General features: G+C 63.6%; 58 protein-coding genes, 1 tRNA gene and 1 riboswitch (2 of these 60 cut by a window edge). Of the genes, 21 read left to right on the forward strand and 38 right to left on the reverse strand.

The window, feature by feature from the left end:
• Positions 1-407 carry the beginning of a tetracycline efflux ABC transporter TetAB subunit A gene (tetA, locus tag LG376_RS02010; RefSeq protein WP_370633330.1) on the reverse strand. It extends 1,156 nt beyond the left edge of the window, so the window shows 407 of its 1,563 coding nt (coding positions 1-407); its start codon is at positions 405-407; the stop codon falls past the left edge of the window.
• A gap of 183 nt (positions 408-590) precedes the next feature.
• On the opposite strand from tetA, the gene LG376_RS02015 reads away from it, so the two are divergent.
• On the forward strand, positions 591-1,769 hold the full coding sequence (locus tag LG376_RS02015) for an IS256-like element IS1249 family transposase (protein WP_005323424.1): 1,179 nt from the start codon (positions 591-593) through the stop codon (positions 1,767-1,769).
• Between the two features lie 138 nt (positions 1,770-1,907).
• Here LG376_RS02015 and LG376_RS02020 read toward each other — a convergent pair.
• Together LG376_RS02020 and LG376_RS02025 are read right to left on the reverse strand one after the other, a co-directional pair.
• Positions 1,908-1,989, reverse strand: a tRNA-Tyr gene (locus tag LG376_RS02020).
• 110 nt (positions 1,990-2,099) lie between these two features.
• Positions 2,100-3,104, reverse strand: coding sequence for a polyprenyl synthetase family protein (locus LG376_RS02025; protein ID WP_225746015.1), 1,005 nt, complete (start codon positions 3,102-3,104; stop codon positions 2,100-2,102).
• A gap of 98 nt (positions 3,105-3,202) precedes the next feature.
• Between LG376_RS02025 and LG376_RS02030 the strand changes: the two genes are divergently transcribed.
• The gene (locus LG376_RS02030) at positions 3,203-4,468 is read left to right on the forward strand and encodes a geranylgeranyl reductase family protein (RefSeq protein WP_225746016.1); all 1,266 of its coding nucleotides are present in this window, start codon (positions 3,203-3,205) and stop codon (positions 4,466-4,468) included.
• Positions 4,469-4,501: 33 nt separating this feature from the next.
• Here the strand turns inward: LG376_RS02030 and LG376_RS02035 are convergent, their stop codons facing one another.
• From LG376_RS02035 to LG376_RS02060, 6 genes are all read right to left on the reverse strand, one after another.
• Complete coding sequence (locus LG376_RS02035; protein ID WP_225746017.1) at positions 4,502-5,191, reverse strand: demethylmenaquinone methyltransferase; 690 nt, start codon at positions 5,189-5,191, stop codon at positions 4,502-4,504.
• Between the two features lie 11 nt (positions 5,192-5,202).
• Positions 5,203-6,402 (reverse strand): glycosyltransferase family 1 protein, encoded by a 1,200-nt coding sequence (locus LG376_RS02040; RefSeq protein WP_225747350.1) that lies wholly within the window; start codon positions 6,400-6,402, stop codon positions 5,203-5,205.
• 60 nt (positions 6,403-6,462) lie between these two features.
• Complete coding sequence (locus tag LG376_RS02045) at positions 6,463-6,933, reverse strand: DUF3592 domain-containing protein (RefSeq protein WP_225746018.1); 471 nt, start codon at positions 6,931-6,933, stop codon at positions 6,463-6,465.
• Positions 6,934-8,556 (reverse strand): 2-succinyl-5-enolpyruvyl-6-hydroxy-3-cyclohexene-1-carboxylic-acid synthase, encoded by a 1,623-nt coding sequence (gene menD / locus LG376_RS02050; RefSeq protein ID WP_225746019.1) that lies wholly within the window; start codon positions 8,554-8,556, stop codon positions 6,934-6,936. It lies immediately after the preceding gene.
• A 72-nt stretch (positions 8,557-8,628) separates the two neighbouring features.
• Entirely contained in the window at positions 8,629-9,360 is a 732-nt protein-coding gene (locus LG376_RS02055; RefSeq protein ID WP_225746020.1) for a hypothetical protein, read from the reverse strand.
• Between the two features lie 78 nt (positions 9,361-9,438).
• On the reverse strand, positions 9,439-11,841 hold the full coding sequence (locus tag LG376_RS02060) for an excinuclease ABC subunit UvrA (protein ID WP_225746021.1): 2,403 nt from the start codon (positions 11,839-11,841) through the stop codon (positions 9,439-9,441).
• 360 nt (positions 11,842-12,201) lie between these two features.
• Between LG376_RS02060 and LG376_RS02065 the strand changes: the two genes are divergently transcribed.
• Positions 12,202-12,972 carry a hypothetical protein gene (locus tag LG376_RS02065; protein WP_225746022.1) on the forward strand — a complete coding sequence of 257 codons (771 nt, stop codon included), beginning with the start codon at positions 12,202-12,204 and terminating at the stop codon, positions 12,970-12,972.
• 3 nt (positions 12,973-12,975) lie between these two features.
• On the opposite strand, the gene LG376_RS02070 is transcribed toward LG376_RS02065, so the two are convergent.
• Positions 12,976-13,992, reverse strand: coding sequence for an o-succinylbenzoate synthase (locus LG376_RS02070; protein WP_049377882.1), 1,017 nt, complete (start codon positions 13,990-13,992; stop codon positions 12,976-12,978).
• Positions 13,993-14,076: 84 nt separating this feature from the next.
• Between LG376_RS02070 and LG376_RS02075 the strand changes: the two genes are divergently transcribed.
• The 9 genes from LG376_RS02075 to menE all read left to right on the forward strand — a co-directional run bounded on the left by LG376_RS02075 (position 14,077) and on the right by menE (position 21,121).
• Positions 14,077-14,538: a DIP1984 family protein gene (locus tag LG376_RS02075; protein WP_049377868.1), complete on the forward strand. Its 462-nt coding sequence runs from the start codon at positions 14,077-14,079 to the stop codon at positions 14,536-14,538.
• 293 nt (positions 14,539-14,831) lie between these two features.
• Positions 14,832-15,800 carry a 1,4-dihydroxy-2-naphthoyl-CoA synthase gene (locus tag LG376_RS02080; RefSeq protein WP_034656212.1) on the forward strand — a complete coding sequence of 323 codons (969 nt, stop codon included), beginning with the start codon at positions 14,832-14,834 and terminating at the stop codon, positions 15,798-15,800.
• A 15-nt stretch (positions 15,801-15,815) separates the two neighbouring features.
• Complete coding sequence (locus LG376_RS02085) at positions 15,816-15,965, forward strand: hypothetical protein (RefSeq protein WP_005322953.1); 150 nt, start codon at positions 15,816-15,818, stop codon at positions 15,963-15,965.
• Positions 15,966-16,056: 91 nt separating this feature from the next.
• Positions 16,057-16,245, forward strand: a complete 189-nt coding sequence (locus LG376_RS02090) for a hypothetical protein (RefSeq protein WP_005322954.1) — start codon at positions 16,057-16,059, stop codon at positions 16,243-16,245.
• Positions 16,246-16,414: 169 nt separating this feature from the next.
• Positions 16,415-17,581 (forward strand): metal ABC transporter substrate-binding protein, encoded by a 1,167-nt coding sequence (locus LG376_RS02095; protein ID WP_049377867.1) that lies wholly within the window; start codon positions 16,415-16,417, stop codon positions 17,579-17,581.
• Positions 17,582-17,587: 6 nt separating this feature from the next.
• On the forward strand, positions 17,588-18,274 hold the full coding sequence (locus LG376_RS02100) for a metal ABC transporter ATP-binding protein (protein WP_005322958.1): 687 nt from the start codon (positions 17,588-17,590) through the stop codon (positions 18,272-18,274).
• A complete protein-coding gene (locus LG376_RS02105) occupies positions 18,274-19,104 on the forward strand; it encodes a metal ABC transporter permease (protein ID WP_049377866.1) in 831 nt (276 codons plus the stop codon). The genes LG376_RS02100 and LG376_RS02105 overlap by 1 nt, the downstream gene beginning before the upstream one ends.
• A complete protein-coding gene (locus tag LG376_RS02110; RefSeq protein WP_005322960.1) occupies positions 19,104-19,931 on the forward strand; it encodes a metal ABC transporter permease in 828 nt (275 codons plus the stop codon). The genes LG376_RS02105 and LG376_RS02110 overlap by 1 nt, the downstream gene beginning before the upstream one ends.
• A 56-nt stretch (positions 19,932-19,987) precedes the next feature.
• The gene (menE, locus tag LG376_RS02115) at positions 19,988-21,121 is read left to right on the forward strand and encodes an o-succinylbenzoate--CoA ligase (RefSeq protein ID WP_005322961.1); all 1,134 of its coding nucleotides are present in this window, start codon (positions 19,988-19,990) and stop codon (positions 21,119-21,121) included.
• Here menE and LG376_RS02120 read toward each other — a convergent pair whose 3' ends face one another.
• On the reverse strand, positions 21,122-21,793 hold the full coding sequence (locus LG376_RS02120) for a metal-dependent transcriptional regulator (RefSeq protein WP_034656208.1): 672 nt from the start codon (positions 21,791-21,793) through the stop codon (positions 21,122-21,124).
• A gap of 214 nt (positions 21,794-22,007) precedes the next feature.
• Between LG376_RS02120 and LG376_RS02125 the strand changes: the two genes are divergently transcribed.
• Entirely contained in the window at positions 22,008-22,898 is an 891-nt protein-coding gene (locus LG376_RS02125; RefSeq protein ID WP_049377865.1) for a 1,4-dihydroxy-2-naphthoate polyprenyltransferase, read from the forward strand.
• On the opposite strand, the gene LG376_RS02130 is transcribed toward LG376_RS02125, so the two are convergent.
• Positions 22,895-23,221: a DUF4229 domain-containing protein gene (locus LG376_RS02130; protein WP_065422238.1), complete on the reverse strand. Its 327-nt coding sequence runs from the start codon at positions 23,219-23,221 to the stop codon at positions 22,895-22,897. The genes LG376_RS02125 and LG376_RS02130 overlap by 4 nt on opposite strands.
• A 38-nt stretch (positions 23,222-23,259) precedes the next feature.
• Here LG376_RS02130 and LG376_RS02135 point away from each other — a divergent pair, with 38 nt between their 5' ends.
• On the forward strand, positions 23,260-23,505 hold the full coding sequence (locus LG376_RS02135) for a hypothetical protein (RefSeq protein ID WP_049377864.1): 246 nt from the start codon (positions 23,260-23,262) through the stop codon (positions 23,503-23,505).
• Here the strand turns inward: LG376_RS02135 and LG376_RS02140 are convergent.
• From LG376_RS02140 to LG376_RS02180, 8 genes are all read right to left on the reverse strand, one after another.
• Positions 23,502-23,762 carry a helix-turn-helix domain-containing protein gene (locus LG376_RS02140; RefSeq protein ID WP_049377863.1) on the reverse strand — a complete coding sequence of 87 codons (261 nt, stop codon included), beginning with the start codon at positions 23,760-23,762 and terminating at the stop codon, positions 23,502-23,504. The two genes, LG376_RS02135 and LG376_RS02140, sit on opposite strands and share 4 nt — an antisense overlap.
• Positions 23,763-24,782 (reverse strand): c-type cytochrome biogenesis protein CcsB, encoded by a 1,020-nt coding sequence (gene ccsB / locus LG376_RS02145; protein ID WP_049377862.1) that lies wholly within the window; start codon positions 24,780-24,782, stop codon positions 23,763-23,765.
• Between the two features lie 94 nt (positions 24,783-24,876).
• Complete coding sequence (locus LG376_RS02150) at positions 24,877-26,508, reverse strand: cytochrome c biogenesis protein ResB (RefSeq protein ID WP_225746023.1); 1,632 nt, start codon at positions 26,506-26,508, stop codon at positions 24,877-24,879.
• A gap of 7 nt (positions 26,509-26,515) precedes the next feature.
• Positions 26,516-27,319 (reverse strand): cytochrome c biogenesis CcdA family protein, encoded by an 804-nt coding sequence (locus tag LG376_RS02155; RefSeq protein ID WP_049377860.1) that lies wholly within the window; start codon positions 27,317-27,319, stop codon positions 26,516-26,518.
• Positions 27,320-27,931: a TlpA disulfide reductase family protein gene (locus LG376_RS02160; RefSeq protein WP_049377859.1), complete on the reverse strand. Its 612-nt coding sequence runs from the start codon at positions 27,929-27,931 to the stop codon at positions 27,320-27,322.
• Positions 27,931-28,539 carry a histidine phosphatase family protein gene (locus LG376_RS02165; RefSeq protein WP_005327918.1) on the reverse strand — a complete coding sequence of 203 codons (609 nt, stop codon included), beginning with the start codon at positions 28,537-28,539 and terminating at the stop codon, positions 27,931-27,933. The genes LG376_RS02160 and LG376_RS02165 overlap by 1 nt, the downstream gene beginning before the upstream one ends.
• A gap of 22 nt (positions 28,540-28,561) precedes the next feature.
• Entirely contained in the window at positions 28,562-29,872 is a 1,311-nt protein-coding gene (gene hemL, locus LG376_RS02170; RefSeq protein WP_225746024.1) for a glutamate-1-semialdehyde 2,1-aminomutase, read from the reverse strand.
• Between the two features lie 606 nt (positions 29,873-30,478).
• A complete protein-coding gene (locus LG376_RS02180; protein ID WP_225746025.1) occupies positions 30,479-30,793 on the reverse strand; it encodes a multidrug efflux SMR transporter in 315 nt (104 codons plus the stop codon).
• 8 nt (positions 30,794-30,801) lie between these two features.
• A riboswitch (guanidine-III (ykkC-III) riboswitch) is annotated at positions 30,802-30,872 on the reverse strand.
• A 26-nt stretch (positions 30,873-30,898) separates the two neighbouring features.
• On the opposite strand from LG376_RS02180, the gene LG376_RS02185 reads away from it, so the two are divergent.
• Both LG376_RS02185 and LG376_RS02190 read left to right on the forward strand, forming a co-directional pair.
• Positions 30,899-31,747, forward strand: a complete 849-nt coding sequence (locus LG376_RS02185; RefSeq protein ID WP_225746026.1) for an NAD(P)-dependent oxidoreductase — start codon at positions 30,899-30,901, stop codon at positions 31,745-31,747.
• Between the two features lie 116 nt (positions 31,748-31,863).
• A complete protein-coding gene (locus tag LG376_RS02190) occupies positions 31,864-32,901 on the forward strand; it encodes an HNH endonuclease signature motif containing protein (RefSeq protein ID WP_225746027.1) in 1,038 nt (345 codons plus the stop codon).
• A gap of 70 nt (positions 32,902-32,971) precedes the next feature.
• Here LG376_RS02190 and LG376_RS02195 read toward each other — a convergent pair whose 3' ends face one another.
• The 9 genes from LG376_RS02195 to LG376_RS02235 form a co-directional block, all read right to left on the reverse strand.
• Positions 32,972-34,351, reverse strand: coding sequence for a protoporphyrinogen oxidase (locus tag LG376_RS02195; protein WP_225746028.1), 1,380 nt, complete (start codon positions 34,349-34,351; stop codon positions 32,972-32,974).
• Entirely contained in the window at positions 34,352-35,386 is a 1,035-nt protein-coding gene (gene hemE, locus LG376_RS02200) for a uroporphyrinogen decarboxylase (RefSeq protein ID WP_225746029.1), read from the reverse strand.
• A 37-nt stretch (positions 35,387-35,423) separates the two neighbouring features.
• Positions 35,424-35,915, reverse strand: a complete 492-nt coding sequence (locus LG376_RS02205) for a tellurium resistance protein TerC (protein WP_225746030.1) — start codon at positions 35,913-35,915, stop codon at positions 35,424-35,426.
• Positions 35,912-36,661, reverse strand: a complete 750-nt coding sequence (locus LG376_RS02210) for a hypothetical protein (protein WP_225746031.1) — start codon at positions 36,659-36,661, stop codon at positions 35,912-35,914. The genes LG376_RS02205 and LG376_RS02210 overlap by 4 nt, the downstream gene beginning before the upstream one ends.
• A 9-nt stretch (positions 36,662-36,670) precedes the next feature.
• Entirely contained in the window at positions 36,671-37,654 is a 984-nt protein-coding gene (gene hemB / locus LG376_RS02215) for a porphobilinogen synthase (protein ID WP_225746032.1), read from the reverse strand.
• Between the two features lie 28 nt (positions 37,655-37,682).
• On the reverse strand, positions 37,683-39,359 hold the full coding sequence (locus LG376_RS02220) for a uroporphyrinogen-III synthase (protein WP_225746033.1): 1,677 nt from the start codon (positions 39,357-39,359) through the stop codon (positions 37,683-37,685).
• Positions 39,360-39,567: 208 nt separating this feature from the next.
• Positions 39,568-40,455, reverse strand: a complete 888-nt coding sequence (gene hemC / locus LG376_RS02225) for a hydroxymethylbilane synthase (RefSeq protein ID WP_049377847.1) — start codon at positions 40,453-40,455, stop codon at positions 39,568-39,570.
• On the reverse strand, positions 40,456-41,790 hold the full coding sequence (locus tag LG376_RS02230; protein ID WP_225746034.1) for a glutamyl-tRNA reductase: 1,335 nt from the start codon (positions 41,788-41,790) through the stop codon (positions 40,456-40,458).
• A 73-nt stretch (positions 41,791-41,863) separates the two neighbouring features.
• Complete coding sequence (locus LG376_RS02235) at positions 41,864-42,106, reverse strand: glutaredoxin family protein (RefSeq protein ID WP_049377845.1); 243 nt, start codon at positions 42,104-42,106, stop codon at positions 41,864-41,866.
• 88 nt (positions 42,107-42,194) lie between these two features.
• Here LG376_RS02235 and LG376_RS02240 point away from each other — a divergent pair, with 88 nt between their 5' ends.
• Positions 42,195-43,232 (forward strand): HAD family phosphatase, encoded by a 1,038-nt coding sequence (locus LG376_RS02240; RefSeq protein ID WP_193393094.1) that lies wholly within the window; start codon positions 42,195-42,197, stop codon positions 43,230-43,232.
• A gap of 86 nt (positions 43,233-43,318) precedes the next feature.
• Here LG376_RS02240 and LG376_RS02245 read toward each other — a convergent pair whose 3' ends face one another.
• The 5 genes from LG376_RS02245 to LG376_RS02265 all read right to left on the reverse strand — a co-directional run bounded on the left by LG376_RS02245 (position 43,319) and on the right by LG376_RS02265 (position 46,880).
• Complete coding sequence (locus LG376_RS02245; protein WP_003855542.1) at positions 43,319-43,420, reverse strand: 30S ribosomal protein bS22; 102 nt, start codon at positions 43,418-43,420, stop codon at positions 43,319-43,321.
• Positions 43,421-43,658: 238 nt separating this feature from the next.
• Positions 43,659-43,847, reverse strand: a complete 189-nt coding sequence (locus tag LG376_RS02250) for a helix-turn-helix domain-containing protein (RefSeq protein ID WP_005276651.1) — start codon at positions 43,845-43,847, stop codon at positions 43,659-43,661.
• Positions 43,848-44,072: 225 nt separating this feature from the next.
• Positions 44,073-44,864, reverse strand: a complete 792-nt coding sequence (proC, locus tag LG376_RS02255) for a pyrroline-5-carboxylate reductase (protein ID WP_225746035.1) — start codon at positions 44,862-44,864, stop codon at positions 44,073-44,075.
• 72 nt (positions 44,865-44,936) lie between these two features.
• The gene (locus LG376_RS02260) at positions 44,937-45,941 is read right to left on the reverse strand and encodes a tripartite tricarboxylate transporter TctB family protein (RefSeq protein ID WP_225746036.1); all 1,005 of its coding nucleotides are present in this window, start codon (positions 45,939-45,941) and stop codon (positions 44,937-44,939) included.
• Between the two features lie 9 nt (positions 45,942-45,950).
• The gene (locus LG376_RS02265; RefSeq protein ID WP_225746037.1) at positions 45,951-46,880 is read right to left on the reverse strand and encodes a Ppx/GppA phosphatase family protein; all 930 of its coding nucleotides are present in this window, start codon (positions 46,878-46,880) and stop codon (positions 45,951-45,953) included.
• Positions 46,881-46,913: 33 nt separating this feature from the next.
• Here LG376_RS02265 and LG376_RS02270 point away from each other — a divergent pair, with 33 nt between their 5' ends.
• Positions 46,914-47,840 (forward strand): hypothetical protein, encoded by a 927-nt coding sequence (locus LG376_RS02270; RefSeq protein WP_225746038.1) that lies wholly within the window; start codon positions 46,914-46,916, stop codon positions 47,838-47,840.
• Here the strand turns inward: LG376_RS02270 and LG376_RS02275 are convergent.
• From LG376_RS02275 to mshA, 4 genes are all read right to left on the reverse strand, one after another.
• On the reverse strand, positions 47,837-48,544 hold the full coding sequence (locus tag LG376_RS02275; protein WP_198492446.1) for a response regulator transcription factor: 708 nt from the start codon (positions 48,542-48,544) through the stop codon (positions 47,837-47,839). The two genes, LG376_RS02270 and LG376_RS02275, sit on opposite strands and share 4 nt — an antisense overlap.
• Positions 48,541-49,803 carry a cell wall metabolism sensor histidine kinase WalK gene (locus LG376_RS02280; RefSeq protein ID WP_225746039.1) on the reverse strand — a complete coding sequence of 421 codons (1,263 nt, stop codon included), beginning with the start codon at positions 49,801-49,803 and terminating at the stop codon, positions 48,541-48,543. The genes LG376_RS02275 and LG376_RS02280 overlap by 4 nt, the downstream gene beginning before the upstream one ends.
• Before the next feature lie 63 nt (positions 49,804-49,866).
• Complete coding sequence (locus tag LG376_RS02285) at positions 49,867-50,613, reverse strand: phosphoglyceromutase (protein WP_049377838.1); 747 nt, start codon at positions 50,611-50,613, stop codon at positions 49,867-49,869.
• A gap of 40 nt (positions 50,614-50,653) precedes the next feature.
• On the reverse strand, positions 50,654-51,919 hold the full coding sequence (gene mshA / locus LG376_RS02290; RefSeq protein WP_049377837.1) for a D-inositol-3-phosphate glycosyltransferase: 1,266 nt from the start codon (positions 51,917-51,919) through the stop codon (positions 50,654-50,656).
• Between the two features lie 66 nt (positions 51,920-51,985).
• On the opposite strand from mshA, the gene LG376_RS02295 reads away from it, so the two are divergent.
• The 3 genes from LG376_RS02295 to LG376_RS02305 all read left to right on the forward strand — a co-directional run.
• Positions 51,986-53,701 (forward strand): long-chain-fatty-acid--CoA ligase, encoded by a 1,716-nt coding sequence (locus LG376_RS02295; protein WP_049377836.1) that lies wholly within the window; start codon positions 51,986-51,988, stop codon positions 53,699-53,701.
• A gap of 1 nt (position 53,702) precedes the next feature.
• Positions 53,703-54,188: a methylated-DNA--[protein]-cysteine S-methyltransferase gene (locus LG376_RS02300; RefSeq protein WP_225746040.1), complete on the forward strand. Its 486-nt coding sequence runs from the start codon at positions 53,703-53,705 to the stop codon at positions 54,186-54,188.
• Positions 54,189-54,260: 72 nt separating this feature from the next.
• Positions 54,261-55,321 carry the 5' portion of a long-chain-fatty-acid--CoA ligase gene (locus LG376_RS02305; protein ID WP_225746041.1) on the forward strand. Its footprint extends 649 nt past the window's final position, so 1,061 of the gene's 1,710 nt are visible here — the first part of the coding sequence; it begins with the start codon at positions 54,261-54,263; its stop codon lies beyond the right edge, outside the window.

Consider the following 55,321-nt stretch of genomic DNA (forward strand, 5'->3'; position numbering starts at 1 on the left):
CCCGCCCCGCGGCGCAGCACGCCCGAGGACAGGTGCTGCTGCGCGTTGTGGGTCACGCGGCGCACCGAGGCTGTGGCCAGGCCGTCGCCGGTGGCCTCGCCGATGAACTGGATGATGAAGATGCCGACCAATACTGCGAAGAGCCACCATGCGTTGAACTTTTCTTCCCCCACCAGGCCGTCCACGATCATGCCCACCACCACCGGCACAAACGCGGAGATGCCGGTGCCGATGAGGTAGCTCAGAATGTGCAGCACTAGCACGCCCGGGTATGCGCCTACCATGTCCCTGACCACACGGTTCCCGCTGCTCCAGCGTGCTGGGTGGAGCCGCGCCGGATCGTCCGCTGGCGGCGCGGGCGGGACGAACCAGCTGTACGTCTTCATTCTGCGCGGCGGTGGCATCATTCTGGAAAATCTAGCAAATATTGGGTTAAGGGTCAAAAAGTGTGTCCGGAATCGCGGATTTTCACGGATTGACCTGTAGGTTTCCGGAAAGTATATGCTCCGGAAGCATATATCTAGCCCCCGACGGGAAATCCTCGGTGTGGCAGCCGTGATGTGCTATGCGCGGCGTGGTGTGGTGTCGCAATGTCGAAGAACCAACCACGCTGCCACTGCGGCGGTGAAATGAAACGCAACGGCACCACCAGCAAAGGCACCACCAGATGGCGCTGCAAACAATGCGGCGCCTCCAGCGTCAAACGTCGAAACGACATCACCAACGCGGCAGTGTTCACCCAGTTCATCGAGCATTGCACCACCGCAATATCACTCGACGACCTAGCCAAACGAAACGGTGTTAGCCGCGCCACCATGAAGCGGCGCTTCAAGTGGTGCTGGCTCGTTGATGTGCCTGACCCCACCGCCGGCCACCACAAGCGGATCTACGACCAGGTATTTCTCGATGGCACCTACACCGCCGGTGGCTGCCTGATCGTCGCGGCGACCATCGACCACGTGATCGCCTGGCACTGGTGCAAACACGAAACCACCCGCGACTACCAACTGCTGCTTGAACGCATCGAAGCCCCACTCATCGCCGTCATCGACGGCGGCCAAGGCGCATACAGCGCAATCAAAAAGTGCTGGCCGACTACGAAAATTCAACGCTGCCTCGTCCACGCCCAACGCGTGGTCCGCCGCTACACCACCACCAACCCACGCACCGATGCCGGGCGCACCATCTACCGACTTGCGCTGAAACTGACCCGGATCACCACACTGGATGAAGCCGCCGCGTGGGGTGTGCAACTGCACGAGTTTTCAACGATCTACCGGGAATGGATGAACGAGAAAACCATGATCAAAGACCCCAAAACAGGTGCATGGACCCGCGTGTGGACCCACCACAACGTGCGCAAGGCCTACAACAGCCTCAACCATCTTTGGCGGTCCGAGATGCTGTTTGTCTACCTCAACCCGCCAGCAGGAGTCCTTGCGCCCGAGCGGATCAAATCCACCACCAACAGCTTAGAAGGCGGCATCAACGCCCAGCTCAAACTGCTCGCCAGAACCCACCGCGGCAGATCAGGCGAACGACAACGCCGCATGCTGGATTGGTGGCTCTACTTAAAAACGGAACTGCCTGACGATCCAGTACGAATCGCCAGGCAGTCCGACTGGGGCCAGGGCCAACTCGCCAAAGTATCCACCCTGACCCAAACCGAGAACCAAGCCGACCACGAAACAGGACGCCCAGCCCTCTACGACAACGCTATCGACACCGACTACACCCACTCAATCGGCATTCAAAAAGGCCAAATCTAACCCCCGCGACACGCCGAGCCAGACACACATTTTGACCCTTAACCCCTCCCGCACCCAGGAGCCCAGCGAGTAGATCCCGCCTCACAGCTGCAGGTACGCTTGAAACCCCGCAAGCATTTGCTCGCGGGGTTCATTCTGTGCCAGGTAGAAGATTCGAACTTCTGAAGGCAGTGCCGGCGGATTTACAGTCCGCTCCCTTTGGCCGCTCGGGCAACCTGGCATGCACTGTGTGGTGCGAGTAAGTACTTTACTACGAACCACCCTCCCACCTACAAATCGCCAGCGTAGTAGGGGCGAATGGGGCGGGAATAAGGGGGCATCGCCAAGCAGCTAGCCCACGCGGCGCACGGTGTAATCCGCCAGTTGGCGCAAGGCCTGGCTCGCGGAGTTCTCCGGTAGCACGGCGAGTTGCTCCTCCACCGTGCGCAGGTAGGCATTGATGTCCTCCAGCGCCTTCTGACGGCCGCCAGACTGGTGCAGGAGCTCGATGGCGCGCTCCACCTCGGCGTCGGAATGCAGCGGGCCAGTAAGCAGCTCACGCAGCTTGTCGCCCACTTCGCCCTCTTCTTCCAAGGCGTAGAGAACCGGCAGGGTAAATACGCCCTCGCGCAGGTCCGTGCCCGGGGTCTTGCCGGACTCCTTTGGGTCAGAGAAGATGTCGATGACGTCGTCCACAATCTGAAAGATCATGCCGATGGCACCACCAATGCGGTGCAAGGCTGCGACATGCTCGGCCGAGGCGCCGGAGTGGTAGGCACCCAGGTAGCCAGCAGAGGCGATGAGCACCGCGGTCTTTTCACGGATAACGGCCGTGTAGTGCTCCACGGCATTGGCCTCACCCGCGCCGATGGTCTCCCGCATCTGGCCGGTCACCAGCTCCTCAAAGGTATCGGCAAAGTGGGCCACGGTGTGGGTATCCAGTTCACTCATCAGGCGGGAGGCATGTGCCAGGAGCGCATCGCCGGCGAGGATGGCCACGGAGTTATTCCACCGCGAATTGGCAGATTCCACGCCGCGGCGGCGGTCCGCCTCATCCATGACATCGTCATGATAAAGGGTAGCTACGTGCACCATCTCCACGACGGTGGCGGCCTTAACAACCTCTTCGCAGCCCGGACGCGGACCATACTCGGAGGCCAGCAGCGCCATCATGGGGCGAAAGCGCTTGCCACCGGCCTTAGACAGGTGGCTGACCTTGTCCTTTAAGAAGTCCTGGCCGCGGTCGATTTCACTGCGCAGCTTGTCTTCTACTGCTTCCATGCCCGCACCAATGCGCTCGTTGAGCTGCGGATCACCAAGATCCACGTGCGTGGCATGCGATTGACCGTGAGTCATTAAATAGTGTTCCTTGCAACTAAAAGCCAGAGATAATCGATTACCTACCGTAGTCCAAACTGCGCCCCTAAACACACTCGAGGGGTCGAACTCATGCAATGATAGTCCTCATGTCGGAGCAGATCGATTCCCAAACCTATGTCGAGGTCGCCATCATTGGCGCTGGGCCTGCCGGAGCCGCCGCCGCGATTCATGCCGCACGCGCCGGTTATGACACCCTCCTTATTGATTCCGCGACGTTTCCCCGCGATAAAACCTGCGGCGACGGGCTCACCCCGCGCGCGATGCACCAGCTTGCTGAGCTCGGCATTGTGGTCAACGCCTCCTACCGCAATCGCGGCCTGAAACTGCACGGCTACGGCGGCGATATTACCGCGCCTTGGCCGGAGACCTACCCCTCCCAGGTGGGCACGGCCCTACCGCGCTACCGCTTTGATGCCCTGCTTGCCGACGCCGCCCGGAAAGCCGGCGCCACCCTCCTCACCGGCACCCCTGCCACCGATCCGGTGCTCGAGGGCAACCGCGTGACCTCCTTCCGCGTGGGAGAGGCCACCGTGCATGCCAAGTGGATCATCGTGGCCGATGGCGTGCGCTCTACTTTTGGCAAGAAGCTCGGCCGCACCTGGCACCGCGAGGAGGTCTATGGCATTGCCGCGCGTTCCTATGCTTCCTCTACGCATGCCACTGAGCCCTGGATGCACTCCCACGTTGAGCTCAAGGACGAAGAAGGCGAGGTGCAGCCCGGCTACGGTTGGATCTTCCCGCTCGGCTCCGAGCTAGGCCAGGTCAATATCGGCCTCGGCGCGCTGTCGACCGCGCAGCGCCCCGCCAAGATCAACACCAAGAAGCTGCTCGAGTTCTACGCCACCCAACAGCGCACCGAGTGGGGACTCGGGGAAATTGAGCACGTTACCTCTGCCTTACTGCCCATGGGCGGCGCGGTGTCTAACGTGGCCGGCGCCAATTGGATGATCATTGGTGATGCCGCGGCCTGCATCAACCCCCTCAACGGCGAGGGCATCGATTATGGCTTGGAGACCGCCGCGCTGGCCGTAGCCCTGCTCGGCCCGAAGGATTTCACCCTGGCCTGGCCAGCCGTCTTGCGCGAGCACTACGGCGAGTCCTTCCTCTTGGCCCGCACGGCCGCGCGCCTTCTGACCTACCCGCAGTTCCTACCGCTGGCCGGTCCACTGGCCCTGCGCGGCCCCATCGGCCGCATACTCATGCCGGCCGCCGCGCGCCTGATGGGCAACCTCATTACTGACGATGACCGCGACCTCATCGCACGCACCTGGCGCGCCGCCGGCCGCACGGTCTCATCCCTTCGCCGCGATACGCCCCTCTGGGATTCAACCGCGGCATAGTCCCCCGCTTCCCCGGGCGCGAAGGAGCGGCGCCTAGGCTGGCTTTACCGCCGAGTGCAGCGCCACGATGCCGAAGGTAAGGTTCTGCCAGCCGGCCTCGGCCCAACCATTGCGATTGATAACCGCGGCAAGCTCCTCCTGCCCGGGCCACGCGCGAATGGATTCCGCGAGGTAGATATATGCCTCCGGGTTAGAAGAGACCAGGCGCGCTACCGGCGGGAGCAGACGCATCAAGTATTCCTTGTACACGGTGCCAAAAATCGGTACCACCGGGGTGGAAAACTCCGCCACCGCAAGGCGCCCGCCCGGCTTGGTCACGCGCGCCATTTCGCGCAGGCCGAGCTCAAAGTCGTGGATATTGCGCAGGCCATAAGAGATGGTCACGGCGTCAAAGGTGTTATCCGCAAACGGCAGCTGCATGCCATCGCCAGCCACCTTGGGCACGTTGCGCTCACGGCCGGCGGCCAACATGCCACGGGAGAAATCACACGCCACGCACCACGCACCGGACTTGGAAAGTTCCACGGTGGACACGGCGGTACCCGCTGCAAGGTCGAGGACCTTCTCGCCCGGCTTAAGGTTCAAACGCTCGCGGGTGCGCTTGCGCCAGTGCGCGTCCTGCCCAAAGGACAGCACGGTATTGGTGAGGTCGTATTTCTCGCCCACGGCGTCAAACATGCGCGCCACATCGAAGGGCTTTTTATCCAGATCTGCCTTAGACACAAATGATCAGTCTAGGCTACGCGGGCACCAAGGGCACGAGCCGCCCATCGCGGCAGCTCGGGACGCTGGCCCAGAATGGTCAGCGGCACCCGGCGAGTATCCTCCAGTACCTCTTCGTAATAGCCCACGAGCTGCTCACACAGCGCCTTCCACGTCTTGGAGGAAATGGACTCTCGGGCATTGTTCCGCATCTCTTGGTGAATCTCCGGATTGAGCAGAGCGTCCACCGCATTGGGGAGGTCTTCCACAAAGGTCTTTACCTCCAGCAGCAGTCCGTTATAACCCTCGTTGATGAGGTCTACCGGGCCACCGGCCCGCGGCCCGATAGTCGGCACGCCGGAGGCCTGCGCCTCCTGGATGGACTGGCAGAAGGTCTCGAACTCGCCAGCGTGGACGAAGACGTCCAAGGAGGCATAGGCGGCGGCGAGGTCTTCGCCAGACAGCGCACCGGTAAAGACGGCACCGGGCAGCTGGGCTTCTAACAGCGGGCGCTCCGGCCCATCGCCCACGATGACCAGCTGGATATCCTCGCGCCCGTTGAGCGCCGAGAGGCGGTGCACGCCCTTTTCCGCGGCGAGGCGACCAACGAATCCCACTACATTCTTGGTGCCGCTCGGATCCCAGCTGCGGCGCAGCTTGTCAGAGCGCTTGGAGGGGTGGAAAAGTTCCGCATTCACGCCACGCCCCCAGTGGCGCACGTTTTTAATGTGGTGCTTTTCCAAGTCCCGGATGGTCAGCGAGGACGGCGCCAGCGTCATCTGGCAGGAGTTATGAATCGTGCGCAGCCACTCCCACACGCCATAAGCCAGCGCGGAGGCATGGTACTTGGTGGCAAAGCCGGCAACATCGGTCTGATACAACGCTACGGCCGGCACGCGCTGCTGGCGGGCGGAGAAAGCGCCAGCCGCGCCGAGTACGAACGGGCTGGCCAGGTGGATGATATCCGGCTTGAAATCACGCAGCGCCTCATCGACCGCCGTGGTAGGCACGCCCACCGGCAGCGAATCCACCAGCGGCACGCGCACGGTGGGCACACGGTAGATGGGGAATCCTAGGTAGTCCGGGATTTCCTCCTGTCCCTCACGAGCACCCGGCGCGATGACGATGGCCTCCTGGCCGGTCTCGTGCAGGTGCTCTAAAACGCGCAGCACGGAGTTGGTCACACCATTGACATTGGGGAGGAAGGATTCAGCCACGATCGCAACACGCATGCCACCATCATGGCCCATTTTCTTAAGCTTATGGTGAAGCCAGCGGAAAATCTTGGTTAATTATTTCTCCGCGCGGCGGGTAAAGAAGCTAATCAGCTTCCACATCACGGCCGCGATGAGCGTGGCAACTACCCCTACCGAGAGCGCCGGGATAATGGCCAGCGTCCATTCGCGGCCTTCGACCTTGACCAGGTCTGGGTTGTCTTGAGCGTATTGCACCCACACCTGCTGCCCCTCGCCCAGCCCACTGGGATAGAGCAGCCCGTGCTGTGGGGTGTGGTAAATCCCTTCACTGTCTTGGAAATCCACCGTGGTGCGCAGCACGCCCACATCCTTGACCGTGGCCAAAGCGCGCGCGGGGTGGCTGGCGATGGTGTGATCATTAAGCGCCGGTCCGATGATCATCGCTACCACGCCCACGAGTGCGGCCAGATACAGCGCCAGCGTCAGCTGGTGCAGGCGGCGGCGATAGACCGCGGGCGTATAGCGCGGCACCACCGCGGCGTGCGGCTTATGCTGCGGCGGGGCCACTTACTGGCCTACCTTTGCGGTGAGCTTCTCATTGAGCGCCCGGCGCGTAGCACGGGTGGTCTTGGCCTCCACGACGGTAATCCCGGTGGAGTATTCCTTCAGCTCCGCCAGCGTATCCAATAGCTCCTGCGGGGTGGTCACCTCGCGGTAGTCTGATTCATAGGCTTCTGCCAGCTTGCCGACGTCCACCCCATGCGGCGTGCCAAACGCCGGCTCGAAGGACTCGCGCAGCGCATCGGCGCCTTGTTCCAGAGTCTCGAAGATGCCGCCGCCATTGTCATTGGCTACCACAATGGTGAGGTTTTCCGGTCGTGCCTGGTCTTCCGGGATGAGCAGGCTATTCGCGTCATGCAAGAAGGTGACATCCCCCATGAGCGCCACAACGCGTGGGGCACGCCAATTTGTGGGATCCAGCGATTGCGTGGCCAGGGAAATGCCGATGGCCTGCGCGATGGTTCCATCGATGCCGGCTGCCCCGCGCGGCGAGTACGTATCCACGCCGTCGAAAGGCAGGCCCACCATGGAGGCGTCACGCACCGGATTCGAAGCGCCGAGCACCAGGGTGTCATTGACGGAGAGCGTATCGCCCACCGCGGCCGCGACGTGCAGACCGGTGAATCCCAGTTCCTCATCCTCGAGGGTCTCGCGCACGGCTTGCCCCGCCATGTCGGTTGCGCCTTCGCAGATCTTCATCCACTCGCGGCTCGGCTCACCGGTGACCTTGACGGTGGTGCCACGCCGGGCCTCTTCGCCGCGCTGGTTGGTGAAGTCCTTGGTGCGCGAGAGCACCACTAATTCAATATCCGGATCATTCATCAGCGCTAGCACGCCACGGTGCAGCGTCGGATGCCCCACGACGATGACCTGTTCAACCTTGGTGTTGACCACATAATCATTCGCGGAAACCTGCGCCTTGCGGAAGATATGCGCCGCCGCCGGATGCACCGGATGGTACGGGCCCGGCGCGCTCGGCTCTGCGATGGTTGGCACGTCTTGGAGGCCTTCTACCTCCCAGGCCTCATCACCCGCAATAACCAAGGTATTCTTGCTCAAGTCCACGGCCACTTCACCGTGGTCCACAAAGGACGGCGCGGGCTCGCGCACGCCATCGCCGGAGGTGTGGTCCGGCAGGGTGGCGTCGACAAGCGGGGCATCAAAGGCCACATTGATGTGTACCTGTAGGTCTTCGCGGAAACGCTGGGCCATCGCCGCGATATCGTCCGCGTCGATGACCTGGGTGGTGTCCGCATAGACGCCGAAGATGCCCTGCTGCTCGATGGTCTGGGACGCCCCCGTGCCCACCAGGCGCTCCGGCCGATCCGCGCTAATGATGGCCAGCGGCGTATGGGAATAGTGTGCCTCCACCACGGCTGGCAGAGTATTGGCCACCGCAGTTCCCGAGGTCATCACCACGCCCACGTGGCGGCGCTGCACCCGCGCCATGCCCAGGGCGGTAAACGCTCCCCCGCGCTCGTCGAGGCGGGTGTGGACGCGGATATCATCACGCGCCAACAGCGCCAGCGACAGCGGCGCGTTGCGCGAACCAGGGCACAAGACGACATCCGTGAGGTGGCGCGCCAGTTGGGCGGCTACCTTCTCAGCCAACTGCATCGATTCATTCATACCGCCCGATTTTACCTGCCCGCGCGCCATTTCCCTTACCGGGCAGGTGCTGGGCGCTTAGTTCTGAGCGCCCTACTGGTTGGCCGGCTGCTCGCCGCCGCCCAGCAGATCGTTAAGGAGGCCCTCAATGTCCACGTCGCTGCCCTTATCCAGCTGGTCTTGTACCTCCGGTGGCAACTCGGTCGGGATATCGGACGGCAGGTCATTCTGGAAGTCCGGCAGCTTCGGCAAATTATTGGAGTTCTCATCCTGCGTATCCGGCTCTTCGGTCTGGGTCACGGTGGTGGGAACCTCCGTGGTCAGCGTTTCCGTCACCGGCTGTGGGTCCGGCTTATCCGCCTCGTCCGCAGCATTGCGCCACAGGAAAAACAACACAGCCGCAGCCAGTACGGCAAGTACCGCGATGGCTGCGAAGACGCCGGCCATAGCCCCGCCACCGCTGCGCTTCTTCTTGCGCTTTTCCGGCTGGTCCGGATCATAGTTCGACGGCACCGGCTCGTACTCGGGCTGCTGCGCGTATTGCTGGCCATATGCCTGCCCGGCCGGCTGCTGATAGTTCTGGCCGTAGCTTTGCTGCTGACCGTAGCCCTGCTGATAGCCAGCGGCCGCATCGAATTGACGAGTCTCATTCTGCGGCTGCTGCTCTCCCGGGAAGTACTGCTTGGGGTGCTCGCGGCGCGCTTGGTCGCGGTTGGGGCCGGCGGCATTATCGGGCACGCGGCCAATCTGGCGCGTGGCATCATCCGCCGGGCTGGACCAGCTGCGGGTTTCCTTATTATCGCCATGAGGGCCTTTAGTAGTCATACCCTCTACCTCTACCCCATTTTGCTGTGAGATCCCAGAGAGGTCTCCCACAGCTAACGGGTAGCTAAGCCTCGCCGCTTAATGCGCTCGACGTGCACTCAAGGCGCGGCCCGTGGCGGTATCCTCTGCGGCAACCTGCGCCGGAGTGGCATCCGCGATGATGCGGCCGCCATCTTCGCCAGCGCCCGGGCCCATCTCAATGATGCGATCCGCCTTCGCCATGACCGAAAGATCATGCTCGACGACGATTACCGTATGGCCCGCATCCGCCAGCTTGTGCAGCTCGGTATTGAGCAGGTCGATATCAGCTGGGTGCAGGCCCGTGGTGGGCTCGTCCAACAGATAGACCGTGTGGCCGCGACGCGAGTTGCGGGAACGCTGCAGCTCCGTGGCCAGCTTGATGCGCTGAGCCTCGCCGCCGGACAGCTCCGGCGCGCCCTGGCCCAAGCGGAGGTAGCCCAGGCCGACGGCCTGCAACGTGGCGATGGCGCGGTAAATCTTTTCTTCCTCGGCAAAGACCTCTGCGGCCTCGTCCACGGTCAGCTCCAAGATGTCCGCGATGGTGCGGCCCTGCCAGGTCACCTCCAAGGTCTCCTCATTGAAGCGGGCACCGCCGCATTCTGGACATGTGGTGTACGAGCCCGGCAAGAAGACCAGCTCCACCTCGATCTTGCCCGCGCCGCCGCAGGTGGGGCACTGGCCCTGTTTTACGTTGTAGGAAAAGCGCGAGACCGTCCATTTGCGCTGTTTAGCCTCGTCGGTGGAGGCGAAGAGCTTGCGAACGTTATCGAAAAGCCCGGTATAGGTTGCCAGCGTGGAACGCGGGGTGCGGCCAATGGGCTTCTGGGTAATCTGCACGACGCGCTTGACTCGGTCAAAGCCCTCCGTGCTCTCCACGGACCAGCCCTTATCCTCGGTCTCTTCCTCATCGGAAACGGCCGTAGCGGACTCTCGCAACAGCCCAGCCAGCACCGTGCTGACCAGGGTGGACTTGCCCGAGCCGGAGACACCGGCGACCGCCGTGAATTGGCCCAAGCCAAAGTCCACATCCACGTTGTCGATGCTGCGTGCGTTAATGCCGCGGAGGGCGAGGTGGGAGGAGGGGGTGCGGGGGTCGTCGGCAAGCGCGAGCGTGCGGTGAGCCAGCGCATTGGCGGTAGGGGTGTCCGCGTCATAGTCTTCGACTGGGCCCGAATAGACCACGTTGCCGCCGCGCTCGCCGGCCAGCGGGCCGACGTCAACGAGCCAGTCCGCTTGCGCGACCAAATCCATGTCATGCTCCACCAAGAGCACGGAGTTGCCGGCCGCGATGAAACGGCGGCACATATCCATGACCGCGTCGCGCTCATCGGGGTGCAGGCCGGCCGAGGGCTCGTCGAGCACATAGGCCACGCCAAAGAGACCGGAGCGCAGCTGCGCTGCCAGACGGATGCGCTGCATCTCGCCGCCGGATAGGCTTTGCGTCGGCCGATCCAGGCTTAGGTGCGCCAAGCCGAGCTCCAGCGCCGAGGTCAAGGCGGGAAGAATCTGTTTGAGCAGCAAATCCTCGGCCGAGTTCTCCTCCGGGTTCTGCTTGCTGAGCACCTCATGCACCCTATCCAGCGGCAGCGCGCCCAGCTCATCAATCGGCATGCCCGCATAGGTCACCTTCAGCGCGGCCGGGTTGAGGCGGCGGCCGCCACAGGTCTCGCACTCGCGGGATTCCATATAGGACAGGGTGCGCTTGCGCAGCGTATCCGATTGGGTCTCCGCCAGCGTCTTATTGAGGTAGCTGGCCACCGAGCGCCACGTGCCCTCATAATTGCGCTGAATCTGATCCTTGCCACGCAGGGGCTTGACCGTGACTACGGGGCGCTCTTCCGTGAAGAGGATCCAGTCGCGGTCCTCTTGCGGCAGGTCCTGCCACGGCGAATCCAGGTCATAGCCCAAGTTCATCAAGATGTCGTGGAAATTCTTGCCGGCCCAGGCACCGGGCCACGCCTGGATGGCGCCTTCCTCGATGGAGAGGGTGGGATCTGGGACCATGGACTCCTCGGTGGGCTCATGCACCACGCCCGTGCCGTGGCACTGCGGGCACATGCCCTCCGGGGTATTGGGTGAGAAAGAATCCGAGTACAGGCCCTCCGGGTTATCCCCGGCGCGCGAATAGAGCAGGCGCACGCTATTCGAAAGCGCGGAGACCGTGCCGACCGTGGAGCGCGCACCACCGCCGGAGGTGGATTGCTGCAGCGCGACCGTCGGCGGTAGGCCCTCTACCTGGCTCACTTGCGGGTCAACGGCGGAGCTAATAAGGCGGCGGGCGAAGGGAGCCACCGATTCGAGATAACGGCGCTGGCCTTCGCCGTGAATGGTGCCGAACGCCAACGAAGATTTGCCCGAACCAGACACACCGGTAACTGCGACGAGCTTGCCGCGGGGCATATCGACGTCGACGTTGCGCAGATTGTGCAGGTGGGCATCGCGGACCTTGATAGTAGACATGTCCTCTAGCGTACGCACAGGCGGCGGGTTGGGCAGTTTGAAGTCTGACAGCAGTCTCCTTAAGCGGTTCGCCGGTTTTCTTTTCCCGGTTCACCGGTTTTCAACGATTTCGTCCATACATATGGCGAAAATCGTCGACGATTTAGGTGTTTTAGATGGACGAAATCGTTGAAACGAGGAAAGTGGAACCTTCCTGGAAGATTTCCAGTCCAATGAGACATGTGGACGAGAAATGAATTACTAGAATTAGGCCTTACTGACTATCAAATCCGCTGCAGGATTAGTGAGGGAACGCTTGTACGCTTGCGGCGCAACTGTTACATCGCGGCGGAGGCGAGCGCGAGGGACAAGGTAGCCGCAATGGCGCAGCTTTATCCGGATGCGGTGTTTTCGGGGACGGCCGCGCTCGCAGCCTATGGCTTATGCGAGGTGCGGCTGCCGGCAACGATTCGGGTGGATAACAATTGCCGGACACATGCGAATGAGCTGGTGCGTACTGTGAGGTCGCGGCCAGTGCCAGCAAATCGGGTGAAAGGTGTGCGGATGGCGTTGCCCGCGCAGGCGGTAGCAGATGCGCTGAGCTTCGAGCGCTGCGGCGAGTGGCTGCTGAAGGAAACACTGGCGCAGGCGTATCGCGGGCTCAACGGGAGGGGAAGGTTCGCGGCCGATTTAGAGATGGTGACCAGCAAGGAAAAGGATGCAGTTCGCGAGCTGGCGGAGGAGGCGCCGGTAGGTACGGCGTCGAAGTGGGAGCAGCGGATGTACCACGAGATGCGGCGGGTGGGTCTCAAGCCGGTGCCAAATTTCCGGCTAGGACCATATACCTGGGATTTAGGCTTCAAAGCGGGAACGACCGTGGTGGACTTGGACTCGCTTTACTATCACACGCCGGAGAATAATCACCGGGAATTCCTCATCGGGACATGGAAGACCAATCATGCGGTGCAACACGGGTGGGCGCCACTGAAGTTTACGGATGAATGCACCGACTACCACCTCAAGCTGGTGGTGGAGACGGTGCAGGAAACGGTGGCGCATCGGCGCAGTGTGCGCGGGCTAAAGAACAAGCCGCAGAAGGTGCGCCGCGCAATGGCAACTCCGGCGTGGAGGTTTCACCAGAGCTTGCTCTAGGCCCTAGTCAGCAAGGTGCGGCCAGCAAGCACGAACGCGGTCGAACCACCAATCGCGGCGGTCGGCGGGGGCGGCGAGTGCAGCGAGGCGGTCTGGGTCGGGGGCGAGGATATCGGCGGGAAGGTGGCCATCGACAAGCGGGCGCGGGGCGGTGACATCCTCTTCGAAAAGGGAGCCGGTGGCAAGACCGGCGGCGGCCGGGGTGACGTCGATGTCCTCGTCGTCGTAGATGCGCGGAAGCGCGGCGACGGCTGCAAGGCCCATATTGATGCCAATGGAGGTATCGAGCGCGGAGGCCACTGTGATATCCATATGGCGCTGGCGCAGGTGTTGGGCCACCTCGAGGACGCGGCGCACGCCGCCGAGCGGGGCGGGCTTGACCACGGCAACATCTGCGGCCTGCAACTCGGCGACGCGGTACGGGTCGGCGACCTTGCGAATGGATTCATCGGCGGCGACGCGCACAAAGAGGCCGGCGCGCATAAGGCGGCCGCGCACCTGGGCGAGTTCCTCGGTGGTGGCGCAGGGCTGTTCCATATAATCCAGCGGCATCATCATCTGCGCGGCCTCGACCGCCTCATCGACGGTCCAGCCGCCGTTGGCGTCCACGCGCAGGATAGGGATATCGCCGCGTTGGGTGACGGCGTCGCGGACGGCGCGGACGCGAGCGGCGTCGTCGGCAAGCGTGTGCCCCTTCTCCGCTACCTTGATTTTGAAGGTGCGGCAGCCGGGGTAGCGCTCCACCACGGCCGGGACCTCGCTGGCGGGTACGGCTGGGATGGTGGCGTTGACCTCGATGGAATCGCGCACCGGCTCCGGGAAGCCCTCGTAGGCGGCCTCGAGCCCGGCGCGCAGCCACGCGGCGGACTCGGCCGGGCCGTATTCCAGGAAGGGCGCGAATTCGCCCCATCCGGCCGGGCCATCGATGAGCAGGGCCTCCCTAGTGGTAATGCCGCGGAAACGCACGGCGAGCGGGAGGGAGACTACGTGGGCGCGGTCGAGGACGTCATCGATATGCATGGCCTTCATGGTAGCGCCCGCTAGCCGTTGACCCCTCCCCCGCTCTGCGCTATTTTGGGAACCCATACCAATAGAGGAGGAATTATGCTGCTAGCTGAGGCATTGGCGGAGCGCGCCCAGGCGCAGGAGCGCCTCAATAGCCTGCACGAGCGGCTGCTCACCGTGGCCCGCGTGCAGGAGGGCGATACCCCGGATGAGGATCCGCAGGCACTACTGCGCGAGCTTGACGGCGTGGCCGGGCGCATCGATGAGCTGGTGCAGGCCATCAATGCGACGAATATCGCCACCGCCTTTGATGAGAAGAGGAACTTGATGGAAGCCCTCGCGCTTCGCGACGGCCTCTTGCGCAAGCGCCGCATCTACCACGACCTAGCGCAGCGGGCGGGCACGCGCTCGGATCGTTATTCCCGCACCGAGATCAAGTTTGTCTCCACCATCCCGGTGGCGGAGCTGCGCAAGCGCGTCGATGATTTGTCTAAGCAGTACCGCGAGCTGGATACCCGCATCCAGCAGCTGAACTGGAATACCGAACTGAAAAACGGATAGTCATATCGCGCGCTGCTTAAAGCGCGCGATGGTAGCCCACACACCTGCAGCGAGCAGGCCCCCACCCTGGAGGGGAAAATCCTGGGACACAGGCCCCCTTTAGCGCTTTAAGGGGCGGGGAGTTCGAGTCTCCCCATGGCATGGAGTACCGCGCTGGTACGGCGTACACGGGTATTATGCGGGGCAACAACCTCGCAGTATCGCGTATTGATTATTACCAGCCTGCTGGGCAGCGTGTGTGGGTGAGGGTTGGGAATGGGGACTATTCTTCTTTTGCCACTAAGCTGGCCGTCATGAGCGAGCAGAAAAAATACAGCACCGATAATCCGTTCCGGCCGGAATTGTGGCATGCCGTAGAAGGTTTTGAGGACCTGACGGATATCACCTACCACCGGCTCAACGGCGAGGGCCGCAAGAACGGCATCGTGCGCATCGCCTTCGACCGCCCGGAGGTGCGCAATGCGTTTCGCCCGCATACCGTAGACGAGCTCTACCGCGCCCTCGACCACGCCCGCCGCACGCCGGATGTGGGCACGATTTTGCTCACCGGCAATGGCCCCTCCGAAAAGGACGGCGGCTGGGCGTTTTGTTCCGGCGGCGACCAGCGCATTCGCGGCCGCTCCGGATACCGATACGCCACCGAGCACGCCCACGATGATGCCACCGCGGATGAATCCACTGTGGACACCGCCCGCGAGAAGGTGGAGGGCGGCCGCCTGCATATCCTCGAGGTGCAACGCCTTATCCGCACCATGCCCAAGGTGGTCATCGCCGTGGTCAATGGTTGGGCGGCCGGCGGCGGACACTCGCTGCACGTGGTCTGCGATATGACGGTCGCCTCCCGCCAAGAAGCGCGCTTCAAGCAGACGGACGCGGACGTGGGATCCTTCGACGCCGGCTATGGCTCGGCGTACCTGGCCAAGATGGTGGGCCAGAAATTCGCCCGCGAAATCTTCTTCTTGGGCCGCACCTACGATGCCCAGCGGATGTATGAGATGGGCGCGGTCAATGAGGTTGTCGATCACGCCGACTTGGAAGACGCCGCAATCCAGATGGGCCGCGAAATCAACGGCAAGTCCCCAACAGCCCAGCGCATGCTGAAGTTCGCTTTCAACCTGACCGATGACGGCCTCATGGGCCAGCAGGTCTTCGCCGGCGAGGCGACCCGCCTGGCGTACATGACCGACGAGGCCGTCGAGGGCAAAGAAGCATTCCTCGAAAAGCGCGACCCGCAGTGGGAGCAGTTCCCGTATTACTACTAGCCAGGAGTTAGCACGATGTGGATTTTCGCCATCGGCTTGGCCACACTTGCACTGGCGGGCGTCATCGTCTCGCGAGTGTGGATGCTCAAGCGTATCAAGGATGCGCAGGACAGCGGGGAGCGTCCCTTCGATCAGGAGGACACCCCGCGCAATCCATACATGTAGCGGAGTAAATGGCGTGGGACGCCCTCGGACCGGAGTGAGACATCTCAAGCAATTGTGGACATGCCCATAGTTAATACTTAAAGTGTCGAACATGAAACTCTGCAACTCATTCGTCATGCTCGCAGCACGCGTCGCCCTGGGCGTAATTCTCATCGCCCAGGGCTGGCAAAAGTTCTCCGAATGGACCGTCGCCGTCGCGGGCCTGATGCTCGCCGCCGGCCCCGGCATACGCTCCCTGGATCAGCTCCCCTTCAGCAAAAAGGCAAAAGTAGCCAAATAAGGCCACCGCTTCCTAGCCTCTCACTTCACTCATTGAAGTGAGAGGCATTTTTAAATTTTGGCAGCTTAAGGAAGAGATAGGACCACCTAAGTTCATTACGTTGAACAATCTAGTTCAAGGGTGCTAGTGTTTGTTGAGTTCACTTCTCCTAATGCAAAGGAAGTTCATTATGAGCTCAAATCACAGCACCCCACGCCGGCCCCTACAGCGCATTCTCGCAGGCACCTGCGCCCTCGCACTCGGCGCCAGCCTCGCCGCTTGCAGCGCCTCGAAGGAATCCATCGACGCTGCAAAGCCGAAGGACGGCGACACCGTCAAGGCCGTGGCCACGACTACCCAGATCTGCGACTACCTCACCCAGGTAGCCGCCGGCGGCCTCAAGCTCCACAAGGTCGACTCCCAGGGTGCGGAGACCAACTCCGGCGAGGGCCCAGTGACCCTCGACCTCACCTGTTTGCTCGCCCCCAACGCCAGCGCCCACGAGCACGAGATGACCCCACAGCAGATGCAGGCGCTCTCCCAGGCCGACTACATGTTCGTCAACGGAGTCGACCTCGAGCACTTCCTCGACCAAGCCGTGGACTCCTCCGGCTTCCACGGCGTCATGGCCGTGACCTCGGGCGTCAAGAGCGAAGGTATGGGCGATGGCAACGGCAAGTACACCATCGACGAGGGCATCGAGCACGTGAGCCCGCGCCCGTGGCCTTTCCCGGGGGAGGACGGCGAGGCCCCAGAATTCAAGTACGACCCGCACGTGTGGACCTCCCCGAAGCAGGCCAAGATTCAGGTCGACAACATCGTCAACACGTTGTCCCAGGCCTCCCCGCAGGCCAAGGACGCCTTCACCGCCGCCGGCAAGAAGTACACCGACCAGTTGGAGGACCTCGACAAGTGGGCCAGCGATTCCATGTCCGCAGTTCCTGAGCAAGACCGCGTGCTCTTCTCTTCCCACGACGCCTTCGGCTACTTCTCAAACGCATACGGCGTGAAGTTCATCGGCTCCGCACTGTCTGACTTCAACAACCAGCAGGACGCCACCTCGCGCCACATCGACGAGCAGGCAAAGCAGATCCGCGAGTCCGGTGCCAAGGCCATCTTTGCGGAGAATTCCAACAGCTCGAAGTCCATCGAGGCCATCGCCCGCGCCGCAGGCGTCAAGGCGGTTACATCCGACGACGCTTTGTACGGCGACTCGCTAGGTGTGCCAGGCAGTGAGGGCGAGACCTACATCGGATCCATCGTCCACAACATCAACACCCTGGTCAGCGCCTGGGACTCCGAACAGCAACCGTTGCCGGAATCGCTGCAGGCATTCGACGTCGCCAAGCGCAAGTAGCTCTATATGTCTTCCCCATTAATCACTCTGCGCAATGCCACCTGCGGCTATGGCGCCCGGGATATCCTCACCGACGTTGATCTTGAGATCCGCGCGAGCGAGGCCGTGGCGCTCCTGGGGGCCAACGGCGCGGGCAAGTCTACGCTGCTCAAGGCAATCACTGGCCTGGCTGCCTTGCGCGGCATGGCCACCATCGACGCCTCGCTCGGCTACGTCCCGCAGTACCAAGACTCCGACCTGAGTTTTCCCGTCACGGCTTACAAGGTCGTGGAAATGGGCCTTTTGCCATCAGTGAGCTGGTGGCATAGGTGCACGAGCATGCGTAGCTATCGCGGCCATGTACTCAATGCCCTGCGACAAGTGGGGATGGAGCACCTCGCCGAGACGCGGTTTGGCCAGCTCTCGGGAGGGCAGCGCCAGCGCGTGCTCATCGCGCGCGCGTTGGTTTCGGCCCCGGAGCTGGTGCTTCTCGACGAACCCTTCAACGGGCTTGATCAAGAAAGCCGCCGAATCCTGATTCAGATCATTGCGGATCTCAAGGAAGCAGGAATCGCCCTGCTCGTCTCCACTCACGACCCCATCTTGGCGCAGCACACCTGCGACTGGGCGGCGTTTGTGCTCGACGGCAAGGTCCACACCATGGGAACCGAGGAAGCAGTGGAAACCTATATGGAGCAAGGTGCGCGACTGTAATGGAGCAGATTCTCTTCGCCCCGTACCTGCGCAATGCCTTCCTCTTCCTGCTGTGCCTATCGATTGTGGGGGCTGTCATTAGCGTCCTCGTTAATCTCCGCCGCATGGAATTTACGGTGGAAGCCCTCGTGCACTCGGTTTTTCCAGGCATCGTGGTAGGGCTCATCGTGGGCGGCATCCCGGGCATCGTGCCGGGTGCGGCCGCGGTGGCCACGGTGACGGTGCTGGTGCTGGCTTCTCTGGGTTCTGGGCGGCGCCAGTCAGCGCGGAAGCTGGATATAGAAGCCGGAACGGCCGTGGTGCTGACCTTCATGTACGGCATCGGCGTGGTCATCAGTTTGGCCTATGGCGACAAGTCCGGGCAGCTGGAGGCGCTCATGTTTGGCCGGCTTCTCGACGTCACGCAGTCCAGGCTGGCAACCTCCGTCACGCTCTGCGTGATTGCGGCACTGCTCATCCTGACAACCTGGCGCATGCAGATTCTCGTCGCTTTCGATACAGCAGCGGCCCGCGCCATGGGCGTCAACGTGGCGGCTTATGAGCTCATTGCGAATGTCGCGGTTGGCCTAATCGTGGTGGCGGCTAGCTCGGCAGTGGGTGTGTTGCTGGTTATCGGTTTTATTGTCATTCCAGGCCTCTCGGCGCGCTTGATCGCAGGATCCCCGCGCAGCATGTGCTTCTGGGCTGCGGGCTTGTCCACGCTGGCAGTGGTGGTGGGATTTGCCATCATGCTGTCCCAAACCGCGCACCAGATTTCGCCGCAGGCAATCGTCAGCTTGATGCTGGTTGTCACCGTGCCGCTAGCGGGCTTGAAGGGGGTATTTAGCTAATGGGACTGTCTCATCTTGATCCAGAGATCCTGCGGATGCCCCTCCTTGAGGCCATTGCTGTGGGATGTTTATCTGGCTTGGTTGGAACCTTGATGGTCATGGGCAAGCGCGTCTTTTTCGCCGAGAGCCTGTCGCACGGAATCTTCCCCGGCGCGGTGCTCGGCGTAGTGGTGGCCAACCTTCTGAGCTTGGATCTCTCCACGGGTTTGATGGTGGGCGCGGCACTGTTCTGCCTACCTTTGGCCTGGCTTATGCGGTGGTTGAGTACCGTCGAGGGCATTTCTTCGACCGCTGCCGCCGGCGTGACGCTCACCCTGGGATTTTCCCTGGGCATCTTGTTGCTGCGCTGGTTCCAACCGCTACCTATCCACGTGGATAGCTTTCTCGTGGGCTCGCTGACCACTGTCAATGCGCAGGATGTCTGGTTTGTCAGCGCCCTGGTGGTGGTCAGCCTTGGCGTGCTGGTAGCATTTCGCCGGACGTTGGTCTCCTTCTACTTCGACCAGACGTCCTTCCGCGCACAAGGTGGAAATCCCGGCTGCTATGACTTGCTTACCCTCACGCTTATCAGCGTGACCATGGTGGTGGTGATTCCCGCGGTGGGCACTATCTTGTCCCTGGCGCTGCTGGTAGCCCCGGCGGCGGCGTTGCAGCCGTGGATCAAGCGCCCGACCCAGCTCATGCTCGGTGCCGGTATCGCGGGCATTGCGCTGGCATGCGGCGGGCTCTGGCTGGCGGCCGCACTCAGTTTGTCGGCGGGCGGCTGCATCGCGGTGCTGGCGGGTGTGTTCTATTTGCTCAGCATGGGGCTGCGGGCCTTGCTCTAAACGCCCGGCGCGCCGCCTCCCGGGACGAGCGATATGCCCGGGTAACCTGATTATTCGTGACTCATATCCTCGCCCCACTCCCAGTCGATCCCCGCAATCCCGCAGGAATTTTGGATGACCTCGAGAAGGCCATCGCTGGGCAGACCACGCTCTTACCCCTTCCCGCAGCGGACCGCACGCGGACGGAATTGCTGCGCAACCACATGCGCGCGGGCGAATCGATTGCTGAGGACATTGCTTTGGTGGTGTCCACCTCGGGTTCCACGGGCACACCGAAGGGTGCGCAGCTAAGCCCGCTTAACCTGGTGGCGAGTGCGGATGCCACCCATTCTTTCCTGGGTGGCCCCGGCCAATGGCTACTGGCCATGCCCGCCCACCATATCGCGGGCATCCAGGTGCTCGTGCGTTCGTTGGTGGCGGGTGTGGAGCCACTGTGCCTCGACCTGTCCCAAGGCTTTAACATCACCGAGTTCGCCCGCGCAGCAGAAGAACTCGCCCACACCGAGGACCGCATGTACACCGCGCTCACACCGATGCAGCTGCACAAGGCACTCGATTCGCTGGACGGCATCCAAGCACTGCGCCGTTTCAACTCCATCCTGGTAGGTGGAGCAGCGCCACATCCCCAGCTATTGGAATCTGCGCGCAAGCTCGACATCACCGTGGTAACCACCTATGGCTCCTCGGAGACTGCGGGCGGTTGCGTCTACAACGGCACTCCCCTGCCCGGCACCGAGGTGCGCATCGGGGAAGATAACCGCATTTTCCTGGGCGGGCCGACCATTGCGCAGGGCTACCGCAATGTGGAATCGCGCGACTTCGTCGGTGGCTGGTTCGCAACTTCCGACGCCGGGGAGCTCGACGCCCACGGTCAACTCACCGTCACTGGACGTCTGGACAGCATCATCAACTCGGGCGGGTTGAAGTTGCACCCAGAACAACTGGAACAGCTCTTGTTGCAGGTACCGGGCGTCGACAGTGTATGCGTGGTGGGCATCCCTGATCCACGTCTTGGCCAGATGATCGCCGCAGCTTACACCGGCTGGGCCTCGCGCACCGACATCCTCGAAGCGCTCGATGACCTGCCTCGGTGGCAGATTCCGCGCGAGATTATCCGCATTGCTGAGATGCCGCTGACCGGCCCCGGCAAGGTGGACCGTCGTGGTGTCGCAGGGCTCTTTAAGAACTGATTAGACTTCGTTAGCGCGCACCGTCACGTCGGCGGCCGCGACTTCCGCAAGAGAGAACTCCTCGTCCCCTGCGTGCAGGTTGAGCAGGCCCGCAACGCGGGAATCGACTACGACCTCGACGCCCAGGCCGACGCCATGGCTGTCGAGGTAGCGCAACAGCTCGGTGTCTCCGTCGCATACCCGCTCGATGGTGACAGGGGTGTGAAGGGGGACGTCGTCAAGCGTGAGCGTGCCAAGGTCCTCGATGCTGCCCTGCGCGTCGGGGATGGGATCGCCGTGGGGATCGCGCTGAGGATGGCCCAGGTGCTGATCGAGTCGATCGATGAAGCGATCGGAGCATGCATGCTCGAGGAGATCGGCATCCTCGTGAACCTCGTCCCAGGTGTACCCCAGCTCTTTGACCAAGAAGGTCTCGAGGAGACGATGGCGGCGGACCATGCCCATGGACAGTGCCTGGCCCTCTGGGGTCAGCGAAACGCCAGCGTAGCGCTCATGTTCCACCAGCCCTTGGGCAACGAGACGCTTTACGGCTTCCGACGCCGTGGGCACCTTTTGGTTCAATCGCCCCGCCAGCTCCTTGAGCGCGATGGGCGCGCCGCCGGAGTGCTCGGAGAGGTCCCACAGGACTTTGAGGTAGTCCTGGGTACGTTCAGGGAGATCGCTTAAATGCATGACATTCATCGTAGTAAAGGCCTTGCCCCGCGAGCGATTCACATGATAACTTTAAGAAAGTTCAACGCATTGAACTTTTGTCACGGGTGTGGCCCACAGCCGTCCTTTCTTGGGTCCGTACGACGCGCTTCCGCCATACCCGTGGCTTTTATATATCCGCCGTGTGCGTCCCTTGTGCACAGCATGCCCGCGGTGGCGTGGCACAATAACTGACATGTCACTTTCTGCCTATCCCGCAACTGCCAAAGACTGGCTCCAAGGCGCACGCCCGCACACGTGGGCTAATGCCTTCGCCCCAGTCATCGCTGGTACTGGTGCCGCAGCGGCTGCCGACGGCGCGCACTTCGGCCGCGCGCTCCTCGCCCTCATCGTGGCGTGGGCACTTATCATCGGCGTGAACTATGCCAATGACTATTCCGATGGCATCCGCGGCACCGACGATGACCGCACCGGTCCGCAGCGCCTGACCGGCGGTGGCCTGGCCCGCCCGCAGCAGGTGAAACTCGCGGCCTTCGCCGCCTTCGCCGTGGCTGGGCTCGCCGGCATTGCGCTGTCCTTTGCAGCGCACGCGTGGTGGCTCATCCTAGTGGGCGCGCTATGCATCGCGGGCGCGTGGTTTTATACCGGCGGCAAGAACCCGTATGGATATCGCGGGCTCGGCGAGGTTGCTGTCTTTATCTTTTTCGGATTGGTCGCCGTGCTCGGTACCGAATTCACGCAAGCTGGCCGCCTGTCGTGGTCGGGCCTCGCGCTGGCCGTGAGCATCGGCGCGATGAGCTCCGGGGTGAACTTAGTCAATAATATCCGCGATATTCCTTCCGACGCCGAGACCGGCAAGATTACCCTCGCCGTGCGCCTCGGCAACGAGAAGGCGCGCCTGCTCTTTACGGTGCTGCTCCTGCTGCCATTCCTGCTGACCATTGGCATCGCCTTCGGCAGCTGGCTCGCGCTCGCTGGCTTGGTCTACTTCCCCCTTGCGCTGCGCGCCATCCGCACCGTCAACCGCGGCACCCAAGGCCCAGAGCTCATCCCGGTGCTCGGCCTGACCGGCCGCGCGATGCTGCTGTGGGCCGTTATCGAGGCCGCCGCGCTCATCCTCGTCTAGTCCTGCGCGGCGCGGCCTTCCAGCTCCGCTTGGACCCAGCGCTTGTGGGCCTTGCGCTGGGCGGAGTACTCGGCCAGCGTTTGGGTGGCCTCGATGCGCCACTTTTTAAAGATGAGCATCGATAGCGGCAGCGCCACAAAGAGCGCCAGCAGCGCTGCGATAAGCACCGGGATGGGAAAACCGATGGCGATGGCCAAAAGCTCAATCACCACGGTCAGTGCGATAAATAGCACTACACGGGCGAGCCCGTACTTCCACAGCGCCGCGCGCGAACGGCGGCGCAGTTCTGGGTCCGGCTTGGGTGGCTCAGAGTTATGCGTCATGGGGGTTGATTGTACGCGGTGCAGGTAGAATCGCACGCATGGGCCGAATCATCCTGCTACTCCTCTTTGTTCTCGCCGCCTACCTCGTCTGGAAGGCCTTCGGGCCCTCGACATGGAAAAAGCACGAGGTGGAACAACCCCGCGCTATCAAAGGCCCCGACGATGACGAGGAATTCCTCTGGAACTTAGAAAAGGAGCGCTTCAAGCAGCGCCGCGCACAGGAGGCAGAAGAAGAAAAACGCCGCCAGCGCCGCAATCGCGGCACCGACGGCGACAAGGACTAGGAATCCTTCGGCACGAAGCGCATCTCCAAGCCGAGGGCCTCGGCCACGGCGGTAATCTTTTCCCACCGCACGCCCACACCACCGTGCTCGATGGTGTGGAGGGTGGAGCGGGAGATACCGGCGGCGTCGGCAAGCTGCTGCTGCAAAATGCCCAACTCGCGGCGCCGCTCGGCAAATTGGGCGCCAAGGCCCAAAATCACGGCATTATCGCCGGCCGGCTTGCCCTGCTTATGGCGCGGGCTCGTATGCTCCGCCATCTAGTTCAGCCCTGCATAGGAGTGCAGGCCGGAGACGACCATATTGATAAAGAACAGGTTGAAGACCATCAGCGCCATCGCCATGACGTTGATCCACGGCGCCGCCTTGCGGAAAGCCGGCGTCGCACGCGCGTGCAGGTAAGCGGCATACAGGATCCAGGTAGCAAAAGACACAGTCTCCTTCGGGTCCCAGCCCCAGAAGCGGCCCCAAGCGGACTCGGCCCAGATGGCACCCAAGATGATGCCCAGACCCAAGGTCGGCAGGGTGATAACTGCCAGGCGGTAGGCCAGCTGGTCAATCTTCGCGGCAGAAGGCAACGGGCGGGCTACAGCACCGAGGAGGCCATGCTCGGCATGCTTTGGCTGTGCCATACGCAAAAGAGTCAGCAGCGAGACAATGCCGGAGATAATACCGATGGACGCGCCCAAAGAAACCACGGTGACGTGGATGGGCAGCCAGTGCGACTGCAGCGCCGGGACCACCGGGGCGGACTCGGCATAGAGCTTGGTGGAACCATAAAACATCAGTGCGAGCACCGGGGTGAGCAGCCACGGCCACACGGTGCGCCATTCCTTGCGCTGCATGGCCATATTGCCCACCAGCAGCACACCGAAGCTCACCATCAGCACGTATTCGTACAGGTTGCCAAATGGGAAGCGGCCGGTGGCCAGGCCGCGCAGCACAATCGCCGCGGCGTGCAGGGCAATGCCCACCCACATCAGCGCGCTGGTCATGCCGCCGAGCTTATCGGCCTTGCGCTCCTTTTCCTGCAGCTCATCGGCCGTGATTCCGGAAGAGGACTGGGCAACCTCGCCGGCATAGCTGTGCTTGTCGACGCCCCCAGCGCCCGCCCCCACCAAGACCTTCGCGGCCTCAGACTTCACGGCGCGGCGGCCCTCGATGATGCCCTGCATGCGGCCGTAGTAAAACAGCGACAAAAAGAGCGCGACGCAGTACACCACAAAGGCGGTCTGCACCGCGATATCCGAGAAATTAGACAGATTCTGATCGATCTGCATGAATGCTCCTAGCCTTCACACGTGCGGGATAAGTGCTGATTACCTTACTCAGCGAAACGGCCCAATCCAACTTTTGTTGGATCGGGCCGGGGCGCTAATCGTCGGTATAAAGTTCGTCTTCTTCGACCTCGTCTGGGTCCGGCAGCTCCAGCAGCGCGCGGTGCAGCTCGTGGAACTCCTCGGACCAGCCGGCGCGGTCGGTGCGGGCGAGGCCGCCCATTTCCACGTCGGTGCCGCCGGCCGCGTTCGGCCGCAGGCGGATGTAGACGCGGCGGCGCTTAATCACTAGCGATCCCACCAAGGAAATGAGCATCACCAGCGCGGAGGCCAGCACCCACTTCTGGAAAGGATCATAAGAGACCTGGTAGTTGGCGAACTCGCTGGCGCCGTCGAAGATGATCTTCGTGCCATCGTCTAGGGTGACGTCCTCGCCTTGGTTGAGGTTCACGCGGTCGATCTTTTGCAGCTGGCCGGACTGTACCAGGTTCGGGTCCAGTGAGAAGAAGGATTGCGGGGTGCCGGTGTCCAGGCCGGCATCGCCGCGGTAGATATCGATGGCCATCGCCGGATCCTGCAGGCCCGGGTATGCGGACTGGAGCAGCTTGCCGTTCTCGCCGGCCCATTCGGCCGTGGGCGCGAAGAGGCCCTGGATGGCGATCTGGTTCTGGCGGCGGTCATAGAGATCCGGGTGCATGCCGGCCGGTGGGTCGAAGCGCATCGCGCCGGAGGACAAGAAGAAGGTCGTGTCATTCGGCTGGAACTGAATGGTCTGGGTGCGCTTTTCGCCATTGGGCCATTCCACCGTTACCGTCGGCGCGTAGCCGTGGCCCTGCAAGTAGACGCGGTTGTGCGCCAAGCGCAGCGGGTGGTTGACCTTGAGCTCGTAGTCCTTCCACTCGGAGTCATCCTTGTAGATGTCCTCGCCCTCCGCGTAGGAAACGTTGGAGGTAAACATCTCCGCCTGGCCGTTGGGCAGGTATTCGGCCGCGAAGTCATGGGCGATGAGACAGAAGGGGTGGAGACCGGTGCCGTCGAAAAGCGGGCCGGCGCGGAAGGAGTCGAAGTTGGACGTGGAAGTATTGCAGAACTCCGTGGACTGGTCCAGGGTCTGGCCGCCGCCCTGTGAGCCGGACTCGGTGACCACGATGACCTGGCCCTCGTAGTTGACCAAGCGGCCGGCAGCGACGGTAACCAAGATGGCCACCAGCGCCACGTGGAAAATGAGATTTGCCAGCTCGCGGCCGTAGCCGCGCTCCGCGGAGAAGGTATGCACGCCGGCGCGGTCTTCTTCTGGGGCGTACTCGGCCACGCGCCACTTCTTCAGGCGCTTTGTAATTTCCGCGGATAGCTCTTCCTCGCTTTTGTCCGAATGCCCCTCGGCCGCCAGCGGCAGCTTGTGGAGGTACTTCGGCGCGCGCGTTGGCGGGGTCTTCCACGCCTTATAGTGATCCCAGGAGCGCGGCAGGATGCAGCCCACCAGGGAAATGGCCAAGAGGACGAAGATGGCCTGGAACCAGACGGACGAAAAGACGTCGAAAAGCTGCAGCTTGTCGTAGATCTTCGCCACGTTGCCGTTGGACTCGATGAAGTCCTGCACGTTCTGCTCGTTGAGGTCGCGCTGCGGCAGCAAGGAACCGGGAATCGCGGCCAGCGCCAGCAAGAAAAGCAGCGCCAGCGCCGTGCGCATGCTGGTCAGCCAATGCCAGGCTTTGCGGAAATATTTCACGTCTCTCCTAAATCAGGGTTGCGCCAAAGTTGCCGGTCCACTGGCGGATGAGGCTAATAAACTCGCCCCACAGGCCGGTTACCAGGGCCAGGCCGACGAGGATCATGGCCACGCCGCCGATTATCTGGATGGTATGCGAGTGCTTGCGGGCCCACGAAATCGACCGCATTGCCCGCGCGGAGCCCAGCGCCACCAGCAGGAACGGCAGGCCCAAGCCCAGGCAATAGAAGATGATGAGCAGCACGCCGCGCGCGGCCGTCATGCCTTCGGTGCCGGCCGATACGGAAATAATGGCGGCCAGCGTTGGGCCCAGGCACGGCGTCCAGCCCAGCGCGAAAATCCCGCCCAGTAGCGGCGCGCCCAGCCAGGTGGTCCAGCGCTTCGGCGCCATGCGGGTGTCTTTTTGCAGCGCCGGGATCGCGCCGAGAAAAACCACACCCATCAAGATGGTCACGCCGCCGCCGATGCGCATGAGTGTCTCCTCGTTGAGCCGGAGCGCGGAAATCGCGCCGAATACGGAGACCGTCGCCAGCAGGAAAACCACGGTAAAGCCCAGGATGAACAAGGCGGCAGCCAGCACCACGGCCCATTGCCTGCGCTTGCCGACGCCCACCCCCAACTCACCGTCGAACGTAACCTCGCCGCCCACCACGCCGGCTAGGTAGGAAATATAGCCGGGCACCAGTGGGATCACGCACGGGCTGGCGAAGCTCACCAGCCCCGCCACGGCGGCCGCGAGCAGGCCCAGAATGAGTGGGCCGGAGGTCGCGGCCTCGGCAAAGGAGTTGCCGATGCTCGCTGCGTTGTCCATTTATTCCTTTTCTAGTTTGTCCACTACGTCCATCACATCTTGAGCGGTGATGGACCGCAAAAAGACCGTAGCCGGGCGGTGCTGTTTGTCCAAGACGATGGTGGTCGGGACCACAGAGGTGGGCACGCCGCCCAGGGCCGCCGCGGTCTTAAACGGTGGATCGTAGATGGAGGGATACTTCAGACCGTTATCTTCGAGGAAGTCATTGGACACCTGCGGGTTATAGTCGCGCACATTGATGCCCAAGACAGTGCCGATTTTCCGCTTCTGTAGCTCAGAGTGGACCTCTTGGAGGTCATCGGCCTCGGCGCGGCACGGGGCGCACCACTGGCCCCAGGAGTTGAGCACGACGATTTCGCCCTCATAGTCCTCCAGGGAAATGGTCTTTTCCATATCGCGCACATCCTCGCCGGAGAACGTGCGCAGCGGCTTGCGCTCGGATTCCTCGTAGTTGATGACCTTTTCGCCGCCGGGCGTGATGAACTCGAAGTTGCCGCCGGTAGCAACCGCGTTTTGCGCGTTATCGGCATCCTGCGAGCAACCGGCAAGCGGCAGCGCCACGGCCGCCGCCGCCAGCACCGCGCCGATCGCGCGTTTGCGTTGTAGTGCCATTAAATCTCCTGGGCCGGCGAGGAGTAGAAGATATCGGTGACCTGGTTATCCTCGAAAAGCAGCGAGGTGACCGAGGCCAGGTCGCATTCGCGATTCCACGGCGCGTGCGGCAGGCGCTGGCCCAGCACGGTGCGCTGCACCATCACGATGGGCAGCTGGTGGCTGACCAAGATCGCCTCGTGGCCGGCCGCGGCGGTGCGGGCGCGTTCGATGGAGCCCAGCATGCGCTCGGCAATCTGCTCATAGGGCTCGCCCCACGAGGGCTCCAGCGGGTTGACCAGCAGCGGCCAGCGGCGCGGGTTCCACAGCGCGGAACGCAGGCCTTTTGTGCGCAGGCCCTCGAAGCGGTTGCCGGACTCGATGAGCGTCTTATCGACGTCCACGTCTAGCCCCGTTACCTGCGCAATCGGTCGCGCGGTTTCCTGGGCGCGCTGCAGCGGCGAGGCCGCCAGGTAGGTCACATCGTGGTCGCGGAAGGACTCCGCGGTGCGCGCCGCCATGGAATGCCCGCGCGAGGACAGGTGATAGCCCGGGATGCGCCCGTAGAGGATCTTCTCCGGGTTGTGGACCTCGCCGTGGCGCACGAGGTGAACGATGGTGCGTGTCATGTCTCTCCTTGGTGTGCGGGACTTAATGTGCGGGACGCGCGGCGGCCGCGGCCTGCGCGGCGGGCTTGAGGGCGGCTTCGATGAGTTCAAAGTCGGCGTCGGTAAGTGCATCCGAGACAAACCAGGTCTCGAATGGGCTCGGTGCGACGTAGATGCCGTTATCCAGCAGGGCGTGGAAGAACGGGGTGAAGCGGAAGGTCTCGGCCGCCTGCATATCGGCAAAGTTGCGGCCCTCGCCCTCGGCAAAGCGGATGGAGAACATCGAAGACGCCCGCTGGATGTGGTGCGTTACGCCCTCGGCCGACAACGCGGAAGAAATCATGCCGGTCAAGCGGTCCGCGTTGGCCTGCAGGCGCTCGTAGAGCGATTCATCGGCCAGCTCCAAAGACTTCAGGCCGGAGGCCATGGCCACCGGATTACCGGACAGCGTGCCGGCCTGGTAGACTGGACCGTCTGGGGCGAGGTAGTCCATGACCTCGGCGCGGCCGCCGAAGGCAGCGGCCGGCAGGCCGCCGGAGACGACCTTGCCGAAGGTCACCAGGTCCGCCGCCACGCCGTCGACGCCGTACCAGCCCTTATAGGAGGTGCGGAAGCCGGTCATGACCTCGTCGAGGATGAGGAGGGCGCCGTCGCTATGGGCGACGTCGGCAAGCGCGGCGTTGAAGCCTTCTTCTGGTGCCACGGTGCCCATGTTGCCGGCCGAGGCTTCCGCGATGATGCAGGCAATCTCGCCCGGGTGCTGCGCAAATGCCTCGCGCACGGCCTCGATATCGTTATAAGGAACGACGATGGTATCGGCCGCCGTCGCGCCCGTAACGCCCGGGGAATCCGGCAGCGCAAAGGTCGCCACGCCGGAGCCGGCCGAGGCCAACAGCGCATCCACATGGCCGTGGTAGCAACCCTCGAACTTCAGCACCTTGGCGCGGCCGGTGTAGCCGCGGGCCAAGCGCACCGCAGACATGGTGGCCTCGGTGCCGGAGTTGACCATGCGCACCTTATCGGCCGCGGTACGCGACACAATGGCCTCCGCCAGCAAAGCCTCACCCTCGGTAGGCGAGCCAAAGCTCAAGCCACCCGCCGCGGCCTGCTGCACGGCCTCCACAATCTCTGGGTGCGCATTGCCGTGAATCATCGGGCCATAGGAGCTGACCAGGTCAACATACTCGTTGCCGTCGGCATCCCACAGGCGCGAGCCCGCACCGCGCTCAATCACGCGAGCCTGGCCACCCACGGAGCCAAACGCGCGCACCGGCGAGTTCACCCCGCCCGGAATCACCTTGGAGGAACGCTCAAACCACTGTTGCGACTGGGAAGTATTAGGCATGTCTGACATTCTAGCGATTCGCGCGCTATACAAAAGTTGGAGTGCGCGATTCACAGTCAGCCGCTAAACTTCGGGGCGTTGCACGTTTCAATTCGGGGGGATTTTCAATGCAGCGCACTCTCATTTTCGCTATTCTGGCCGCTTTCTGCCTCGCCGGCTGCGCCCATCCCGAGTCCGAGCGGCCGCTGCCCACGGTGGGTGCCACCCCCTGCCGACGCCCCTCCTGGCAGCCCCCACCCCGCCCGCTCGCCCGCGCGACCTTCCTCGGGAGGACAATCCGGCCGCTCCTTCGCCGTCGGCCGAGCAGCCCGCCTCGTCGGACAAGGCGCCTGCTCCTGCGTCCGGACCTGGTTCGCGTCCTGGCCCGGCGCCCGCGCCACAGCAGCGTCCCGCGCCCGCACCAGCGCCAGCGCCCGCCCCGCGTCCGCAACCTGCGGCGCCGGCCCCACGCCCACCTGCACGGGACAAAAGCGGCCTGCCGAACCTGAATATCCCGCCGCACGAGGTCCGCGGGCGCATCGACGACGCGGTGCCTGATGTGCCGGCCGTGCCCGCCGTGCCTGCGCCCGCCCCGCCGGAGTTGCCGCTGCCGCCCGCGCCGCGCATTCCGGGCCTCTAGCTCACCGCTTTCAGCCCCACGATACCGCCGATGATCATGGCGAGGAATAACACCTTCCACGCCGTGGCGGCCTCGTGTCCGGCGGCGAAGGAATAGATAACCGCCACCGACGCACCAACGCCCGCCCACACCGCATAGGCCGTGCCCACCGGGATGCTGCGCATCGCCCAGGCCAACCCGCCCATGGAAATCGCGCAAGCCACGAGGAAAATGAGCAAGGGCCACAGGCGAGTGAAACCTGCGGACTTATCCAGCGCCGCCGCCCACACGGCCTCGAATGCGCCGGAGAAAATCAAGATGAACCACGCCATAGCTGCTTCCTGGCCGTCTTTTCGCGTCGCCGGGTACGGCTCCCTCGTCCGGGGCCCGCACGAAAGGCAGCGAGCCTGCACCCAATGATGGCACACTGGGAAAGCATGAGGATTGCATTTCTTGGAACTGGCCGCATGGGAACCGAACTAGCCCGCCGCCTGCTCAATGAGCAAGGCGGCATCGAATTGACCGTCTGGAACCGCACCGCCGAGCGCGCCCAGCCGCTGGTGGAGGAAGGCGCCGAGCTCGCCACCTCGCCCACCGAGGCCGTAGCGAACGCCGAGGTCATTATTACCTCGCTCTTCGGGCCTGACGATGTCCGCGAGGTCGTCGTCGAGCCGCAGCTCATCCCCGCCGGCGTGACCTGGATCGATACCACCACCGTCTCGCCCAACGATGCCCGCGAGTTCGCCGCCGCCGTGGAAACCTACGTCCACGCCCCGGTCGTCGGCACGCTTGGCCCGGCCCGCGAGGGCAAGCTCGGTGTCTATGTGGGCACGCCTAACGACGCCCGCCGTGAGCAAGCCATGTCCCTCGCCGAGTCCTGGGCAGGCGAAGACAAGCTCATCGGAGTGGAGGCGGCGGCCACGGCGGCCATCGGAAAGCTGCTGGCAAACCTCGCGCTCGCCGTCACCGCCGAGGGCCTGCTCGAAGCCCTGCAGCTCGGCGAGTCCGAGGGCCTGGACTCCGAGGTGGTGCTGCAGATGCTCGATATCACCGGCCTGTCCTTCATCGTCAATATGAAGGCGCCGTTTATCACCGGCGAGCGCAATACCGACCCGGGCGATTTCACCGTCGACGCCCTGGCCAAGGACGCCAAGCTCATGGAGATGACCTCCACCAAGCCGCTGCCCGCCCTGACCGCCGCCATCAGCCGCTTCGAGGAAATGCAAGCCATGGGCCACGGCAATCAGGACTTCTCCTCCATCTTCGTCTTCCGCAATAAGGGCTAGTTATCCACAGGCCCACCGGGCGTGCGGGCCGAAATTCGCCCTTTGGGCCCTAGTTATCCACAGGTTCGCGCGCTCGCCCTCGCGCGGGTTGCGCGCCGTGGCTTAGGCTGCGGGGCATGACAGCTCTTCAGACTTATCTTGCGGCCCTGGCTCCTGGCATCGACATCGTTGCCGGGTGCGCCGGCATGTCTGAAGACCAGCTGCGCGCCGCCGGTGCGCCCAATAAGACGGCCCGCACTTTGCTCACGCTTGCCGACGCCCTCTTTGCCCCCACCTCCTTCACCCGCCAGCAACGCCAGGCGGTTACCGCCGCGCGCGACCGCGCCCACCCGCTACCCACGCTGGAGGTTATCGAGCGCTACGCATCCCGCGCTAAGACCAAGCGCGATGCCTGGCGTCTGCGCGTGGAGCTGTGCCGCACTGCCGCCGATACCGATGAGATGGAAAAGCTGGCGCGCAAGAAGCTGCGCCAGCTCAATCCCCCAGCCCCGCCGCGCCCCGGTGTGCGCATCCGCCGCCGCAAGGACGCGCCATGGACCCTCGCGATTACCGGGCCCTCTTCACTCATCGCGGATTTGGAATCCAGCCTGGACGAGGACGCGCCTCTCGATTCCGTTGCGGAGCTCTTCTCCCCTTCCGGCGCCGCCCCAGCCACCCGTCCGACCATTACGACGAATGCAATTATCACGCTCGACGAGCTTGACCGCATCATCGATGGCGACGGCGAGGAAATCACCATCCAGCTCACCAACGGCGCCCGCCTCACCGGCGCGGAACTCGTTTCGCGCACGCTGGCAGAGCGCGGGCTTATCACCCTCGTTCACCCCTTCGAGGGCGCGGTCAATCTCTACCGTACGGAGCGCATGGCCAGTGAAAAGCAACGGCTCATGGCTGCTGCCGAAAATCCGGTATGCCCGTGGGTCGAATGCAACTATCCGGCGGATAAATGCCAGGTACACCACTTGCAGGCGTGGCGACACGGCGGCGATACCAATATGGCAAACCTCGCGACCTGTTGCCCATACCACAACGGCGTCAACGACGATGACCCGAATGCCCCACCGGTGCGCGGGCGCCTCGTTCGACGCCGAGGCCGCGTGGTGTGGCAGCCGCCCTGGGCTCACACCGCACCATCGCCGCCATCGCAGCAGTAGCCCCGCAACCGCCAGGCAGCAGGACGCCCTGCTGCCGCATTGGCATGCCCGCAGCTAGCGAGCTCCGCAATTAGCGAGCGATGCGGGCCGCAGCAGCGCGGGCGTCCGCGATAACATTTGGCACCCCAACCCCGCCGGCCCAGGCGCCGGTGGCGTCGATACCCGGCGTCGCCGCGAGGGCACCGCGCGCACCGGCCACGGTTTCCAGGTGGCCGGCATCAAAGCGCGGCAGGCCGCCGAACCAGCGCTGGGTGAAAATCTCGGCAACGCCCGCGGCGCGGCCGTCGAAGCCGGTGAGTCGCTGGAGGTCGTCGAGGGCATAGTCGACGAGGTCATCTTCCTCGGCGCGGACGATGGCGTCATCGCCAAAGCGGCCGAAAGAGGCGCGCACGAGAGCCCCGCCGCGCTCTGCCAAGTGCGGCCACTTGCGCGAGGACAGCGTGAATGCCTTGGCGTGAACGTCGTCTTGGTCAGTGGCCACGAGGATGCCAGAGTTCTGCGGCAATGCGTTGCCGGCCGGGTCCGTGTCAGAGTCGAATTTCAGGCCCACGACTGCCGACGCCGCTAGCTTCACGCTCTTCAACCGCTCCGCCGCCCGCGGGGACACCTTGGGCAGCAGGCGCGCTGCGGTCGGGGCCGGGGTGGCCACCAGCACGCGGTCAAAGGGGGCGGTATCGCCGGGTGCGCCGGCCAAGCGGAATTTCTCGCCCTCGCGAGTGATGCCCGAGATGAAGGTATCGAGGTAGATCTTGGCACGGGATTTATCGGCCAGCGCCTCGTAGAGTTCTGCGTAGCCGCCGCGGAAGGTCTGAAAGACGGGTCCGCCGCTGCTCGGCTTGGCCGCGCGGGCCTCTTCCAACGAGCGAACCGCGGCCGAGAGGGTGACCGGGCCGCGCTCGGAGAGCGCGTCGAGGGTCTCGGCCAGCGCTGGGATGGTCGCGCGCAAACCCAGGTCATCGGCCGAGCAGGAGTACACGCCGCCGAGGAGGGCGGAGATAACGTGGTCGACGAGGTCGTCGCCAAACTGCTGGCGCACCAGGCGGCCGACGGAGACGTCGCTGCCGGCCGTCCACTCGAAAGGCTCCTCGTTATCGATGCGACGCGCGGTCTCGGCCGAGACCAAGTGTGCGACCGGCTCCGAGTGCGAAGGAATGCCCATCATCCCGCCGCGCGGCAGCGGCTTAAGCTCGCCGGAGTACACCAGCGAGTGCAGGCCGGAGGGCTCGACCAAGCTCCCGCCTAGGCCGAGGGATTCGATAAATTCGACGGCATCGTGGCGGCGGGCCAGGAAGGCCTCGGCACCCATGTCGGTCGGGCCGTCATTAAACGGCACGGAGTACAGCTTGCCGCCGATACGGCCGGCTGCCTCAAAAACCTCAACGTCGTGGTCGCGCAGCTCGTAGGCGGCCGTCAAGCCCGCCAGACCGGCACCAATAATCGCAATACGCATTTAGCCCTCCTCGTGAATGATGGATACGGCGCGGGTGATGGCGTCCGCGTCGGTAGTTGGCAAGACCCCATGGCCAAGGTTCCAAATATGGCCGTCGATATCGCCGCGCTCGCGGGCCCGATCGACCTCGCCGCGGATGGTGCGCACGGCCTGGCGCACGGCGTCGTCGCCGGCAAAAAGCATGGCCGGGTCGAGGTTGCCCTGCAGCACGCGGGCACTCACCCGCTCGGCCGCGGCGTCCATCGGCACGCGATAATCGACGCCCATAACTTCCGACCCCGCCTCCGACATGGCCGGCAGCAGCTCGCCGGTGCCGACGCCGAAGTGAATGCGTGGAATCTCCACTCCGGCCAGGATTTCCCGCGAGTACGGAAGCACGAACTCGCGGTAGTCGCGCTCATTGAGGTAGCCGGCCCAGGAATCGAAAAGCTGCATGGCATCAATGCCGGCATCGACCTGCACCTGCAGGAAGCGGGTGATGGTCGGAACTAGGCGGCGCATGAGCATGTGCCAGGTCTCCGGTTCTGCATGCATGAGGGCCTTGGTGCGCTCGTGGTTCTTGGATGGCCCGCCCTCAATGAGGTAGCTGGCCAGCGTGAACGGCGCGCCAACAAAGCCAATGAGCGCTTGGGTTTCGCTAAGCTCGGCCAGGATGCGGGCGATACCTTCGTTAACTTCGGGGACGTCAGTCTCCAGCAGCGGCAGCTTGCCGACGTCCTCCCTACTCCTCACCGCTTTTTCCATCACCGGCCCACGCCCCGGCGCGATATCGACCTTGACGCCCGCGGCCTTAAGCGGGACGACGATATCGGAGAATAAAATGGCGGCGTCGACGTCGTGGCGGCGCACCGGCTGCAGTGTAATCTCGGCCAGCAGCTCCGGCATGAAGCAGGAATCGAGCATGCTAATCCCCTCGCGGGCGGCGCGGTACTCCGGCAGCGAGCGGCCGGCCTGGCGCATGAACCAGACTGGGGGGCGGGAGGGGGTGCGGCCGAGGGCGGCGTCGATAAGCGGGGCACGATGTGTTCGAGACATGCCCCAATTATGAATCAAAAGTTGGAGTGAGGGCTAATTAGCCACGCAAGCTGCGGTCCTTGATGAAGCGGTTGGACTGCGGCTGGAAAAGCAGCGCGAGGGCGACGAGCAAGGTGATGGGGATAATCAGCAGCCCGAGTCCGCCGATGCCGAGTGCGAGAGCGGCGATATTGGTAAAAAGCGCGAATGCGATGACCACGGTAATGATGCGGCGCGCCCACTTGGACCCGCCGGCCAGCTGCGCCGCGAAGAGCGCAAGCAGGATGGCGCCGACGGCATTGGTCACCGCGACAAACAGGCGATTGGAATGGAGGTACTCCGCGACCTGCGCATTCTGCGGCTCGGCCTGTGGCCCGCCCGAGCCGAAGATGCCCACCATGCCGCTCACCAGCATGATCACGGCGCTGACGACGAGCACCCAATATGCCCAACGCAGGGGCCGCGGCCATGCGTCGAGGTTTTGGTTGGCGGAGGAGTTTCGGTCCGCCCGGTTATAGTCCCGGGGCCCGGGCCGCTCGGTATTGCTCATCGCTCATCCTCCCGGTCGGTCCGGTCAGCACGGTCGGTGCGGTTGGTGTGGTCAGTGCGATCGCGCTTGCTGCTGTCGCGCTTGCTGCGCTGGTCGCCCTTGGAACGCTTGCGCTCTTCCTCGGCGCGCTTCTTCTCGCGCTGCGCTCGCTCGAGTTCTTTTTCCAGCTCGCGCATCTGCTCGAGCTCGCCGGTGTAATCCAAGGTATCGGCCCGCACGGAGAAAATCAGGCCGAGCACCGCCGCGACGCCGACGAGAATTTGCACCATGCCATCGGCGGCAAAGAGCCAATCGGGCACGTCCGCGCCGGCTGGGGTGACCATGAAGGTCAGCAGAATGCGAAATCCGAAGTAGATCGAAAAAGCGAACCACACGCGGCGCGAGGTGCCGGCCCGCTTGCTGCGGTTAGCAAGGGACCGCAACAGGAAGGCCAACAGCACGATAATCGCCAAGGAAATGGCAGCCGAAAGAGCGACGGAACCGTAGGCGGCGGTGCGGAGGAAGGCGTCGGAAAGCTGGGCTTCATCCACGCCGGCCGGTGCGGACTTGGCCATCTCCTTGGCCTGTGACATGAGTACGTCGTGGTTGAGCAGCGTGAGCACCACGTTGAGCACCTGGTGCACGGCCTCGCCGCATAGCGCGCCCAGCCACAGCCACAGCATGTACGTCACGGACTCCGGCCGCTGCTGCTGCGGCGGGCGTTGCGTGCGAGGGGCAGGGGCGGGCGACGGGGGCGTAGCAGTCACAGGGGTCCTTTACTTGAGAAGGCGGGCGGCTTCGGTAGCGAAGTAGGTCAGAATCTGGCCGGCGCCGGCGCGCTTGAATGCGGTCAGCGACTCGAGCATGATGGCCTCGCCGTCGATCCACCCGTTGGCGGCCGCGGCCTTGACCATCGCGTACTCACCGGAGACCTGGTAGACCGCGACCGGCACGGGAGAAGTCTCCGCCACGGCCGAGAGCACGTCCAAGTAGGGCAGACCGGGCTTGACCATGACGAAGTCCGCGCCCTCTTCGATGTCGAGCTCGGCTTCGAGCAGGGATTCGCGGAAGTTGCGCGGGTCCTGCTGATAGGTGCGGCGGTCGCCCTCGAGGGAGGAACCGACAGCGTCGCGGAACGGGCCGAAGAAGGCGGAGGCGTACTTGGCGGAATAAGCCATGATGGCCACGTCCTCGTGGCCGGCCTCGTCGAGGTCAGCGCGGATGGCGGCAACCTGGCCGTCCATCATGCCGGACGGGGAGACGATCTGGGCGCCGGCGCGGGCTTGGGAGCGGGCCATGTCTTGGTAGAGCTTGACGGATTCGTCGTTAAGCACGCGGCCCTTGTCATCCAGTACGCCGCAGTGGCCGTGGGAGGTGAATTCGTCCAGGCAGGTATCGGCCATAACGATGAGGTCATCGCCGAATTCCTCGTGCAGGCAGGAAATACCGCGGTTCAAAATGCCCTGGGGGTCCCAGGCGACGGAGCCGGTCTCATCCTTGTCCTCATCGAGCGGCACGCCGAAAAGGTCGATGCACGGCACGCCGGCCTCCAGCGCCTCCTCGGCCGCGCGGCGCAGGGAATCGAAAGTGTGCTGGTAGACGCCCGGCATGGAGGGAATCTCGCGCGGGGCGTCGAGGCCGTCCACGATGAACATGGGCAGAATCAGGTCCGAGGGGCGGACTTCGGTTTCGGCCACGAGGTTGCGCATCTGCGGGGTGGTGCGCAGGCGGCGTGGGCGGCGGGCTGGGAAGGTGCTCATTGGGTACTCCTTAGAGCGAGACTAAAACTTATGCCTTGTCGACCTTAGTAGCCTTCTTGCGCGAGCGGCGTTTCTTGCGCGGCGCGGGCAGGTTTCCGGCGGCGCGGAGGGCGGCGACGTGGTCTGCGAGGGCGTCGACAAGCGCGGGCACATCGGCGACTTCGGGCACCACATCGACGCGCAGCCCCATCTCTTCCGCGGCCGCTCTTGCCGACGGCCCGATACACGCAATGATCGTCCGCTGGTGCGGTTTGCCCGCAATGCCCACCAGATTGCGCACGGTGGACCCGGAGGTGAAGGCGACGGCGTCGAAGCCGCCGGTCTTGATCATGTCGCGGATTTCGGCCGAGGGCGGGGCGGCGCGGACGGTGCGGTAGGCCACGACGTCATCGACTTCCCAGTCGAGGGCCTTGAGCCCGTCAACTAGGGTATCGGCCGCGATATCGGCGCGCGGGAGCAGGACGCGGCCGACGGCGTCGATATCTTCCACAAAGTTGGGGAAGACATCGAGCAGGCCCTCGGCGTTCTGCTTCTTCTTGTGTGGCAAAAGCTCCGGAACCATGCCCTTGGCGCGGATGGCGGCCGCGGTTTTGGTGCCCACGGCCGCAAGGTGGACGCCGGCGAAATCGCGGGCGTCGAGACCGAGTTGGGCGATCTTCTCCCATACCGCGGTCACGGCGTTGACGGAGGTGAAGACGATCCACTTATAGCGGCCCTCGACGATGCCCTTGATGGCGCGGTCCATCTGCGCCGGGTTGCGCGGCGGCTCGATGGAGATGGTGGGCACGTTTTGCGGGATGGCGCCGTAGCCGGCCAGGCGCGCGGACATCGGGCCGGCTTGTTCCTTGGTGCGCGGGACGAGCACGCGCCAACCATAGAGCGGGCGGTTTTCCCACCAGGAGTATTTGGTGCGGTCGTCGATGCTGCGGCCGAGGGTGACCACGAGCGGGCCGGTGAGGTCAGCGTCCAGCTTGCCCATGGTGCCCAGTGTGGTCTCATAGGTGCGCTGCAGGCGGGTGGTGCCGTGGACGGTGACGAATGCTTCGGTCTCGGCCGGCATGCCGCGCTGCTGCAGCTCATCGGAGATGACCGGCAGGTCCTCCTTGGTGGCCTGCAGGACGATGGGCTGGGTGGCATTGGCCAGCGCGTCCCAATCGGCGCCGTCGGTTACGTCGGCCTCGGTATAGGTCGAGCCGAGCGCAATGCCGGCAAAGGACGGCACGGTAGACGGCAGGGACATACCCGGCACTACCTGGAATTCCAGGCCGGCAGACGCCACGGCGTTGATCTCCGCCTTGATGGACTCGCGGTGCAGTGGGTTGCCGGTGACCAGGCGGATGACGTCCTCGCCATCGGCCTCGACCAAGCACTCGCGCAGCTGGGCGACGATATCTGCGGCCGGCTCGTACAACACCGCGGCCGTTGGCGGCGCGGGGCGCGGCGGTTTGCGGCGCGCGCCCTTGGCCTTGGCATCGGCGCACATTTGGGCGTATTCGGCCTCGGCGGCGTCGAGAAGCTCTTGCGGAACGGGCAGCGCGGCGGCGACGGCATCGCGCACGCCCTGCATGACCTGCGGATCGGTCACGGCGATGGCACTATTTGCCAGAACCTCGCGGGCGCGCACGGTCAGCAGGTCGGGATTACCTGGACCAGCGCCCACAAAGACGATCTTGCCCAATTGGGTGTCTGGCGCGGCATTGCTCATAAAGTTCTTTTCTAAAATCGGGCGCGCGGCACCGCGCACGGACATGATCGCATGCGGTGTGCTTCCCCGCGCCGGCGGTGGGTGACACGGTCTTAACGGCCAAAATCCCAGGCCTTGCGTCCTGGGATGCCCTTAAAGGGGGCCGGATCATTGCGGGACAATGATCTGTGGTATCTACACCTTAAATTATTAGCGCCTAAAGGCGAAATTACTTGCCCAGCAGCTCGGCCGCGCCACCGGCGAAAAGCTCGTCCGAGATGCGCGCGCCAAGATCGGCGGCTTCGGCCGCGGAGCCGGAAGCGGTGGCGGTGAGCTGGCGGGATCCGTCGAGCGCGAAGACGCCGCCGCGCACGGTGAGCTCGTCGCCGTCCCAGCGCGAGGTGGCGGCCACCGGCGCGGTGCAGCCGGCCTCGAGGCGGGCCAGCACGGCGCGCTCACCAGCAGCGGCGGCCGAGGCGCGGTCGTCGACAATGGCGTCTAGGGCCGCGGCGGCCTCAGTGCCGGCCACGGCCTCGATGGCGAGTGCGCCTTGGGCCGGCGCCGGCATGAAGACGGTAGGCTCAAAGATTTCGGTGGCGCGGTCCGCATAGCCGCCGCGCAGCAGGCCGGCGCAGGCCAGTAGGACGGCGTCGAGCTCGCCGTCGGCGACCTTGGACATGCGGGTATCGATATTGCCGCGCAGCGGGCGAATCTCCAGGTCCGGGCGGAGGGCGGCGAGCTGGGAGATGCGGCGCGGGGCGGAGGTGCCCACGCGCGCGCCCTGCGGCAGCTGCTCCAGGCTCAGGCCATCGCGGGCGACGAGCGCCTCGCGGGAATCCTGACGCTGCGGCACGACGAGGCGGAAGCGATCATCGGGCGCGGTGGGCAGGTCCTTAAACGAGTGCACGGCAATATCGCATTCACCGGCATAGAGCGCCTCGCGCAGCGCCTGGGTAAATACGCCGACGCCGATGCGCTCGACCGGCGCCATGTTGACGTCGCCGGCGGTCGTGACGATGTGGAGCTGGGAGTCAAAGCCGGCGTCGATAAGCCAATCGCGCACATGGCCCGCCTGGGTGGTGGCGAGCTTGGAGCCGCGGGTACCAATCTGAAACATTTAGGCCTCCTTAGTCATGGTGGGCAATTCATTGACGGCCACGGACACGCCGGAGCCTTCCAGCTGCAGGCCAAAGAGTTCCTGCAGGGCGTTTTCGCTGCTGACACTGCTTTCCGACGCCGCCAGCTTCTTCGCCCGCACCGTCGGTTCATGCAGCAGTTTATCGGCCACGCGCTTAAGGGCGCGCTGGACGTCCTCAAGTTGCTTGCCCGCGAGTTCGGGGTGCTTGTGTTGCAGGCGCGCGGCTTCGCACTCGACGAGATCGGCCGCGCGGCGGTGCAGGGCGCTTACGGCCGGGGCGACGTCGCGCACGCGCTGGGCTGAGGTATAGGCCGCGAGTTCTTCGTCGACGATGTGACGGGCCTGCGCGTGCGGGCTGGTACCGGCCGCGAGATCGGTGGAGGCGGCCGAGAGCGACTTACTCAAGCGCTCGATATTGACCAGATCCACGCCCTCGGCCGCGGCGGCGGCATCGTCGATATCGCGCGGCAGGGAAAGATCGATGAGCATGAGATCGCGGCCGGCAGGAATGTCGGTGGCCGCGATGGTGAAGTTCTCGGCGCCGGTGGCGGAGATGGCCAGGTCGACGTCGGAAAGCGCGGCGGCGCGCTCAGCAAAGTCCACGACGCGGGTGGCAACGCCCGCCTCCTCGGCGTGGCTGGCCAGGCGCTCGGCGCGCTCGCGGGTGCGGTTGGCCAACACCAGCTCTTTGACACCCAGCCGGCCGGCGTGGGTGGCGGCGAGGGATGCCATGGCGCCCGCGCCAAGGACCAGCGCGGTCTTGCCGGTCAGGTCTTCGGCGTTGAGGCGCTGCAGGGCCTGATCGAAGGCGAAGGACACCATGGAGGCGCCGGCCTCGTCGATATCGGTCTCGGAGTGGACGCGCTTGCCGGCCCGCAGCGCGGCCTGCGCCAGCGCGTGGATGCGCGGGCCGACCGTGCCCTGCTCCGAGGCGGACTGGTAGGCGCTGCGCACCTGGCCGATGATCTGCTGCTCGCCCACCACCATGGAATCCAGGCCGGAGGTCACGGACATCAGGTGCTCGGCCGCGGCGTCGGCATAGCGCACGTAGAGGTAGTTGCGCAGCTCCTGCTCACCCACGCCGGAAACCTGGGTGAGCACGCGCACGACTTCTTGCACGCCGGCGTGGAAGGAGTTGGTGACGGTGTAGACCTCCATGCGGTTGCAGGTGGAGATAATCATGGCCTCTGAAAGCGGCTCAGCCGCCACGAGTTGCCCGCAGGCGGAATCCTGGACCGCACTATCCATGCTCAGCTTCTCCAGCAGCGCCACCGGCGCCGACTGGTGGGACATGCCCACGACGAGCACGCTCATGCACAACACTCCTCAACCCTTTGATTGATTTTAATCCTCCAAAAGACTACCCGTCGGTGTCGCGGATCCCGAATCAACCGGCCAGCTCGGCCGCTAACTCCTCGTTGTCTACTTCCCAGCAGGCAAACTCTTCGCCGTCGATGACCACAACGGGCACGCGGTCACCGAACTCCATGGCCAGCTCCGCGTCCTCATCCACGTTACGCACAGCAAGCTCCGCGCCTGCCCGCTTGATGACGGGGGTGATTTGCTCCCTCACGCGCGCGCAAGAACCGCAGGTGGTGCGTACCATAAGCTCGACGAGATGCTGGGACATATTCTCCTCACAAGGACGGCGGCGGTCGAAACCATTACTATGGACACGTTAGTCCACCCCGCGTTTGCGAAAGCTGTTTGTCTCACTCGTGTCCGCTACCACTCCCCCAGGGTTCCCCGAATCCCCCCGCGACTTCTTGGCCAATTGGACCGCCTCGCGCGGTAACCTGCGTAATTTCTTGGAGACCCAAGCGCTCGCCCCGCTGGACGAGGAATCGCAGCGCACCGCCGGTGAAGCCGCGGCCGCCGCGGCGCTGGAGGAATTCGGGCTGGAGTTGGAGGATTTCGCCTCCGGCGTGGACTCGGTCACCGGCTCCTATGACGCGGCCGGTGCACAACGCATCACCGCCCAAGACCCAGACGTACCGGTGGATGTGGGCGCGGCAGCGTTTTTCGACGTCGACAACACCCTCATCCAAGGCTCTTCCCTCGTGGAATTCGCCTTTGGCTTGGCGCGCAGGCGCTACTTCCGGCTTTCTGAAATCCTGCCGATTGCGTGGAAGCAGCTCAAGTTCCGCGTCTCCGGCAGCGAAAATGCCAAGGACGTGGCCGCCGGCCGTGCGCAGGCGCTGGAGTTTGTCAAAGGCCGCAGCGTCGACGAACTGGTAGAGCTTTGCGAGGAGATTGTAGACGCCTCGCTGGCCCGCCGCGCCTACCCCGGCACCACACAGCTGGCGGAGATGCACCTAGCCGCCGGCCAGCAGGTGTGGTTGGTCACCGCCACACCGGTCCAGCTAGCGCAGGTGCTCGCCCGGCGCTTCGGATTTACCGGCGCGCTCGGCACCGTCGCGGAGGTCAAAGACGGCAAGTTCACCGGCCGGCTGGTCGGCGATATCCTCCACGGGCCCGGCAAAAAGCACGCCGTGGCCGCGCTCGCGACCATCGAAGGCCTCGACCTCTCGCGCTGCACCGCGTATTCGGATTCCGCCAACGACGTGCCCATGCTGTCTATGGTCGGCACCGCCGTGGCCATCAACCCAGACCGCAAACTGCGCGATATCGCCGGCGACCGCGGCTGGCTCGTGCGCGACTATCGCTCCGTGCGCCGCGCCATCCGCACCTATGGTCTGCCGGCGTTGGCCACCGCCGCCTTTTCCTATGGCGGCTGGCGCTACTACCGGCGGTAGCGAGGGCGATAGAGGGCGCTGGGGGACGTCGGCAAGCATGCAAAAACCCTCCGCACAATGGCGGAGGGTAAGAAGCGGGCTGGGGTTTACTTGCCCAGCTTACGGCGCTGCACGCGGGTGCGGCGCAGCATCTTGCGGTGCTTCTTCTTGGACATGCGCTTGCGGCGCTTCTTAATGACGGAACCCATGGAGTCCTCACTTTCGTGTAGTACGTACTGTCAAACTTGTCAGCGCTAAAACGGCGAAGGTGCACTCTTGCCGCCGTGGCCACACGGACCGCGGGCCACATCAGCGAGCCGACACGAATGCACACCATCTTACCCAGCACCCAGCCCGTGACCAAAAAGGGCCTATGCGAAACAACAGCGCCCACCACCGCTGACCTCGAAGGCCAACAGAGGTGGGCGCTGTCTGTGCGGCGCGAGCTTAGGCTCCGTAGACGGAAGCCTCTAGGTACTCGTTGACGGCAGACTCGTGAACGCGGAAGGAGCGTCCGACGCGAACAGCCGGCATTTCGCCTGCGTGAACCAAACGGTAGACGGTCATTTTGGAGACGCGCATAATCTCGGCGACCTCCGCGATCGTCAGAAAGGTTCCCTTTTCTTCATTTGCCATATATATCTAACCCTTCAGCTCGTTACGCGCTGTAGGCTTCCCCTCCCACAGGACTTCACGCACGTGCTTGCCCTAGCCTATCGTGAAACATGTGACTAATGCGACCCAAGTGCCAAATTTTTTCACAGCATTCATTAGGGTTTCCCCTAAAAGCGCTGCTTAACACCCGCCCCAACACTCCCGGGTGGGTACACCCCCACCACGGGGAGGTCGCACACGGAGGCGCTAGCCGAGCTCCTTGGCCTTATCAGAGCAAGCCTCTGCCGCGCGGTAGAACGCGCCGCGAAGGCCGGACTCCTCCAGCTCGCGGACGGCGGCCGCAGTGGTGCCGCCCGGCGAGGTTACGCCAGCGCGCAGCTGGGTGGCCGAGCGGCCGGAGCTAGCTAGCATCTCACCAGAGCCGGCTGCGGCTTGGGCGGCAAGCTTCTCGGCGACGTCGCGGGGAAGGCCGAGCTGCACGCCGGCATCGACAAGCGCCTCTGCCACGAGGAAGAAATAAGCCGGGGAGGAGCCCGCCAGCGCGGTGGCGGCATCGATATTCTTCTCCGGAATGACCGCCACCTCGCCCACGGCCTCGAGCAGCTCGCGCACGCCGTCCATCTGAGCGTCGCTCACGTGCTCACCGGCCGCGCAGGTGCACATGCCGCGACGCACCAACATGGGGGTATTAGGCATAACGCGCACCACCGGCACGCCTTCGCCCGCCGCACCCTGCAGCTGCTCTAGGGTCAGGCCCGCGGCCATGGACACGACCACGGCGTCCTTGGCCGTCTCAAGGCCTTCGAGCAGGTCCAGGATGGCGTAGGGCTTCACACACGCGAAGATATAGTCCGCGCCGTCCACCGCCGCCGCATTATCGCTGGTGACGTTGACGCCATAAGTCTCTTTGAGTTCCTTGCTGCGGGATTCGGTGCGATTGGTGACCGTGATATCCGAGCCCGTAAAACCCGATGCCACGAGTCCCGAGGTCAAAGCCTCACCGATTTGTCCGCCGCCTAAAATTGCAATCTTTGTCATAGTCTCCACCATGCCAAAAATGCGGAACCCCGGCTACCGTGTGGAGTAACCGGGGCGTCGACAAGCGGGGGCTTAGAGCATGACCAACAGCAGCGGGCCGAAGGTCAGGATAAGGCCGGTAAAGCCGGCCAGGAACATGGAGAATCCATCGCGCGCGGTGCGCAGGGCGTGCGTCACGCCCACCATAATCGCGGTGACGCACAGCGCGAGGATGGCGACGACAAGGCGCGGGAAGCTATCCCACAGAATCTCAAAGCCCTTGAAGATGACAATCGCCAGCAGGATGCCCGCGACAATCATCAGCAGGATGGAAACTGGGTTGAGCTTCTCGTGCTCTTCCTCGATCCATTCTTCGTCGTCCTCGACCTTGGGCAGGTTGCCGGTTTCCTCGGCATCCTTAGCGACGCCCGCCTTCTTCGACGCCGGCACCGACGCTGCAGCGGCCGCTCCAGCACCAGCTGTCGCAGCTCCCGCTCCGGCTGCCTTCGCGTCCTTGTCGGCCTTCGGCTTTTCAGCAACGGGCTTCGCGGCGCTAGCTTTGTCCGCGCTGGTCTTGTCTGCGGCCGGCTTCTCCGCTGCGGGCTTGGCTGCAGTTGCCTTCGCCGCGGCAGGCTTGGCGTCGTCCGCCTTCGCCTTATCCACGCGCTGGATTACTGCGGTGTCATCGGCAGAAGGCTGCTTCTTCTTCGCCGCCTCCTGTACCGCGCCGGCAGCGGCAGGCTTCTTTGCGGTGGACTGTGCAGCCGACGGGGCGGACGCAGCAGGCTTTGCGGCAGCCTTGGCTGCAGGCTTGTCGGCGGACTTCTTTGCGGAGCCGGAATCGGTCGCGTCAGCGGCCTTGGGGGCGCGGATGACGGGAGCATCCTCGTCGATGGAGACGGAGGTGTGCTTGGCCTCGGCAGGCGAAGCCTCGACCTTCTTAAGGTTGCCGGTTAGCTCGGCAACGGAAATGCCGCCTTCATCGAGACTGCGGCGGTGGCGGCGCGAACGCTTGTCGCCCTTGCCGCCCTTCTCGCCGCGGGCTTTTTTATCGCGAGCCAGCAGCTCTGCCACGGTCAACTTCTTCTTGTCAGCCATGATCTCTTCCTATTCCAATCCCTTGTCGGTCCGGCGCAAAATGACGCCCTCACGCAGCGCCCACGGGCAGATTTCCAGCTTCTCAATGTCCAAGGCTCGCATGGATGCCTCGGCCACTAGAGCGCCGGCAACAATTTGGTGCGATCGGTTAGAACTTACACCTTCTAGGTCCGCTCTGTCTGCCGCAGTCATGCGAGAGATGAAGGAAATCAACTGGCGCAGACCCGGTGCAGTCAACGTGCGCTTGACGTATGGGCCGGCAGACGACGGGGCGGAACCGGTCAGGCGCGCCAGCGTACGGAAGGTTTTGGAGGTACCCACGGCGAGGCCAGCGGGGCCCATGGCCTTCATCTGCTGGGCAACGTCTTCGAGCTCCGCATCGATATAATCGCGCAGCGCACTTACCTTCTTTTTCTCCGGTGGGTCGGTGTCGAACCAGTTATGGGTCAACCGGCCAGCGCCCAGGTCGAGGGAGAAGGCGAGGTCGGGGTGCTCGTCGGTACCGGTGGACAGCTCTAGCGAGCCGCCGCCGATGTCCAGGTTGGTAATACGACCGGCGGACCAGCCGTACCAGCGGCGTGCGGAGAGGAAGGTCAGCTGGGCTTCTTCCACGCCGGAGAGAATCTGCAGGCGTACGCCGGTCTGCTTTTCCACCTCATCGAGCACGGCCTCCGAATTATGCGCGGAGCGCACCGCCGAGGTAGCAAAGGCGATAAATTCAGCGCAGCCCAACTTATCGCCCAGCTCGCTCGCCTCGGCTACGGCGCTGACCAGCTTCTTTACACCCTTTTCTTGGATGTTGCCCTTTTTGTCCAGCTGTTCTACCAGCCGGAGCGGGGTCTTCCAATCACTCATCGGAGTGGGCCGCCCGCCCGTCGCGGCATCGACCGCAACGAGGTGGACGGTATTGCTTCCGACATCTAATACACCTAATCGCACACTAATAGCGTAGTAGGTCTACCGTGGTTAGGTGTGAATCGCCCAAAATCTGACACGGTATACCTAGGTTTTCCCGCGAGCTCGCCCGCGGCGGCGTCGATAAGAGCGGGCCGCGAAGAGGCCCCTGATTTCCCGCGGGAGTGGTTCGAATTTACCAACCCAAACGACCCACACCACGTCTTTTCCATCGACCTAACATGGGTGGAATCGCACTACAGCTGCCAATTTGGGACGTCGGCATGCCGGGGCATCGATAAGAGCCAGCCCGACGTGGGCTGCTGCGTGCATGGCGCCTATATGGCCGATGAGGAAGACCGCGACCAGCTTTACGACGCCGTCTCGCGCATGCCCGCCAAGTATTGGCAGCTGCGCCCAGCGGGGGTAGATGAGTTCCTCGCGCAGGACGCTACGGACGAGTTGGAGCCATGGCTAGAGTGGGACGAGCTCGATGGCGAGGACGGCGAACCGGAACCGGCGCTGAAGACACCCATAGTGGACGGCGCGTGCATTTTTGCCAACCGCGCCGGCTGGGCTACGGGAACGGGCTGCGCGCTGCACCAGTGGGCTGTCGATACCGGCGAGGAGCTCACGGTGGTAAAACCCGAGGTGTGCTGGCAGCTACCGCTGCGCCGATACGAAGACTATGAAGAGCGCCCGGATGGGCAGGAGATTTTGCGCACGCAGATCGGCGAGTATGACCGCCGCGGTTGGGGCAATGGCGGCGAGGACTTTGATTGGTATTGTTCGGCCGATGCCGCCTGCCACGCCAACCCGCTGCCGATGTGGCAATCGCACGAGGACGAGCTGGTAGCGCTCATGGGCCGAGAGTCCTATGAGATTCTGGCCGCGCACTGCAAGGCACGCGCCGCGGCGGCCGAGCACGGCGTCCAGCTCACACAGCATCCGGCCAGCGTGAAGGCCGGGAGCCTACAGGCAGGAAACCAGCAGGCGGAGAGCTAGAGCTCGAATTTATAGCCCAGGCCGCGCACCGTAACCAGGTGCTTCGGACGGGAAGGCTGCTCCTCGATCTTAGAGCGCAGGCGCTTGACGTGAACATCGAGCGTCTTGGTGTCGCCAACATAATCGGCGCCCCAGATGCGATCAATGAGCTGGCCGCGGGTTAGTACGCGGCCGGCGTTGCGCAGCAGGTACTCCAGGAGGTCGAATTCCTTGAGGGGCATGGAAACCGGCTCGCCCGCGACGGTAACGGTGTGGCGTTCCACGTCCATCTTGACGCGGCCGCCCTCGAGGATCTGCTCGGCTACTTCTTCCTCCGCCTCGGTATCGGCGCCCGAGCCGGAATCGTGGCCGCGGCGCAGGACCGCGCGGATGCGGGCGATGAGCTCGCGGGAGGAATAAGGCTTGGTCACGTAATCATCAGCGCCGAGCTCAAGGCCGACGACCTTGTCGATCTCGGAATCACGTGCGGTCACCATGATGACCGGCACGGAAGAGGTGGTGCGCAGCTGCTTGCATACCTCGGTGCCGGACATGCCGGGCAGCATGAGGTCTAGAAGGACGATATCGATGTCGTTAGCGGCAAACTTTTCCAGCGCGGTGGGGCCATCGTGCGCGATGATCGGCTCGAAGCCCTCCTTGCGGAGGAGGAATGCCAGCGGATCTGCCAGCGACTCTTCATCTTCAACGATGAGGATGGTGGTCATTGTGCTTTATCCTTTCGACGTGCTGCAACGCGTGCTACTGCACGCGGGAGCCCAGGCGCCGCCGCGTCGACGGCATCCCTTTTCTCATTATCCTTCATGCCAGCATCCTGCGCTGGCTTTTCTTCCCTGTAGATGGGCAATTCGATGGTGAATGTAGAACCCGTACCGGGCCGGGACCACAGTTTGATGTTGCCGCCATGGTTGGCCACCACGTGTTTAACAATTGCTAATCCTAGGCCAGTGCCTCCGGTCTGCCGCGACCGGGCTTGGTCTACGCGGAAGAAGCGCTCGAAGACGCGCTTTTGATCATCCGGTGCGATACCGATTCCGCGGTCCGTAACACGGATGAGCACGACCCCGCCATCCACCACTTTTTGGGAGACCGATACCGGCATCTTCTCCGGCGAATAGTTAATCGCGTTGGAGACGAGGTTAGACAGTGCGGTAACCAGCAGGGACCTATCTCCTTTGACCTGCACGCCGACGGAGGCGCCCCGGTTGAGCTCGATGGAGCGAGCCTCCGCAGCCAGTTGGTTGCGCGAGAGCGCTTCCTCGATGAGGTCATCGACGGCTAGCGGTTCCATCTCTGGCAGCGCCTCGGCGCCTTGCAGCTTGGACAAGGAAATAAGCTCGCTGACCATATCGGCCATGCGGTTGGCTTCCTTGTAGACCTTGTTGCCAAAGTACTCCACGGTCTCTTGGTCGCCGGGGTCTTGGAGCAGGGCCTCGGCCAGCAAGGCAATGCCGCCGACGGGGGTCTTGAGCTCGTGGGAGACGTTTGCCACAAAGTCGCGGCGGGCGGATTCCATGCGGACGTTTTCGCTCTCATCGGTGCCATAGATGATGACAAAGCGGCCGTCGTTAAGCGTCAGCGGCTTAATGACCGCCTTGAACTGGGTGACACGGTGGCCTGTGCGGCGCTTGGGAATGGCCAGGTCGACGGTGCGGGTCTCCTTGTCCTCGAAGACCTCCTGCGCGGTCTGCCACACGTCCGGGTTCACGGCGCGATCATGCACCAGGGACATCTCATGGGCGGCGGGATTGGACATGACGATTTCTTGGTTGCGGTCCAGCACCGCCAGGGCCGTCGGCGAGCCTTGCACGGCCAAGTGCAGCACCTGGCTGACCGTCGTGACTTGGTTGGCCTCGGCATCGGTGGCTTGGCGGTAGCGCGCAATGCGCCCGCGCAGCCAAGAAATCGCTGGCAGCGCCAGCCCGCAGGCCACCACGCCGGCGGCAAAGGAAAGAATCAATTCCACGTGTCTAGCCTATCCATCACAAAGTCCCCAGGGAATACTCCCCGGGGACTGTGGCGCAGTTTCTTACTTACCGCCCTGTGCAGCAACGGCGGCGGCACCAGCAGCGGCGGCTTCCGGATCCAGGTAAGTGCCACCTGGGTTTACTACGGAGCCGTCCTCGGTGATCTCATAGACCAGCGGGATGCCGGTTGGAATGTTCAGGCCGGCAATATCATCATCAGAGATATTGTCCAGGTGCTTAACCAGTGCGCGCAGGGAGTTGCCGTGAGCGGCGATGAGCACAGTCTCGCCCTTCTTGGCGCGCGGAAGGATTTCTTCTTCAAAGTACGGCACAAAGCGGGCGACAACATCCTTGAGGCACTCGGTCTGCGGAACCTTGTCTAGTTCTGCGTAGCGCGGGTCATTGGTCTGGGAATACTCGGAGTCATCGGCCAGCTCCGGCGGGCGCGTGTCATAGGAGCGACGCCATGCCATGAACTTTTCCTCGCCGTACTCTTCCTTGGTCTCGGCCTTGTTCAGGCCCTGCAGGGCGCCGTAGTGGCGCTCGTTGAGGCGCCAATCGCGCACCACTGGGATCCAGTGGCGGTCGGCGGCGTTGAGAGCGATATTTGCGGTGCGGATAGCGCGACGCAAAAGAGAGGTATACAGGACATCGGGCAGAACGCCTTCCTGCGCGAGCAGCTCGCCGCCGCGCTTGGCTTCTGCCTCACCCTTTTCGGTCAGATCTACATCGACCCAGCCAGTGAACTGGTTGGACTCGTTCCACTTGGATTGGCCATGGCGAAGAAGAATCAGTTTTCCGTTAGTCATGCCTCCAGCATGCCATGAAATGGCTTCCGGCGTAGGACGTTTAATCTCCACTTGCCCGCCGTTGATGGCAGTCTGGAACCTCGATGCGGCTGGCCTCGTCATAGATTTCTGCGAGCGCAGCAGCGGAGCTGGCCCAGCTAAAGCGTGCGGCGTGGGCGACGGCGGCTTCGCCCATGGCGATGCGCATGGGGTCGTCGTCAAGCAGGCGGGCTAGAGCATCGGCCCAGTCGGACGGGTCATGCGAGTGCACCAGCAAGCCGGTCTCCTCGTCGGCCACAGCGATGGGCAGCCCGCCGACGGCCGCGGCTACCACCGGCGTGCCAGAAGCCTGGGCCTCCAGCGACACCAGACCGAAGGACTCGTTATAGCTGGGCACCGCTACGATATCGGCCGCGCGGTAGACCCCCACCAGCTCCTCTGGCGGGCGGGCGCCTAAAAAGCGCACGCGCTTATCGACGCCCAACTCGCGCGCCAACTCCCTATAGGCCTCCGGCGCCGTATTCGCCCCCGACGGGCCACCACAGATGACCACGCGCAGGTTGCGCGCTGGTTCGCGGCGGAAGAGCTCGGCCGTGGCGCGAATGAGGACCTCTGGGCCCTTGAATTTTTGTAAGCGCCCCACAAAGGCCACCACCTTAGTGTGCAGCGGAATGCCCAACTCGCGGCGGGAGCGCTCGGTATTGCGGTCCGTGCCAGGGGTAAAAAGTTCTACGTCGGCACCGGGCGAGACTACGCGAATGATGTCGCACTCGGCATCATAGTGTTCGGCCAAATCGCGGGCTTCTTGCTCGGTATTGACCACGAGCAGGTCCGCGTTATCCACCAGTTGCTGCTCGCAGATGCGGCGGGCCTCGGACTCCAAGGTGTCATCCGCGGTCCGGGAGGCGTTTTTCACCGCGGCGAGGGTATGGGCCGTGTGGATGAGCGGAATGCCCCAGAGATCCCGTAGCAGCCAGCCCACCTGGCCGGAGAGCCAGTAGTGGGAGTGAATAAGGTCATATTTCTTGCCCTGCCACTTGGCAAATTGCACCATGCCGCCCGCGAAAGCGGCCAGTTGGGTCGGCAGATCCTCTTTATCCAGACCCTCGTACGGCCCGGCGACGATATTAATGACGCGCAGATGGGGTTCAACCTCAATGATTTCGCCCTGGCTAGGCCGAGTGGCGCGGGTATAGACGTCGACCTCTATTCCCCGGCGAGCCAGTTGGCGCGCACTATTGAGGACATAGACGTTCATGCCGCCGGCATCCCCCGAGCCGGGCTGTTCAATCGGCGAGGTATGCATAGAGATCATGGCGATGCGCATGGCGCTCAATTCTACCGGCGCTATACTGGCCCCTGCCAGAAACCTACGCTACCGAAAGGTATAGTTTTGTCCGCATACGAATCACAGGCTTGGCTCCAGTATTACCCGGAATGGACACCGCACCACCTCGAGTACGGCGACACCACGTTGCTGGATATCTACGACAACAACCTTGAGGTCAACGCCGATAAACCGGCCACCTACTTCTTCGGGCGCACCCAAACGTATGCGGAGCTGGACCGTCAGGTTCGCGCTGCGGCCGCTGGCTTGAAGGCCTTCGGTGTGCGTCCCGGTGACCGAGTCGCCATCGTGGCACCGAACTCGCCGCAGTACATCGCGGCGTTCTACGCCATCTTGAAGCTGGGCGCCCAGGTGGTACTGCACAACCCGCTCTACACCGCCCACGAGCTTGAAGGGCTCTTCCAGGATCACGGTGCGCGCATCGCCATCGCCTGGGATAAGGCAGCGCCGACCTTGGAGAAGCTGCGCGCGACCACCAACCTGGAAACAGTCGTGTCCATCAACATGATCAACGCCATGCCCACCCTGCAGCGCGCCGCCCTGCGCCTGCCCATCCCGCCGCTGAAGTCCAAGCGCGAGCAGCTATCGTCCCCGGCACCTAATACCGTGCCGTGGGAAACCTTGGTGGGCAACGCCATCGGCGGCGACGGCAGCGATATCACCACGCCGGAAGACGTGGACAAGGACACCATCGCGCTCATCATGTACACCTCTGGCACCACCGGCGCCCCGAAGGGGGCCATGCTCTCGCACGGCAACCTCTTTTCCAACCTGATGCAGGGCAAGGCGTGGGTTCCTGGCCTGGGCGATAAGCCGGAGCGTATGCTAGCCGCCCTCCCCTTCTTCCATGCTTATGGCCTGACCATGAATGTGACCTTGGCACAGTTCATCGGCGGCGAGCTGGTCATTCTGCCGAAGCCCGATATGTCGCTCATTATGCAGTTGATGAAGAAGCACACCCCGACCTGGGTTCCGGGCGTACCGACGCTCTACGAGCGCATCGTGAAGGCCGCCGAGGATCAGGAAATCCCCCTCAAAGGTGTGCGCGCGGCCTTCTCCGGTGCGTCTACCCTGCCTTCGGACACGGTCAACAAGTGGGAGAACTACACCGGCGGCCTCTTAGTGGAGGGCTATGGCCTCACTGAGTGCTCGCCGATTATCGTGGGCAACCCCATGAGCACCGACCGCCGCCCAGGTTACGTGGGCATCCCGTTCCCGGATACCCAGGTGCGCATTGCCAACCCGGATAACCTGGATGAGACACAACCGGACGGCGTTGAGGGCGAGGTGCTGGCCCGCGGCCCGCAGATCTTCAAGGGCTACCTCAACAATGACGAGGCCACCGAGGCCGCCTTCCACGGTGAGTGGTTCCGTACCGGTGACATGGGCGTCATGGAAGAGGATGGTTTCATCCGCCTGGTCAGTCGCATCAAGGAAATCATCATCACCGGCGGCTTCAACGTGTATCCGGGCGAGGTGGAAGAAATCCTGCGCGAGCACCCGAGCATCGATGACGTCGCCGTGGTCGGCCGCCCGCGCGAGGACGGCTCCGAGGACGTCGTGGCCTGCCTCGACCTCGCCGATGGCGCCGCCTTGGATCCGGAGGGACTCAAGGACTACTGCCGCGAGCGCCTGACCCGCTACAAGGTCCCGCGCACCTTCTACCATTTTGAGGAGCTGGCCAAGGACCAGATGGGCAAGATCCGCCGCCGCGAGGTCCAGGCAGACCTCATCCGCCGCCTCGAGGCCGAACAGAACTGAGATGTTCCGCCTTATCGATAGCCCCCTCGGACCCCTGCGCCTGCAGGCGAGCCCGCGGGGGCTTTCCCGTGTCGAATTCACCGCAGCCAGCATCCTGCAGAAAGAGATGGGCGGTGTGGAAGAAGGGGACGTCGGAAAGCGCAGTGCAGACGTGCTCGATGCCGCCCAGGCGCAGCTTACGGAGTACTTCGCCGGCCGGCGCCACTCCTTCGAGCTTCCCCTCGACCCGCCTGCGACGACCGACTTCCGCGCCGCGGTGCATGCGCAGTTGGCGGAAATTGGCTACGGGGAGACGGTCACCTACCGCGACGTCGCTAAATTACTCGGCCGCCCCAGCGCGACACGGGCCGTGGGCAGTGCGTGCGGCGCCAATCCCCTGCTCATCGTGCGGCCGTGCCACCGTGTACTGCGCAGCGATGGCGGGCTCGGCGGCTACGCGGGTGGTCTGGAAGCCAAACGTTTTTTGCTGACATTAGAAGAAAACTAGAGGGCTTCTTCGCGTTTGGGATATGCTACCCCCTCAGAAATAGTTTTTGTAGCCAAACGAAAGGTTTTTCGCGTGTCCGCTTCCACCTCCCGAGCCTGGCTCGAACACTACAGCGCCTGGACCCCACACACGCTGGACTACGGCGATAAGACCATCGTCGACTACTACCGCGATAACCTACGGGCCAACGCCAATAAATCCGCCACCTACTTCTTCGGCCGCACGCAAACCTACGCGGAGCTTGATGCCCAGGTGCGCGCCGCCGCGGCCGGGCTCAAGGCCTTTGGCATTCGCCCGGGTGACAAGGTGGCCATCGTCCTGCCCAACTGTCCCCAGCACGTCGCAGCCTTCTATGCGGTGCAGCTACTTGGTGCCACCGTGGTCGAGCACAACCCGCTCTACACCGCCCCGGAGCTGGAAGGGCTGCTCAATGACCATGGCGCGCGTGTGGCTATCTCCTGGGACAAAACCGCCTCCACGCTGGAAAAGCTGCGCTCGACCACCCCGCTAGAAACCATCGTCTCCGTCAACATGGTCGAGGCCATGCCCCCGCTCAAGCGCCTCGCGCTGCGCCTGCCCATCCCGCCGCTGGCCGCCAAGCGCGAGCAGCTCACCAGGCCCGCGCCCAATACCGTGGAGTGGTCCACCCTCATCGGCTCGGCCATCGGCGGCGATGGCTCGGATCTCGATGTCCCTGAGATCTCCCAAGACGATATTGCGCTTATCCTCTACACCTCCGGCACCACCGGTAAGCCCAAGGGCGCGCTACTTTCGCATGGCAACCTCATTGCCAACGCCATCCAGGGCAAGGCCTGGGTGCCGCAGATGGGCAAGCAACAAGAGCGCTTCCTCGCGGCACTGCCCATCTTCCACGCCTATGGCATGACCACGCTGTGCGTCTTCAGCATCTACTTGGGCGCCGAGCTCATCCTTGTCCCCTCCCCACAAATGCCGCTCATTCTGGACATCGTGAAAAAGCGCACGCCTACCTGGCTTCCGGGCGTGCCCACGCTGTATCAAAAAATCATGGACGCAGCGGAAGAAAAGGACGTGGACCTAAGCGGCATCCGCAATGCCTTCTCCGGCGCCGCCACGCTGCCCGTAGAGATTGTGGAGCGCTGGGAGGCCCTGAC

The sequence above is a fragment of the Corynebacterium sp. Marseille-P4611 genome (assembly GCF_916618765.1).
Taxonomy (GTDB): domain Bacteria; phylum Actinomycetota; class Actinomycetes; order Mycobacteriales; family Mycobacteriaceae; genus Corynebacterium; species Corynebacterium marquesiae.

What these genes read in the sequence shown, in the direction of transcription:
- LG376_RS02125 (WP_049377865.1), top strand. Translation starts at nt 22,008, where the DNA reads ATGTCACTTTCTGCCTATCCCGCAACTGCCAAAGACTGGCTCCAAGGC.
- LG376_RS02180 (WP_225746025.1), bottom strand. Translation starts at nt 30,793, where the DNA reads ATGGCGTGGTTCATCTTGATTTTCTCCGGCGCATTCGAGGCCGTGTGG.
- LG376_RS02160 (WP_049377859.1), bottom strand. Translation starts at nt 27,931, where the DNA reads ATGGCACTACAACGCAAACGCGCGATCGGCGCGGTGCTGGCGGCGGCG.
- LG376_RS02015 (WP_005323424.1), top strand. Translation starts at nt 591, where the DNA reads ATGTCGAAGAACCAACCACGCTGCCACTGCGGCGGTGAAATGAAACGC.
- LG376_RS02110 (WP_005322960.1), top strand. Translation starts at nt 19,104, where the DNA reads ATGGGACTGTCTCATCTTGATCCAGAGATCCTGCGGATGCCCCTCCTT.
- mshA (WP_049377837.1), bottom strand. Translation starts at nt 51,919, where the DNA reads ATGCGCATCGCCATGATCTCTATGCATACCTCGCCGATTGAACAGCCC.
- LG376_RS02165 (WP_005327918.1), bottom strand. Translation starts at nt 28,539, where the DNA reads ATGACACGCACCATCGTTCACCTCGTGCGCCACGGCGAGGTCCACAAC.
- ccsB (WP_049377862.1), bottom strand. Translation starts at nt 24,782, where the DNA reads ATGCAGATCGATCAGAATCTGTCTAATTTCTCGGATATCGCGGTGCAG.
- LG376_RS02100 (WP_005322958.1), top strand. Translation starts at nt 17,588, where the DNA reads ATGTCTTCCCCATTAATCACTCTGCGCAATGCCACCTGCGGCTATGGC.
- LG376_RS02155 (WP_049377860.1), bottom strand. Translation starts at nt 27,319, where the DNA reads ATGGACAACGCAGCGAGCATCGGCAACTCCTTTGCCGAGGCCGCGACC.
- LG376_RS02300 (WP_225746040.1), top strand. Translation starts at nt 53,703, where the DNA reads ATGTTCCGCCTTATCGATAGCCCCCTCGGACCCCTGCGCCTGCAGGCG.
- LG376_RS02105 (WP_049377866.1), top strand. Translation starts at nt 18,274, where the DNA reads ATGGAGCAGATTCTCTTCGCCCCGTACCTGCGCAATGCCTTCCTCTTC.
- LG376_RS02130 (WP_065422238.1), bottom strand. Translation starts at nt 23,221, where the DNA reads ATGACGCATAACTCTGAGCCACCCAAGCCGGACCCAGAACTGCGCCGC.
- hemB (WP_225746032.1), bottom strand. Translation starts at nt 37,654, where the DNA reads ATGAGCACCTTCCCAGCCCGCCGCCCACGCCGCCTGCGCACCACCCCG.
- menD (WP_225746019.1), bottom strand. Translation starts at nt 8,556, where the DNA reads ATGAATGAATCGATGCAGTTGGCTGAGAAGGTAGCCGCCCAACTGGCG.
- proC (WP_225746035.1), bottom strand. Translation starts at nt 44,864, where the DNA reads ATGACAAAGATTGCAATTTTAGGCGGCGGACAAATCGGTGAGGCTTTG.
- LG376_RS02195 (WP_225746028.1), bottom strand. Translation starts at nt 34,351, where the DNA reads ATGCGTATTGCGATTATTGGTGCCGGTCTGGCGGGCTTGACGGCCGCC.
- LG376_RS02120 (WP_034656208.1), bottom strand. Translation starts at nt 21,793, where the DNA reads ATGCATTTAAGCGATCTCCCTGAACGTACCCAGGACTACCTCAAAGTC.
- hemC (WP_049377847.1), bottom strand. Translation starts at nt 40,455, where the DNA reads ATGTTTCAGATTGGTACCCGCGGCTCCAAGCTCGCCACCACCCAGGCG.
- LG376_RS02080 (WP_034656212.1), top strand. Translation starts at nt 14,832, where the DNA reads ATGAGCGAGCAGAAAAAATACAGCACCGATAATCCGTTCCGGCCGGAA.
- LG376_RS02250 (WP_005276651.1), bottom strand. Translation starts at nt 43,847, where the DNA reads ATGGCAAATGAAGAAAAGGGAACCTTTCTGACGATCGCGGAGGTCGCC.
- LG376_RS02095 (WP_049377867.1), top strand. Translation starts at nt 16,415, where the DNA reads ATGAGCTCAAATCACAGCACCCCACGCCGGCCCCTACAGCGCATTCTC.
- LG376_RS02245 (WP_003855542.1), bottom strand. Translation starts at nt 43,420, where the DNA reads ATGGGTTCCGTCATTAAGAAGCGCCGCAAGCGCATGTCCAAGAAGAAG.
- LG376_RS02030 (WP_225746016.1), top strand. Translation starts at nt 3,203, where the DNA reads ATGATAGTCCTCATGTCGGAGCAGATCGATTCCCAAACCTATGTCGAG.
- LG376_RS02040 (WP_225747350.1), bottom strand. Translation starts at nt 6,402, where the DNA reads ATGCGTGTTGCGATCGTGGCTGAATCCTTCCTCCCCAATGTCAATGGT.
- LG376_RS02055 (WP_225746020.1), bottom strand. Translation starts at nt 9,360, where the DNA reads ATGACTACTAAAGGCCCTCATGGCGATAATAAGGAAACCCGCAGCTGG.
- hemE (WP_225746029.1), bottom strand. Translation starts at nt 35,386, where the DNA reads ATGTCTCGAACACATCGTGCCCCGCTTATCGACGCCGCCCTCGGCCGC.
- LG376_RS02190 (WP_225746027.1), top strand. Translation starts at nt 31,864, where the DNA reads ATGACAGCTCTTCAGACTTATCTTGCGGCCCTGGCTCCTGGCATCGAC.
- LG376_RS02205 (WP_225746030.1), bottom strand. Translation starts at nt 35,915, where the DNA reads ATGAGCAATACCGAGCGGCCCGGGCCCCGGGACTATAACCGGGCGGAC.
- LG376_RS02085 (WP_005322953.1), top strand. Translation starts at nt 15,816, where the DNA reads ATGTGGATTTTCGCCATCGGCTTGGCCACACTTGCACTGGCGGGCGTC.
- LG376_RS02260 (WP_225746036.1), bottom strand. Translation starts at nt 45,941, where the DNA reads ATGGCTGACAAGAAGAAGTTGACCGTGGCAGAGCTGCTGGCTCGCGAT.
- LG376_RS02060 (WP_225746021.1), bottom strand. Translation starts at nt 11,841, where the DNA reads ATGTCTACTATCAAGGTCCGCGATGCCCACCTGCACAATCTGCGCAAC.
- LG376_RS02090 (WP_005322954.1), top strand. Translation starts at nt 16,057, where the DNA reads ATGAAACTCTGCAACTCATTCGTCATGCTCGCAGCACGCGTCGCCCTG.
- LG376_RS02220 (WP_225746033.1), bottom strand. Translation starts at nt 39,359, where the DNA reads ATGAGCAATGCCGCGCCAGACACCCAATTGGGCAAGATCGTCTTTGTG.
- hemL (WP_225746024.1), bottom strand. Translation starts at nt 29,872, where the DNA reads ATGTCAGACATGCCTAATACTTCCCAGTCGCAACAGTGGTTTGAGCGT.
- LG376_RS02235 (WP_049377845.1), bottom strand. Translation starts at nt 42,106, where the DNA reads ATGTCCCAGCATCTCGTCGAGCTTATGGTACGCACCACCTGCGGTTCT.
- LG376_RS02275 (WP_198492446.1), bottom strand. Translation starts at nt 48,544, where the DNA reads ATGACCACCATCCTCATCGTTGAAGATGAAGAGTCGCTGGCAGATCCG.
- LG376_RS02285 (WP_049377838.1), bottom strand. Translation starts at nt 50,613, where the DNA reads ATGACTAACGGAAAACTGATTCTTCTTCGCCATGGCCAATCCAAGTGG.
- LG376_RS02065 (WP_225746022.1), top strand. Translation starts at nt 12,202, where the DNA reads ATGGCGCAGCTTTATCCGGATGCGGTGTTTTCGGGGACGGCCGCGCTC.
- LG376_RS02075 (WP_049377868.1), top strand. Translation starts at nt 14,077, where the DNA reads ATGCTGCTAGCTGAGGCATTGGCGGAGCGCGCCCAGGCGCAGGAGCGC.
- LG376_RS02025 (WP_225746015.1), bottom strand. Translation starts at nt 3,104, where the DNA reads ATGACTCACGGTCAATCGCATGCCACGCACGTGGATCTTGGTGATCCG.
- LG376_RS02230 (WP_225746034.1), bottom strand. Translation starts at nt 41,790, where the DNA reads ATGAGCGTGCTCGTCGTGGGCATGTCCCACCAGTCGGCGCCGGTGGCG.
- LG376_RS02135 (WP_049377864.1), top strand. Translation starts at nt 23,260, where the DNA reads ATGGGCCGAATCATCCTGCTACTCCTCTTTGTTCTCGCCGCCTACCTC.
- LG376_RS02185 (WP_225746026.1), top strand. Translation starts at nt 30,899, where the DNA reads ATGAGGATTGCATTTCTTGGAACTGGCCGCATGGGAACCGAACTAGCC.
- LG376_RS02140 (WP_049377863.1), bottom strand. Translation starts at nt 23,762, where the DNA reads ATGGCGGAGCATACGAGCCCGCGCCATAAGCAGGGCAAGCCGGCCGGC.
- LG376_RS02070 (WP_049377882.1), bottom strand. Translation starts at nt 13,992, where the DNA reads ATGCATATCGATGACGTCCTCGACCGCGCCCACGTAGTCTCCCTCCCG.